The sequence below is a fragment of the Streptomyces sp. NRRL B-3229 genome, assembly GCF_000719505.1.
Lineage (GTDB): Bacteria > Actinomycetota > Actinomycetes > Streptomycetales > Streptomycetaceae > Streptomyces > Streptomyces griseorubiginosus.
Map to the genome: position 1 here is coordinate 450,984 of NZ_JOGP01000007.1, position 47,468 is coordinate 498,451.

Annotated in this window: 45 protein-coding genes, 1 rRNA gene and 1 pseudogene (1 of these 47 only partly in view); 23 read left to right on the forward strand and 24 right to left on the reverse strand. The window is 70.7% G+C overall.

The genetic code is table 11. The features are described 5' to 3' along the window. A protein-coding gene (locus IF54_RS0114015; RefSeq protein ID WP_030318197.1) for a sensor histidine kinase crosses the window boundary here: on the forward strand, positions 1-1,021 show its 3' portion. Its footprint begins 482 nt before the window's first position; the window shows 1,021 of its 1,503 coding nt (coding positions 483-1,503); its start codon lies beyond the left edge, outside the window; its stop codon occupies positions 1,019-1,021. A 16-nt stretch (positions 1,022-1,037) separates the two neighbouring features. Here the strand turns inward: IF54_RS0114015 and IF54_RS0114020 are convergent, their stop codons facing one another. The 8 genes from IF54_RS0114020 to IF54_RS0114055 all read right to left on the reverse strand — a co-directional run bounded on the left by IF54_RS0114020 (position 1,038) and on the right by IF54_RS0114055 (position 9,711). Then, complete coding sequence (locus tag IF54_RS0114020; protein WP_030318200.1) at positions 1,038-1,796, reverse strand: enoyl-CoA hydratase/isomerase family protein; 759 nt, start codon at positions 1,794-1,796, stop codon at positions 1,038-1,040. Then, the gene (locus IF54_RS0114025) at positions 1,793-3,043 is read right to left on the reverse strand and encodes a cytochrome P450 (protein ID WP_030318203.1); all 1,251 of its coding nucleotides are present in this window, start codon (positions 3,041-3,043) and stop codon (positions 1,793-1,795) included. Before IF54_RS0114025 ends, IF54_RS0114020 begins: the two co-directional genes overlap by 4 nt. Before the next feature lie 92 nt (positions 3,044-3,135). Continuing rightward, positions 3,136-4,491: a cytochrome P450 gene (locus IF54_RS0114030; RefSeq protein ID WP_030318205.1), complete on the reverse strand. Its 1,356-nt coding sequence runs from the start codon at positions 4,489-4,491 to the stop codon at positions 3,136-3,138. 10 nt (positions 4,492-4,501) lie between these two features. Then, positions 4,502-5,062 (reverse strand): GTP-binding protein, encoded by a 561-nt coding sequence (locus tag IF54_RS0114035; protein ID WP_030318207.1) that lies wholly within the window; start codon positions 5,060-5,062, stop codon positions 4,502-4,504. 1 nt (position 5,063) lies between these two features. Beyond that, positions 5,064-5,447, reverse strand: coding sequence for a DUF742 domain-containing protein (locus IF54_RS0114040; RefSeq protein WP_030318209.1), 384 nt, complete (start codon positions 5,445-5,447; stop codon positions 5,064-5,066). Next, positions 5,440-6,285, reverse strand: coding sequence for a roadblock/LC7 domain-containing protein (locus IF54_RS0114045; protein WP_234438981.1), 846 nt, complete (start codon positions 6,283-6,285; stop codon positions 5,440-5,442). Before IF54_RS0114045 ends, IF54_RS0114040 begins: the two co-directional genes overlap by 8 nt. After that, positions 6,282-7,475, reverse strand: a complete 1,194-nt coding sequence (locus tag IF54_RS0114050; RefSeq protein WP_051735430.1) for an ATP-binding protein — start codon at positions 7,473-7,475, stop codon at positions 6,282-6,284. Before IF54_RS0114050 ends, IF54_RS0114045 begins: the two co-directional genes overlap by 4 nt. Positions 7,476-7,911: 436 nt before the next feature. Then, positions 7,912-9,711 (reverse strand): bifunctional metallophosphatase/5'-nucleotidase, encoded by a 1,800-nt coding sequence (locus IF54_RS0114055; protein WP_030318216.1) that lies wholly within the window; start codon positions 9,709-9,711, stop codon positions 7,912-7,914. A 146-nt stretch (positions 9,712-9,857) separates the two neighbouring features. Here IF54_RS0114055 and mshD point away from each other — a divergent pair, with 146 nt between their 5' ends. Continuing rightward, a complete protein-coding gene (gene mshD, locus IF54_RS0114060) occupies positions 9,858-10,784 on the forward strand; it encodes a mycothiol synthase (RefSeq protein WP_030318219.1) in 927 nt (308 codons plus the stop codon). Between the two features lie 158 nt (positions 10,785-10,942). On the opposite strand, the gene IF54_RS0114065 is transcribed toward mshD, so the two are convergent. The 5 genes from IF54_RS0114065 to IF54_RS0114090 all read right to left on the reverse strand — a co-directional run bounded on the left by IF54_RS0114065 (position 10,943) and on the right by IF54_RS0114090 (position 15,694). Continuing rightward, positions 10,943-11,620, reverse strand: a complete 678-nt coding sequence (locus tag IF54_RS0114065) for a hypothetical protein (protein ID WP_051735439.1) — start codon at positions 11,618-11,620, stop codon at positions 10,943-10,945. A 148-nt stretch (positions 11,621-11,768) separates the two neighbouring features. Continuing rightward, entirely contained in the window at positions 11,769-13,310 is a 1,542-nt protein-coding gene (locus tag IF54_RS0114070; protein ID WP_030318223.1) for a hypothetical protein, read from the reverse strand. Then, positions 13,307-14,167 carry an ABC transporter ATP-binding protein gene (locus tag IF54_RS0114075; protein WP_030318225.1) on the reverse strand — a complete coding sequence of 287 codons (861 nt, stop codon included), beginning with the start codon at positions 14,165-14,167 and terminating at the stop codon, positions 13,307-13,309. The genes IF54_RS0114070 and IF54_RS0114075 overlap by 4 nt, the downstream gene beginning before the upstream one ends. 118 nt (positions 14,168-14,285) lie before the next feature. After that, positions 14,286-15,113: a membrane protein gene (locus tag IF54_RS0114085; protein WP_030318227.1), complete on the reverse strand. Its 828-nt coding sequence runs from the start codon at positions 15,111-15,113 to the stop codon at positions 14,286-14,288. A 38-nt stretch (positions 15,114-15,151) separates the two neighbouring features. Then, complete coding sequence (locus IF54_RS0114090; protein ID WP_030318230.1) at positions 15,152-15,694, reverse strand: RNA polymerase sigma factor; 543 nt, start codon at positions 15,692-15,694, stop codon at positions 15,152-15,154. A gap of 122 nt (positions 15,695-15,816) precedes the next feature. On the opposite strand from IF54_RS0114090, the gene IF54_RS0114095 reads away from it, so the two are divergent. From IF54_RS0114095 to IF54_RS0114130, 7 genes are all read left to right on the forward strand, one after another. Then, the gene (locus IF54_RS0114095) at positions 15,817-16,209 is read left to right on the forward strand and encodes a GntR family transcriptional regulator (protein WP_030318231.1); all 393 of its coding nucleotides are present in this window, start codon (positions 15,817-15,819) and stop codon (positions 16,207-16,209) included. Beyond that, positions 16,206-17,129, forward strand: coding sequence for an ABC transporter ATP-binding protein (locus tag IF54_RS0114100; protein WP_030318232.1), 924 nt, complete (start codon positions 16,206-16,208; stop codon positions 17,127-17,129). The genes IF54_RS0114095 and IF54_RS0114100 overlap by 4 nt, the downstream gene beginning before the upstream one ends. Next, positions 17,126-18,067 (forward strand): hypothetical protein, encoded by a 942-nt coding sequence (locus tag IF54_RS0114105; RefSeq protein WP_030318233.1) that lies wholly within the window; start codon positions 17,126-17,128, stop codon positions 18,065-18,067. The genes IF54_RS0114100 and IF54_RS0114105 overlap by 4 nt, the downstream gene beginning before the upstream one ends. Then, the gene (locus IF54_RS0114110) at positions 18,064-18,813 is read left to right on the forward strand and encodes a hypothetical protein (protein WP_037819946.1); all 750 of its coding nucleotides are present in this window, start codon (positions 18,064-18,066) and stop codon (positions 18,811-18,813) included. Before IF54_RS0114105 ends, IF54_RS0114110 begins: the two co-directional genes overlap by 4 nt. Before the next feature lie 237 nt (positions 18,814-19,050). Next, a complete protein-coding gene (locus IF54_RS0114120; protein ID WP_030318235.1) occupies positions 19,051-21,285 on the forward strand; it encodes an RNA degradosome polyphosphate kinase in 2,235 nt (744 codons plus the stop codon). Continuing rightward, positions 21,266-22,354, forward strand: a complete 1,089-nt coding sequence (locus tag IF54_RS0114125) for a CHAD domain-containing protein (RefSeq protein WP_030318237.1) — start codon at positions 21,266-21,268, stop codon at positions 22,352-22,354. The genes IF54_RS0114120 and IF54_RS0114125 overlap by 20 nt, the downstream gene beginning before the upstream one ends. After that, positions 22,351-22,797, forward strand: a complete 447-nt coding sequence (locus IF54_RS0114130) for an NUDIX hydrolase (protein ID WP_030318239.1) — start codon at positions 22,351-22,353, stop codon at positions 22,795-22,797. The genes IF54_RS0114125 and IF54_RS0114130 overlap by 4 nt, the downstream gene beginning before the upstream one ends. A gap of 80 nt (positions 22,798-22,877) precedes the next feature. Here the strand turns inward: IF54_RS0114130 and IF54_RS40510 are convergent, their stop codons facing one another. Then, a complete protein-coding gene (locus IF54_RS40510; RefSeq protein ID WP_199821212.1) occupies positions 22,878-23,054 on the reverse strand; it encodes a hypothetical protein in 177 nt (58 codons plus the stop codon). Positions 23,055-23,172: 118 nt separating this feature from the next. Here IF54_RS40510 and IF54_RS0114140 point away from each other — a divergent pair, with 118 nt between their 5' ends. Together IF54_RS0114140 and IF54_RS42995 are read left to right on the forward strand one after the other, a co-directional pair. Further along, positions 23,173-24,006, forward strand: a complete 834-nt coding sequence (locus IF54_RS0114140) for a hypothetical protein (RefSeq protein WP_030318241.1) — start codon at positions 23,173-23,175, stop codon at positions 24,004-24,006. A 98-nt stretch (positions 24,007-24,104) separates the two neighbouring features. Then, positions 24,105-24,281 (forward strand): hypothetical protein, encoded by a 177-nt coding sequence (locus tag IF54_RS42995; RefSeq protein WP_199821207.1) that lies wholly within the window; start codon positions 24,105-24,107, stop codon positions 24,279-24,281. Between the two features lie 42 nt (positions 24,282-24,323). Here the strand turns inward: IF54_RS42995 and IF54_RS0114150 are convergent, their stop codons facing one another. Then, positions 24,324-24,662: a metal-sensitive transcriptional regulator gene (locus tag IF54_RS0114150; protein ID WP_030318243.1), complete on the reverse strand. Its 339-nt coding sequence runs from the start codon at positions 24,660-24,662 to the stop codon at positions 24,324-24,326. Between the two features lie 200 nt (positions 24,663-24,862). On the opposite strand from IF54_RS0114150, the gene IF54_RS0114155 reads away from it, so the two are divergent. Together IF54_RS0114155 and IF54_RS0114160 are read left to right on the forward strand one after the other, a co-directional pair. Beyond that, positions 24,863-25,483, forward strand: a complete 621-nt coding sequence (locus IF54_RS0114155) for a DUF47 domain-containing protein (RefSeq protein ID WP_020140237.1) — start codon at positions 24,863-24,865, stop codon at positions 25,481-25,483. Positions 25,484-25,491: 8 nt separating this feature from the next. Continuing rightward, the gene (locus IF54_RS0114160; protein ID WP_030318244.1) at positions 25,492-26,490 is read left to right on the forward strand and encodes an inorganic phosphate transporter; all 999 of its coding nucleotides are present in this window, start codon (positions 25,492-25,494) and stop codon (positions 26,488-26,490) included. A gap of 150 nt (positions 26,491-26,640) precedes the next feature. Here the strand turns inward: IF54_RS0114160 and pstB are convergent, their stop codons facing one another. From pstB to pstS, 4 genes are all read right to left on the reverse strand, one after another. After that, positions 26,641-27,417 carry a phosphate ABC transporter ATP-binding protein PstB gene (gene pstB / locus IF54_RS0114165; RefSeq protein WP_030318246.1) on the reverse strand — a complete coding sequence of 259 codons (777 nt, stop codon included), beginning with the start codon at positions 27,415-27,417 and terminating at the stop codon, positions 26,641-26,643. A 63-nt stretch (positions 27,418-27,480) separates the two neighbouring features. Next, the gene (gene pstA / locus IF54_RS0114170) at positions 27,481-28,530 is read right to left on the reverse strand and encodes a phosphate ABC transporter permease PstA (RefSeq protein WP_030318248.1); all 1,050 of its coding nucleotides are present in this window, start codon (positions 28,528-28,530) and stop codon (positions 27,481-27,483) included. Next, on the reverse strand, positions 28,527-29,528 hold the full coding sequence (gene pstC / locus IF54_RS0114175; protein ID WP_030318249.1) for a phosphate ABC transporter permease subunit PstC: 1,002 nt from the start codon (positions 29,526-29,528) through the stop codon (positions 28,527-28,529). Before pstC ends, pstA begins: the two co-directional genes overlap by 4 nt. A gap of 118 nt (positions 29,529-29,646) precedes the next feature. After that, positions 29,647-30,771 (reverse strand): phosphate ABC transporter substrate-binding protein PstS, encoded by a 1,125-nt coding sequence (gene pstS, locus IF54_RS0114180; protein WP_030318251.1) that lies wholly within the window; start codon positions 30,769-30,771, stop codon positions 29,647-29,649. Between the two features lie 296 nt (positions 30,772-31,067). Here pstS and IF54_RS0114185 point away from each other — a divergent pair, with 296 nt between their 5' ends. Beyond that, on the forward strand, positions 31,068-32,609 hold the full coding sequence (locus IF54_RS0114185; protein WP_030318253.1) for an FAD-binding oxidoreductase: 1,542 nt from the start codon (positions 31,068-31,070) through the stop codon (positions 32,607-32,609). A 9-nt stretch (positions 32,610-32,618) separates the two neighbouring features. On the opposite strand, the gene IF54_RS0114190 is transcribed toward IF54_RS0114185, so the two are convergent. The 3 genes from IF54_RS0114190 to IF54_RS0114200 all read right to left on the reverse strand — a co-directional run bounded on the left by IF54_RS0114190 (position 32,619) and on the right by IF54_RS0114200 (position 35,307). Then, a complete protein-coding gene (locus IF54_RS0114190) occupies positions 32,619-33,317 on the reverse strand; it encodes a phosphatase PAP2 family protein (RefSeq protein ID WP_030318254.1) in 699 nt (232 codons plus the stop codon). Positions 33,318-33,486: 169 nt separating this feature from the next. Next, complete coding sequence (locus tag IF54_RS0114195; RefSeq protein ID WP_030318256.1) at positions 33,487-34,494, reverse strand: NlpC/P60 family protein; 1,008 nt, start codon at positions 34,492-34,494, stop codon at positions 33,487-33,489. 102 nt (positions 34,495-34,596) lie between these two features. Further along, positions 34,597-35,307 (reverse strand): trypsin-like peptidase domain-containing protein, encoded by a 711-nt coding sequence (locus IF54_RS0114200; RefSeq protein ID WP_030318259.1) that lies wholly within the window; start codon positions 35,305-35,307, stop codon positions 34,597-34,599. 113 nt (positions 35,308-35,420) lie between these two features. Here IF54_RS0114200 and IF54_RS0114205 point away from each other — a divergent pair, with 113 nt between their 5' ends. The 9 genes and pseudogenes from IF54_RS0114205 to IF54_RS0114245 all read left to right on the forward strand — a co-directional run bounded on the left by IF54_RS0114205 (position 35,421) and on the right by IF54_RS0114245 (position 46,752). Further along, complete coding sequence (locus IF54_RS0114205) at positions 35,421-36,293, forward strand: alpha/beta fold hydrolase (protein WP_030318261.1); 873 nt, start codon at positions 35,421-35,423, stop codon at positions 36,291-36,293. A 256-nt stretch (positions 36,294-36,549) separates the two neighbouring features. Then, positions 36,550-37,704 (forward strand): S53 family peptidase, encoded by a 1,155-nt coding sequence (locus IF54_RS0114210; protein ID WP_030318263.1) that lies wholly within the window; start codon positions 36,550-36,552, stop codon positions 37,702-37,704. A gap of 373 nt (positions 37,705-38,077) precedes the next feature. Then, positions 38,078-39,121, forward strand: a pseudogene (locus tag IF54_RS0114215) (S53 family peptidase); the annotation flags it as partial. A 373-nt stretch (positions 39,122-39,494) separates the two neighbouring features. Further along, entirely contained in the window at positions 39,495-39,803 is a 309-nt protein-coding gene (locus IF54_RS0114220; protein ID WP_020140250.1) for a hypothetical protein, read from the forward strand. 198 nt (positions 39,804-40,001) lie between these two features. Next, a complete protein-coding gene (locus IF54_RS0114225; protein WP_030318268.1) occupies positions 40,002-40,826 on the forward strand; it encodes a hypothetical protein in 825 nt (274 codons plus the stop codon). Next, entirely contained in the window at positions 40,816-42,147 is a 1,332-nt protein-coding gene (locus tag IF54_RS0114230; RefSeq protein WP_030318270.1) for a membrane protein, read from the forward strand. The genes IF54_RS0114225 and IF54_RS0114230 overlap by 11 nt, the downstream gene beginning before the upstream one ends. Next, the gene (locus IF54_RS0114235) at positions 42,144-43,703 is read left to right on the forward strand and encodes an SCO6880 family protein (RefSeq protein WP_030318272.1); all 1,560 of its coding nucleotides are present in this window, start codon (positions 42,144-42,146) and stop codon (positions 43,701-43,703) included. The genes IF54_RS0114230 and IF54_RS0114235 overlap by 4 nt, the downstream gene beginning before the upstream one ends. Positions 43,704-43,713: 10 nt before the next feature. Then, positions 43,714-45,129 (forward strand): ATP-binding protein, encoded by a 1,416-nt coding sequence (locus tag IF54_RS0114240; RefSeq protein ID WP_020140254.1) that lies wholly within the window; start codon positions 43,714-43,716, stop codon positions 45,127-45,129. A gap of 15 nt (positions 45,130-45,144) precedes the next feature. Beyond that, positions 45,145-46,752 carry a type IV secretory system conjugative DNA transfer family protein gene (locus tag IF54_RS0114245; protein WP_030318274.1) on the forward strand — a complete coding sequence of 536 codons (1,608 nt, stop codon included), beginning with the start codon at positions 45,145-45,147 and terminating at the stop codon, positions 46,750-46,752. Between the two features lie 11 nt (positions 46,753-46,763). On the opposite strand, the gene IF54_RS0114250 is transcribed toward IF54_RS0114245, so the two are convergent. Both IF54_RS0114250 and rrf read right to left on the reverse strand, forming a co-directional pair. Continuing rightward, positions 46,764-47,309 carry a GNAT family N-acetyltransferase gene (locus tag IF54_RS0114250; protein WP_030318276.1) on the reverse strand — a complete coding sequence of 182 codons (546 nt, stop codon included), beginning with the start codon at positions 47,307-47,309 and terminating at the stop codon, positions 46,764-46,766. 69 nt (positions 47,310-47,378) lie between these two features. Next, a 5S ribosomal RNA gene (gene rrf / locus IF54_RS40515) occupies positions 47,379-47,468 on the reverse strand; the annotation flags it as partial.

A 47,468-nucleotide genomic window follows, 5' to 3' on the forward strand; every position in this document is an offset into this window, starting at 1 on the left:
TCCGCCCCAGGTCTACCCCGACACCGCCCTCACCATCGCCATCTCGCTCAAGGGCACCCAGTCCACGCTGAACGATCTCGCCCTCATCCTCCTGCTCGTCTCCGGTGTCGGCGTACTCGGTGCGGGCGCCGCCGGCCTCGCTGTCGCCCGTGCGGGTCTGAGGCCCATCGACAAGCTCACCGAGGCCGTGGAGCACGTGGCACGGACGGAGGACTTGGGCATCCGCATCCCCGTCGACGAGGGCGCCGAGGACGAAGTCGCCCGGCTTTCGCGGTCGTTCAACTCGATGACCTCCTCCCTCGCCAGCTCGCGCGATCTCCAGCAGCAGCTGATCGCCGACGCCGGGCACGAGCTGCGCACCCCCCTCACCTCCCTGCGCACCAACATCGAGCTGCTCACCCGCAGCGAGGAGACCGGCCGCCCCCTCCCGGAGGCGGACCGCAAGGCGCTGCTCGCCTCGGTGAAGGCGCAGATGACCGAACTGGGCTCCCTGATCGGTGACTTGCAGGAACTGTCCCGCTCGGAGGGCCAGCGCGGCGAACGCGTGCAGGTGGTGTCCCTGGAGGACACCGTCGAGGCGGCCCTGCGAAGGGCACGTCTGCGCGGACCGGAACTGATCATCGACGCCTCGCTGGAGCCCTGGTACACCCGGGCCGAGCCGGCCGCGCTGGAGCGGGCCGTCGTCAACATCCTGGACAACGCGGTGAAGTTCAGCCCCGAGGGCGGCACCATCGAGGTCCGCCTGGACGGGGGCGTCCTCACGGTCCGCGACCACGGCCCCGGCATCCCCGCCGAGGAACTCCCGCACGTCTTCGACCGCTTCTGGCGCTCCCCGTCGGCCCGCGCCCTCCCCGGCTCGGGTCTCGGCCTGTCCATCGTGGCCCGTACGATCGAGCAGTCCGGCGGCCAGGTGACCCTGGACCACGCGGACGGCGGCGGCACGGTCGCGACCGTACGACTCCCCGGGGCCCCGACTCCCCCTCCGGAGAGACCGGAGACGCTGGAGACGCGGACCCCGTGAGGTCGTACGGCCCCCCTTAACCCATTTGGGCCAAGTGGGACGTCAGGAGGTGGGAGTCGAGGAGGGCGACGTCGGCCGTGCGGTCGGCGCGGGCGTATCCGGCCAGCATCCGCTTGGTCAGCACCAGGGCCTCGCGCGAGCGCCGCAGCAGCGGTCTCGTCCATCTCTCGACGACCTGGTCCAGCTGGTCGAGGGGAGCTGTCTTGTGGAGGATGCCGAGTCGGTGGGCGGTGGCTGCGTCGAACGGGTCACTGGTGAGCATGAGTTCACGGATCCTCGCGACCCCGGCTTCGGAGATGAGGCGCCCCATGGCGCCTCCCCAGGCGGGCGGCAGGCCCACTCCAACCTCCGGCATGCGGAACCGGCAGGTGTCGGCGCCCGCCCGCAGATCGCAGTGCGCGGCGAGCGCGAGACCGGCGCCGAGGACACCGCCGTGCAGCCGTCCGATCGTGATGGCGTCGGTGTTCTCCAGGGCCTGGCACAGGCGGTGGGCCTTGTCGCCGATGCGCCGCAGGGTGACTCCCGTGGGATCCGCGGCGAGGGCGGCCGCGTACTCGCCGCGGTCGGCTCCCGTGCAGAAGTCCTCGCCCCGCGACGACAGGACGAGCACCCGGACGTCGGGCCCCAGGTTGTCGAGCAGGTCGGTGAGGGCGTCCACGACGGCGATGCTCAGGGTGTCGTCGCGCCGGGAGGGGTTGAGCTGCACGTGGAGCACGGATCCGTCCTGGTCGACGGATATGACGTCGTGCGCGGTCGTGACCGCTGGGTTCTTCATGCGAGGTCGACATCCAGGTTCAGCAGCCGCCTGAACGCCACTCGGGGCGCCCGGGTCGGGGGGCGCACGAGGGTGAGGCGGGGCAGGCGGCGGACGAGTTGACGGAGCAGCGTGTTGGCTTCCAGCCGGGCCAGTGGTGCGCCCAGGCAGTAGTGGATGCCTCCGCTGAAGGCGAGGTGCGCGGGCCTGCGGTGGGGGTCGAACTCCTCGGGGCGAGGGTGTTTGCGCGGGTCCCGGTGGGCCGCTCCCACCATGAGGTGGACCATCTCGTCCGTGCGGATCCGGACGCCGTTCAGGACGCAGTCCGCGGCGGACACCCGGCTGATGACGTGGGTGGGAGGGTCGTAGCGCAAGGTCTCCTCGACGAAGGCGGGCACCAGTTCGTCGGGGTCGGCGGTGACCAGGTCCCAGCGTTGCGGGTCCTCGACGAGCAGCAGTGTCGTCGTGGACAGCAGCGTGGAGGTGGTCTCCAGGGCCGCCAGCAGGACGAACAGGGCCAGGTAGTAGACCTGTTCGTCGGCCTTGTCCTGGTCGGGTTCGAGTAAGTCCCACGTCCTGATCCACTCCGACACGGGATCCTCGCGCAAGCGTGTACGACGGTCGCGTACCAGTTCGAGGAAATATTCACGCAGCTCGGCCATGGCCACGTCGGAGCGGACCAGCTGGCTGGCGGTGGGGAGCAGTTCCTGGGTGAAGACCTGTTCGTGGGTCAGGTCCCGGAGACGTGGCCAGTCGGCGGCCGGCAGGTCGAGCCAGCGGCCGACGGTGGCGATCGGGAGTTCCTCGCTGACCAGCGCCGCGAAGTCCGCCTCTCCGTCGCGCAGCCGGTCGACCAGCGCGTCGAGAAGTCGGTCGGTGTCCTCGGTGACGGTGCGGCTCAGCTGCTCGATGGTCCCGCGGTCGAAGGAGCCGGCCGCCCGGCGGACCCGGGTGTGGTCCGGGGGGTTGAGGGCGGGCAGCGTGCTGCTGATCTCACGGGCTGAGGGAGCGTTCCAGCGGGTACGGACTCCTTGCCGTTCCCGCCAGGGTTTGTCGGGCTCGAGCCAGGCACTGCTGCGCAGTATCTGGTCGCACAGTTCGTAGCCGGTCACGAGATAGCCGCCCCAGGGCGCGGGAATGACCGCGCCCTGACTGCGGAGTTCCTGATAGATGGGGAAGGGATTGTCCTGGCCTCGTTCCGTCCGCAGACGGGAGATGAGGGACACTGCGGCCCGGCGGTCGAACGACGGAGTCGTGACGCTTCCCACGATGACGGCCCCTTTCTGAGCACAGCCGCCATACGTACCCGCCAGATGATTGAAGCATCCAATAACACAGTGTTCTTAAAGCGTTACTTACGTCACTCGCCCCTGGTCCAGGCCAGGAAGCGGCTGAACAGGCCCTTGGCCGGGGCGGCGTGAGCCGGCCGGGAGGCGGTGGGTGCGGCGGGCGACGCCACCGGGCGGACGGCCTCCGTGGCCCTGGGAGCGACGGGAGCGGCCACCGGTGCCAGGGGCGGAGTGAACCGGATGGGCACCGTCACCAGCGAACGGCTCCACGGTCCTTCGCTCCACGCCAGCGACTTGAACGCGATGCGGGTCTCGACGTCGTGCAGCCGGTTGAGCAGGGCCTCCACGGCACTGATGACGATCATGACGGCCGGGTCCTTGGCCGGGCAGGCGTGCGGCCCGGCTCCGAACGCCAGATGCGCCTTGGAGCTGAGCTGCTCGCGGTGCACGGCCAGCTGGGGGTCGTTGTTGGCCGCCGCGAAGCTGATGAGAACCGGGTCACCGGCGCGCAGCGTCCTGCCGTCGACCTCGACGTCGTGGGTGGGGTAGTGGGCCGCGTAGTTGGCGATCGGCGGGTACTTCCACAGCGTCTGGGCGACCGCGTCCTCGACCGAGAGCCCTTCGGCCCAGTCCTCGCTGAGATACAGGGCGGTGGCGGTGCCGATGGCGGCCGACAGCGGCGCGGTGCCGCCGGAGAGCAGCGTGACGAGCTGGTGGAGCACTTCCTCGTCCGTGAGCTGAGCGGGGTGCACCATCAGACGCGTCGTCAGGTCCGCTCCGGGGCTGCGGCGCTTGAGCCCGATCAGCTCCATCAGAGCCCCGCCGAGCGTCTCGTCCGCACCGGGGGTGCCTTCGAAGATGCCGCTGATCCCCGCGATGACGCGGTCGCCGATCTCCGCCGGGCAGCCGAACAGCTCGCTGAAGACGAGCAGCGGCAGCGGACCGGCGTAGTCCGCCATCAGGTCCGCCTGCCCGCGGGCGCCGAAGCTGCTGATCAGATAGCCGGCCGACTGCTGCACCTGCCGGACCAGCTGGAGCTCGTCGACGGTGGCCAGACTCTCGGTGACGGCCTGGCGCAGCCGGGCGTGGCGCGCGCCGTCCGCGAAGAGCGCGTTGGGCCGGTAGCCCATCATGGGCAGGGCCGGGCTGTCCGCGGGGACCCGCCCCTCGTTGAGGGCGTTCCAGCGGCGGGAGTCCCGGACGAACGTCGTGGGGTCGTGCAGGATCTTCAGCGCCGTGTCGTAGCTGGTGACCAGCTCGACCTCGACCTCGGGCGCGATGTCCACGGGGGCGGTCGGGCCGAGCGAACGCAGGTACTCGTAGGTGCCCTCGATGTCGGAGCCGAACTGCGGGCCGTACAGCGCGACGTTGCCGTGCGCGGGGCAGCCGGGCGGTATCTCCGGGGCGGTGTCGGGGTGGTTCTGCATGCCGTGACTCCTAGACAAGGGTGGACATGAGGTGCTGCACGAGGGTGATGAGTGCCTGGGCTGACGACTGCTGGTCGCGCGCGTCGACGTCGACGACGGGGACCTCCGGAGGCAGATGCAGAGCCTCACGGATCTCGTCGCAGGCGTACATCGGCGTCCCGTCCTTGGTGTTGACGCCGATCGTCATGGGCAGGTCGAACTTCTCGACCAGGTCCAGCACCGGGAACGCCTCGTCAAGGCGGTCGGGGTCGACGAGGATCAGGGCGCCCAGAGCGCCTCTCGACAGCTCCTCCCACATCTCCTTGAAACGCTCCTGACCCGGCGTCCCGAAGAGATAGAGGACCAGCTGCTCGTTGAGGGTGAGCCGCCCGAAGTCCATGGCCACGGTGGTGGTGGTCTTGTCCGGCATGTTCGCGAGGTCGTCGTAGCCCTCGCTGGCCTCGGTGATCTCTTCCTCGGTCTGGAGCGGGACGATCTCGGAGAGGCTGCCGATGTACGTGGTCTTGCCGACCCCGAAGGGGCCCACGACAAGGACCTTGACGGCCGTGGTGACGGTTGGTTCCAGGTACATGTCACGCTCCGAGAGTCTTCTGCAAGCCGTCGACCACGGCTTGGAGCAGTGCGCGGTCGTGAGCCACGGCCCGCGGCATGGGAGGCCGCACGAAGACCAGCCCCACCTCGACCAGGTGCGCGATCAGAATGCGCACGATGCCCAGGGGGAGCTGTGTGCGCCCGGCCACTTCCGCCACGGACAGCAGTCCGTCGGAGACCAGGTCCATGACCCTGCGGGCCTCGGGGGTGAGCGTGCGCGCCGCGGCAGACGTGTCCTCCAGGGCGGTCACGAGCGCGGTGCGTGAGTACTCGTGGTCCGCGGGCAGGTCCCGGCCGTCGGCGATGACATGGAGAGGAACTAATTCGGACGTCAGTTCCAGCGCAGGTTCTTGATCGTCATGCATGGCCCACCGTCCCTGTCTGCGGTGCCGAGGCGGCGTTCAATGCGGGCACCGCGTCCGCCAGTCGCGAGACGAACGTCTCGATGTCGCAGTCGTGTTCGGCCGACGCCGCCAGGTAGGCGCCCTCGCCGGCCGCGATCAGGAAGACCCAGCCGTGCTCGAACTCCACGAGCGTCTGGCGCCACGTGTCCTGGAGGCCGCCGGCGAACTGTGCCGTGGCCCGGCTGTAGGCCACCAGGCCCGACATGGCGGCGGAGATGATGTCCGCCATGTCCTTGCCGATGCCCGAGGTCGTCCCTCTGGGCAGGCCGTCGGTACCGAGCAGCACGGCGTGGCGCGCTCCCCGCACCCCGGCGACCGCCTTGTCCAGTTCGGCGAGCACGAAGCCCTGACCGCCCGACGTCTCGTCCTCGGCCAGCTGGGCATCGACCGTCACAGCCCTCGCACCGGTGACCCGGGGTGCGGAGGTGAGCTGGTCGCCCAGCCGGGCGACGAGCCGTTGCATACGGAACGAGATCGCCCCCAGATCGACGTCGGGGGCGGCTGCGGCCGCCAGGTAGGCGCCCTTGCCCGCCTCGGTCACGAAGACCCAGCCGTCCTCGAACTCGACGAGGGTCTGGTTCCACTGCCAGTTCTGCACCGGGCCCGCGAACCGTGCCGTCGCCCGGCTGAGCGACTGCATGCCGGCCATGGCGGCGGAGATCGTCCTGACGCCGGCGCTCGTCAGGCCGTCGGTCGCGCCCTTGGATATGCCGTCCGCGGACAACACGACGGCATGCCGTGCGGCGGGGACGTTGGCCACGATGTCCTCGACCATCCACGACAGATCTGCGGTGGTCATCGGTCCTCAGACCCTTCGAATGACGAAGCCTCGTCTTCTCGGCCCAGGAGAGTGCCGCGCTGGAAGCCGGCGAGCCGGGAGCGGCTGGGGCTGACCTCGCGCACCGGCGACGAGTCGTCCCGACGGCCGGCGTCGGTGACACTCGCGATGGGCGTCTGGCGCTGGCCGCGCTTGGGGAGTCCGTGTGCGGTACGGCCGACGGGCTCGACGGCCTGCGGCTGCCGCGGCTGGCCCTCGTTGCGGCGGATGTTCACCGGAACGTCCTGGGCGGGCGGTGGTATCTCCTCCATGGTCCACAGCTCCTCGGGCAGACGCACCACGGCCCTGACACCGCCGTACCGGGAGACGCCGGTGACATCGACGCCGAAACCGTGCTGACGGGCGAGCAGACCGATCACGGGGAAGCCGAACTTGGGCTGGTTGCCGAGCCCGGAGAGCCGGGGCGGGGTCTCGCCCGACAGCAGTTCCATCGCGGCCTGCCGGTCCTCGTCGCTCATGCTGACGCCCGCGTCGTCGATCACGATGCACATGTTGCTCTGCACCCGCTGGAACGTGACGTCGATCGGCGCGTCGTTCTGCGAGAACGTCGCGGCGTTGTCCAGCAGCTCCGCAACCGTCAGAGCCACCGGCGCGACCGCCGTCGCCTTCAGTGCGACATTGCTGCCCTGCATGATGTCGACCCGCTGGAAGTTGCGGATCTGGCCCTGGGCGCTGCGCACCACGTCGTAGATGCTCGCCGGCTTCGTGCGGCGACCGAGCGGCCCGCCGCACAGGACCGCGATGCCTTCGGCCTTGCGTGCCATCTGCGCGTTCGCATGGCGGACTTCGAGCAGGTCCTTCAGAACGGGGTGGTTTCCGTACTCGCGCTGGAGCCGGTCCAGGAGGGTCGTCATCTCCGCGGCCAGGCTCTGGAGGAAGCGGGCCGAGCCCTTCAGAACGCCCTTGGTCCGGTCCTCCGCGACCTGCTCGGCCTCTCGGATGACGTCGGCCTGCTCCTGCTGGAACTGCACCAACTTGCTGTTGGCGGCCTCTACTTGACGCCGAGCGGCTTCTTGCGCCTGCGCCACCTCGGCCTCGGCCCGCCGCAGTTTCACCCCCAGGGCTCTGCTACGAAGAGTGAGCGCCACGACCGCGGCAACGGCCAGCGCCGCCACCGAAGCCAGGCACCATATGAGTGCCACTTGATTCATGGGAGCCTTTCCCGGCACGGTTGCAGACATCGACGGATCTATCGCGCGATGATCCACAGCGCATTCACCAGGAACAAACGGCTGCTGTCACGGCAAGGAAGCCAACCCCCATATGGCACCCGACCTGAGTGGATCAAGGTCGCGGACGCGGGAATGCTATCACCGCATTACTTCGCGCAGGAGGCCGCGGTAGGGCCGTCCGACGGCGTCAACGCGACCGCTACACAACGCTGTTGGAAGCAGCAGCACTCTTCTGCACCGGCCTTCCGAGGCCCCCGGCTCGACCTGGCAATACTCCGTCAGACGCGAACGAGCCATTCGCCTCGGCCTGTTCTGCTCACGAGCGTTGGTGACAGAGGGTCAAACTCACCCCGGCTCGGCGAGGGGACCGGGCGCGTGCCGGCCCCCTCGCCTTCACCAGGTCGACGGGAGGTCTCTACCGAACGACCGTGATCCGGTTCGCCGCCGGCGGGGCGATCGGGCTCGTCGCCGACGAGTTGGCCGTGAGGTAGTCCACCAGCGCGGCCAGGTCGTCGCCGCCGACGAGGTCGTTGGTGCCCTGGCCCAGAGTGGTGAAGCCGTCACCGCCGCCCGCGAGGAAGCTGTTGGTCGCGACCCGGTAGGTGGCCGCCGGGTCGATGGCCGTGCCGTCGAGCCTCACCGAGTCGACGACGATCCGGTCCGCGCCGGTCTTCGTCAGGTCGAGCGTGTAGGTGAGGTTGGCCGACGGCAGCAGGATCTTCGGGGACGCCGCGTTCGACCCGCTCACCTGCTCCTGGAGCACCTTGATCAGCTGCGCACCGGTGAAGTCCTGGAGGTTCACGGTGTTGGAGAACGGCTGCACGGTGAAGCCCTCGGCGTAGGTCACCACACCGTCGCCCTCGGTCCCCTTGGCCGCGTAGGTGAGGCCCGCGCGGACCCCGCCCGGGTTCATCAGCGCGAGGTCGGTCCCGGCGTCGAGCTTCCTGCCGTGGGCGAGTTGGGCGTCGGCGATGAGGTCACCCATGGGCGACTCGGTGCCGGTGCTGGGGACGTCGGCGGAGATGTACCCGATCGCGCGGTTGCCGATGGGCGCCGCGAGGGTGTTCCACCTGCCGATCAGCTCGGTCATGTCCGGCGCCTTGGGGACGGTCCGGGTGACCACGTGGTTCGCCGACTTCACGGCCGTACGGACGATGTCGCCGGTGAAGCGGTCGTACGTCAGCGTGGTGTCGGTGTAGAGACGGCCGAAGGAGGCCGCCGAGGTGACCATGCGGGGCTTGCCCGACGGGTCGGGGATCGTGCACACGTACGCGGCGTGGGTGTGGCCGGTGACCAGGGCGTCCACGGACGGCGAGATGTTCTTCGCGATGTCGACGATCGGGCCGGAGATGCCGTCGCCGGGGCCCGGGGAGTCGCAGTTGTAGTTGTAGGAGCCCGAGGCCGGCTGGCCGCCCTCGTGGATGAGGGCCACGATCGACTTCACGCCCTGCTTCTGGAGCACGCGGGCGTACTTGTTGATCGTCTCGACCTCGTCCTTGAACTTCAGGCCCTTGACGCCCTCGGCGGAGACGACACCCGGGGTGTCCTCCAGCGTGACGCCGATGAAGCCGATCTTGACGCCCTTCTTCTTCCACACCCAGTACGGCTTGAGGATCGGCTTGCCGGTCTTCTCGCCGAGCACGTTCGCCGCGAGGTAGGGGAAGTCGGCGCCCTCGAACTTCTTGTCGGTGTAGCAGCCGGCGGTGGGGTGACAGCCGCCGTTCTGAAGGCGGGCGAGCTCGACCGCGCCCTCGTCGAACTCGTGGTTGCCGACACTCGTCACGTCCAGGTCGAGCTTGTTGAGCGCCTCGATGGTCGGCTCGTCGTGGAACAGACCCGAGATGAGCGGCGAGGCGCCGACCATGTCACCACCGGCGGCGGTGACGGAGTACGCGTTCCCCTTGCGCGCCTCCCGCAGATGGGTGGCGAGGTACTCGACACCGCCGGCGTCGATGGTCTTCGTGGTCCCGTCCGCCTGGAGCTCGGTGACCCGGCCGGAGGAACCGGACGGCGGCTCCAGGTTGCCGTGCAGGTCGTTGAACGACAGCAGCTGGACGTCCTGGTACCGGCTGGGCAGCGGCTTGCCGTGCTTGTTGTCGTGCGCGCCGGCGGGCAGCGCGGCGGCGAGCGCGCCGACGGTGGCGAGACCGGCGGCCGCGGCCACGAGCCGGTACGTGCGTCTGCGGCGCGGTTGCTGCTGGGACTTGGCTGGCATACGCCCCCCTGAGTTCGGGATGTGAGAGTGCCCCCCGTCCGGCGCAGCCTAGGGTCAACGCGCGTAGCGCAACAGAGGTTTCGTGGTTACATCCTGGTTGCTTCTTTGCCGCCGCTTTGCCCGGACCTCCCCTTACCCTCGTAGCCATGACCAGCGACGACATCGCACGCTCCGGCACCGCCCGTTCCCTCGAGACCCTCTCGGCGCTCTCGCCGGACCAGACCGGGGCCGTCCTCGCGCTCCTCGCCGAGGCCGCGGAGGCCGACGGCCAGCAGGCGGTGTCCGAACAGGGCCGGTTGCAGCTGCGCGGCGGCGCCCGCGAGGGCGTCTCCCATCTGCTCCTGTACGTCGGCGACGAACTGGTCGGCTACGCCCAGCTGGAGGACACCGACCCGGTGGAGGCGCCGGCCGCGGAGCTGGTCGTCCACCCCGGGCACCGCGGCCACGGGCACGGCCGCGCGCTGGGCTCCGCCCTCCTGGCCGCCTCCGGCAAGCGGCTGCGGGTGTGGGCGCACGGCGGTCACAGCGCCGCCCGCCATCTCGCCCAGGTCCTCGGTCTGACCCTCTTCCGTGAGCTGCGGCAGATGCGGCGTCCGCTGGCCGGCCTGGAGCTGCCCGACCCGGTGCTGCCCGCCGACGTGACGGTCCGTACCTTCGTCCCCGGCGAGGACGACACCGACTGGCTCACGGTGAACGCGGCCGCGTTCGCCCACCACCCCGAGCAGGGCTCCCTGACCCAGCGCGACCTCGACGACCGCATGGCCGAGCCCTGGTTCGACCCGGCGGGCTTCTTCCTGGCCTTCCGCGGCGACGAACTGGTCGGCTTCCACTGGACGAAGGTCCACGCGGCCGAACAGCTCGGCGAGGTCTACGTCCTGGGCGTCCGCCCCGGCACCCAGGGCGGCGGCCTCGGCAAGGCCCTCACCACGATCGGCCTCCGCCACCTCGCCGCCCAGGGCCTGCCCACGGCGATGCTGTACGTCGACGCCGACAACAAGGCGGCGGTGTCGGTCTACGAACGTCTCGGCTTCACGACGTACGAGACGGACCTGATGTACCGCACGGAGACGTGAGCCTCCGATGCAGCTGAGCGAGCTGGTCGCGCTGGTTCTCGGCGATCTGTCGGCCGCCCCCGTGGGCCGGTACGGCACCGCCTGAGCCCGCGTCATCCCCGTGGGCCGGTACGGGCACCGTCTGCGCCCACGTCACCCCGGCTCCCGCCGACGCCGGTTCACGAGGCCGCGCGGAGCCTCCTCAGGCTGCGTACCGGCTCCGGTGCGCAGGCCACCGCCGTCACCAACGCGGCCGTCAGCACCACCGCCCACCGCACATGCGCCGCCGCCCACGCGGGGTCGCCGACCGGGACGAACAGGGCCCAGCGGGACGGGACCAGGGCGGGGGCGAGGAGGGCCAGGGTCAGCAGGCCCGCCGCCACCGACGCGCCCGGCTCGGGCTCCTCGGTGAAGCGGACGACCACGGACGCGGCGGCCAGGGCGAGGGCGGCCGTGGCCCCGGCCTCCAGAGTGACCGGGCCGACCGGGGGCCGGCTCTGCGCCGGTACGAGGAGCAGCGCGGCCGTCCACCACACCGCGGCGACCGGGGTCACCAGGGCGACACGCAGCCCGGTCCGGGCCCACCGCCGGGTCGGGACCGGGGTGGTGAGCCGGCGGGCCGGGTCGTCCAGGAGGAAGGCAAGCCCGAGGGCGAAGACCAGCGCGGCGGCCCGCAGCAGGTTGAGCCCGAGCCACTCGTCGGGCGTGCCGCCCAGCAGCCTAGGCAGCCAGACGACCAGCAGCCCCATGACCGCACCGACCCCGACCACCCGCCACGGCACCGTCCGCCCCACCGCCACGACCAGCCCCCGGTTCACCCCGGCCCGCGGTGCACCCACCTCGACCCCTCCGGCCATCTCGACCGCCGCGGTCCCCGGACCCACCCGCCCCCGCCGCCACGCCGGCCTGCGCCCCGCCACCAAGGCCGGCCCCCGGCTCACCCCGGACCGCAGCCGTCCCACCTCGACCCCTCCAGCCCCCTCGGCCACCGCGTCCCCCCGCCCCTCACTCCTCGGCACAGTCCTTCGCCCCCTCCGGCGCCTTGACGCCCAGCAGCTGTGCCACGCGGGTAGTCGTGACCCCGGGTGCCGTCAGGCCGGTCCAGTTCCGCTGCACGGCCGCCGTCACCTCGTTACGCGGGCGGTCCAGCAGTTCCCGTACGACCTCGGTCTGGGCGGCCGACATGGACAGCCCGTCGGTCGGGGCGAGCACGCTCGCCGAGCCGGTGACACTGTCGTCGATGCGGACGGCCGCGAGGTCGGTCAGCGGATGGGCCGACCCGCCCAGGACGAGCCACATGACGGTGACCACGCGCCCGTCGCACAGCTCACCGCCCTTCGACTCGGCCCCGGTGACCAGCACCGAGGCGACCCCGACCGCGAACTCGGGGACCCGGTTGCCGCCCCAGCGGGTGCCGACGGTCACCTGGCCGGGCTTGGTGAGCGCCGGGATCGCCGAGTCGCCGTCCAGCCCGTACCGCGCCTCGACCCGCTGCCGTACGAGAAGGGGCTGCCGGGCGGCCGTACCTCCGGCCAGAGACCGGACCCGGTCCACGACCCGCGCCCAGTCGTCCGCGCGGCCGGTCCACTCGGGGAAGGCGCAGTACGTCGAGCCGGCCCGCCGCACGCACGACTGGTCCCGCTGCGGGGCGACCGAGGCCCGCTCCCGCGCGGCCGCCAGCTCCGGTGACACACCCCCGGACTGGGCCACCGCCCCGATCAGCGTCAGCACCAGGGCGCCCGCCGCACCGGCCCGCAGGGGCCATGTGCGGCCCCCGCTCACCAGCACCGCGCCGAGCGCCACCAGCAGGATCAGCCCCGTCAGATACAGCGCGTGCCAGGCGGCCGGGCGGCCGAGGAGGTCCGACGGCAGGACGGTGGTGCCGCTCACCTCGTCCACGACCGGCGACAGCCAGCGCGACCACTCCGCGCCACCGGTGCTCGCGGAGACGAACACGCTCAGGACGACGAGACCGATCACCGCGACCGGCGCAGCGAACACGGTCGGCACCAGCCGGGCCAGCAGCACCCCGAGCGCCCCGCACAGCAGCACGTACAGCGGGCCCACGACCAGTTCGGCCGGCGAGCCGTGGCCCACCGCGCCGGGCCTGAGGGCCTGCCGGGTGAACTCGCCGAGCACGACCAGCGCGGTGACGGCGGCGAAGGGCAGCACCGACAGGACGTGGGCGACCGTCCGCCGCCACGGCTCCATGACCAGCACGTCGAACTGCCGGTCGGTGTCGCGTCGGCGGGAGCGCAGCGTGCACCGGTTGACGCACACGAACAGCGCGATCCCCAGCAGCGGGGGCCCTGTCTGGGTGTGCCGGTCGACGTCCTGGAGGGCGGGGTAGGAGTCCATGCCGTCCGCGGAGTGGAACAGGGTCCAGGCGGTCCAGCCGACGTACAGCAGCAGGGTCGCCGCCACCGGCAGGTACCACAGCAGGTCCCGCGCCTCGAAGCGGGCGAGCGCGACCACGGCCGCCCACGACGGCCGCGGCTCCGTCTCGTGCACGGCGGTCCCGGCCGCCGTCTCCGTCAGCACGCTCACGCCACCGCCTCCGAGCTCACGTCGTCCAGGGTCAGCAAGTAGCCGTCCTCCAGGGTCGGTTCGAGGAGCTCGGCGTCCGCGGGCGGGTCGCCGACGTTGCGGAAGGAGCCGGTGCCGGTGCGCCACCCCGCCTTCGCGCCCGGGGCGCGTTCCGTGCTGCTCCACACCCGGCCGGCCGCGCGGGCGGTCAGTTCGGCGGGGGTGCCCGCGAACAGGATGCGGCCGCGGGCCATGACCAGGACGCGGTGGCAGAGCATCGCCACGTCCTCGGTCTGGTGGGTGGACAGCAGAACCGTCCGGCCCTCTCCCGCCCCGGCGATCAACTCCCGGAACCGCATGCGCTGTTCGGGGTCGAGGCCGACGGTCGGCTCGTCGAGGACGAGGAAGCCCGGGTCCCCGACGAGCGCGGCGGCCAGTGCGACCCGCTGCCGCATCCCGCCGGACAGCTTCTTGATGCGCCTGCCGCGCACGTCCCCGAGGTCGACCTCCTCCAGCACCCGCCGCACCTCGCGGTGTCGGGCGGTGCGGCCGGTGAGTTCCTTGAGGATCGCCACGTAGTCGACGAACTCGAAGGCGCTGAAGTCCGGGTGCAGGCCCGGGGTCTGGGGCAGGTAGCCGAGCGAGCGGCGGACCTGATGCCGGCCGCGCGAGGTACCGGGGTCGTGGCCGAGGACGGTGAAGGAGCCCCGGTCGGCGGGCACGGCGGTGGCGAGCACCCGCAGCAGGGTGGTCTTTCCGGCGCCGTTGGGCCCGAGCAGCCCGGTCACGCCGGGCGTGAGCCGCAGCGACACGTCGTCGAGGGCACGGGTGCCGCCGTACCGGAGGCCGAGCCCCGAGGCGGTGACGGTGGTGGTCATACGGCGCTCCGGTGGCTGTCGGTCATGCGGTCCCCCATGCGGTCCCCCTGAGTGAAGGCGATCGTGTGATCGCCGTGGTCGAAGTCGGTCGTGCGGCGGCGGCCGCGGCGGGCCGCCGTCACTCCGCGCTCCCGTTGAACAGGTCGAAGCGGTCGCGGACCGCGAAGAGCAGCCCGGCGGCCAGCGCGGCGACGGCCGCGGCCACGCCCTGGCCGGCCGCCGTGAACGGCGCGAGCGAACCGGCGCCGCGCTCCTGTGCAGCCTGCGCGGCCAGCAGGACCGCGATCCAGGCGCCGCCGACCAGGGACGGCGCGAGGACCGGGCCGAGCCGCGGGGTGAGGGCGAGGCCGGTCGCGGTGAGCGCGAGCGCGGGCAGCAGCCAGGCGAGAGCGCGCAGGCCGTAGCCGGGCAGGGCGAGGGTGGCGAGCCCGTTGAGGCCGAGGCCCGCGGCCAGCACGGCGAGCGTGCGGATCATCAGCAGCCGGAAGCCGTGCAGGGGCGCGACGACCGCCATCTCGTACGTCGGGTCGAGCGCCGGGCCGTAGGACAGCGCGACACCGGCCAGGGGAAGCAACGGGGCGAGGGCGAGGAACAGGGTCGGTGAACCGGCCGTGTGCACCACGCCGACCGTGGCCAGCAGCAGGAACACCACGGCCGCCAGCCAGGAGCCGCGCAGCACCGGGGTGGCGGTCAGCAGCCGGGCGGTGTGGTCGGCGATCCCGGCCCGCACCAGCAGGGACTCGAACCACCCCGGCCGGGGTGCGTCCAGCTCGGCGTCCAGCCGCTCCCAGCCGGCATCCAGCGCGACCGGGTCGGTGACACCGGCCAGCAGCGCCCGGCACGCGGCGCAGGCGGCCAGGTGGGTGTCGGCGGACCAGAGCAGGGGGGCGGTCAACTCGCCCCGGACGTAGGCCCGTAGATCGTCCTCGGCCACATGCCAGGTCATGCCGCCACCTCCCTCGGGGATGTCGGGGGTACTCGTGCTCATGCCAGCTCCTCCCGCAACTGCTTGCGGGCCCGCATCGCCCGGGTCTTGACGGTGCCGGGCGGGATGCCCAGCAGGACGGCGGCCTCCCGGGTGGTCAGACCGTCGATGACCGTGGCCTGGAGGACCGCCCGCAGCTCCGGGGAGAGCCGGACGAGGGCGCCCGCGAGGTCTCCGTGCTCCACCCCCGCGAGCACGCGTTCCTCCGCGGACTCCTCGTCGCGGTGCCGGATCCGGGACAGGGCCTGCCGGAGCCGCCCCCGCGCCCCGTCGCCGCGCAGCGCGTCGATGAGCCGGCGCGAGCCGATCCGCCACAGCCAGCCGGCCACATCGCCCTCCTCGCGATATCTGGCGGTCCCCCGCCAGACCGCGAGGAAGGTCTCCTGCACGACGTCGTCCACCAGGCCCGGATCGGCGCACCGGCCGCGCAGCCTGGCCAGCAGCCAGGGCGCGTACCGCCGGTACAGCTCTTCGAAGGCGCGCCGGTCCGCGTCCGCGGCGATGGCCCGCAGCAGCTCCCCGTCGCTTCTCGTCTCCCTCACGCCCCTTCATCGGACGACCCCCGCCGACCGGTTCACGCGGCGACGGGAAATCCTCGCTTGACTTTCCCGGACCCCTTGGACCACCCTTTCACTACTCAATTAGTGAAAGGGTGGTTGTCCGCGTGGTCGAGTACCGCATCGACCGGCGCTCCGGCGTCGCCACCTACGTGCAGATCGTCCAGCAGACCAAGCAGGCCCTGCGGCTGGGCCTCCTGGAACCCGGCGACCGGCTGCCCACGGCCCGAGAGGTCGTGGAGGCCACCGCCATCAACCCGAACACCGTGCTCAAGGCGTACCGCGAACTGGAGCGCGAAGGCCTCGTCGAGGCCCGCCGCGGCCTCGGCACCTTCGTCCGCGCCACGCTCGGCACCGGCGCCCAGGCCGCCGACACCCCCCTCCGTGCCGAACTCGGCGCATGGGCCGCGCGCGCCCGGTCGGCGGGCCTGGGGCGCGAGGACGTCGACGCGTTCTTCACCGCCGTACTCGACGAACACTTCCCGAAGGGGGACCAGTGAGTTCCACCAGCACCGCCCCGGCCGTCGCCCTGGAGGCGTCCGGCCTGGGCAAGCGGTACGGCAGACGGGGCGCCGCCCTCGAGGACTGCTCCTTCCGGCTGCCCGCGGGCCGCATCAGCGCACTGGTCGGACCCAACGGCGCCGGGAAGTCCACCCTGCTCGCGATAGCCGCCGGTCTGCTGCGGCCCACCTCCGGCACGCTCACCGTGCTCGGCGGGGCACCCGGCGAGCACCGCGACCGGGTCGCCCACCTCGCCCAGAACAAGCCGCTCTACCCGCAGCTGACCATCGCCGAGACCCTGAGCATGGGCGCCGAGCTGAACCCGGCCCGCTGGGACGCCGCCTGCGCCGCCCGGATCGTCGAGCAGGGCGGACTGGACCCGAAGTCCCGGATCCGCTCGCTCTCCGGCGGCCAGCGCACCCGCGTCGCCCTCGCCCTCGCGCTCGGCAAGCGACCCGAGCTGATGCTCCTGGACGAGCCGATGGCCGACCTCGACCCGCTCGCCCGGCACGAACTGATGGGCACCCTGATGGCGGACGCCGCCGAACACGGCACCACCGTGCTGATGTCCTCGCACATCGTCGCCGAGCTCGCCGACGCCTGTGACCACCTGCTGCTCCTGGGCGGCGGCCGGGTCCGGCTCGGCGGCGGTATCGACGACCTGCTCACCGCCCACACCGTGGTCACCGGCCGCGGCACCCCGGAGGATCTGACCCGGCGCGGGCACACCGTGATCGAGTCCCGCACGGCCGGCCGCGGCCTGAGCGCCCTGGTCCGCCGGGACGGGCCGGTCGACGAGGGCTGGGCTACCGAGGAACCCTCCCTGGAGGAACTGGTCCTCGCCCACCTGCGCGCCCCCGCAGCCCCCGCACTGCTCACCCCGAGCACGACCCCGACCCCGCAGGCGGTGACCGCGTGAGCGCCCCGACCCTCGCCACGGCCCCCACGCCCGCAGCAGCCCGGGGCGGCCGACCCGGCGGCCTGGTCCGCACCGTCCTGCGCCTGCACCGCGGCGCGCTGGCGATCTGGCTCGCCTTCGTGGCCGGCACCGCGGGGCTCCTGCTCTGGCTCCTCGGCCCCGGCGCCGACACCGCACAACGCGCGCTCGACACCTACGGCTACTCCGGGCTCATCATGGCCATGGGTTCGGCGGACGAGTACAGCAGCCGGTTCTACTACGCCGACACCCTGCTCACCCTGGGCTCCTTCGCCGTCGCCCTGTTCGCCGGCGGCCCGCTGATCGCCCGGGAACTCGAGAGCGGCACCGCCCAGCTGGCCTGGACCCAGTCGGTCTCCCCGGTCCGCTGGCTCGCGGTGAAGCTCGCCGTGCCGGCCGCCTTCATCGTCCTGGGGACGGGCCTGCTCACCCTCCTCTACCACCAGCTGTGGACCGCCCACAGCAACCTCCTGATCGCCGGCATCCAGCCCCGCGCCCTCTACTTCTCCCTCGGCCCGGCCACCGTCGCCGCCCCGCTGCTCGGGCTCGCCCTCGGCGCACTGATCGGCCTCGCGGTCCGCCGCACCCTGCCCGCGCTCGCCTTCAGCGGGTTCGCGTACTTCCTCGTCTACGCCTTCCGCGGCAACCACTGGCCGTTCCAGGGCCGCTACCAAGCGCCCGAGCTGCACTCCCGCAGCCGGGCGATCACCGCCACCGGCGCCCGCGTCGCCGACCCGGACTGCTACGACGACAAGGCCTGCCTCGCGCAGCACCACGTGGTCGGCTTCTCCCGCGCCTACCTGCCGTCCTCCGACTACTGGCCCCGCCAGCTCCTGGAGACCGGCGTCCTGCTCGCCCTCACCGCCGTGGCCGTCGCCCTCGCGTTCGGCCTCCTGCGCAGACGGGCGGCGACGGGATGAGCGCGCCGGCCCTGACCCGGACCGTGCTGCGGCTGCACCGCACGGCACTGATCGTGTGGACGGTGTTCGTGCTCGGCTCGGTGGGCTACCTGGTGTGGCTGACCGAGGTCGGCGCCGACTCCGCGTACGCGACCCTGGACGCCTGTCCCAGAGGCGAGGCCTGCGGGCTCGGGGCCGCGTACACCTACAGCACGGGGATGGGCTGGATCAGCACTGTCATGTACTACAGCTATTGGGCCGTGGCCGCCTGGGCGGGCGGGGCGCTGATCGGCCGCGAGCTGGAGAGCGGCACCGCCCGGCTCGCCTGGACCCAGGGCGTCACCCCGAGGCGCTGGCTCACCGCCAAGCTCGCCCTGCCCGCGGCGGCGCTCGTCGTCGGCGGCGCGGTCTTCGTCCCCGTCTACCGCTGGGCCTGGTCGGCACACCGGGACCTGATGGGCGACAGCCTCGCCTTCAACGACGTGTTCGCCGACCACGGCCCCCTGGTGGTGGCGTACGGCCTGTGCGCCCTGACCGTAGGCGCCCTCACCGGCCTCCTGCTGGGCCGCCCTCTCCCTGCTCTGGCCCTGTCGGTGGCTGTGACGACCGTTCTCAACCGCACCCTGGAACACCACCGGCCGACCCCGTTGCCCCCCACCGCCTTCTGGCCCGCCCACCTCACGGAAACAGCCCTGGTCCTCACGGCCGCAGCCCTGGCGACGACGGCCACCTACTGGCAACTACGCCGCATGACGGCCGCACCCTGACGAGCGGAGCCCCTCCGCGGTCGCGCCCCGATATCCCTACCGCCATGTCTCTGTAACCGTCGGTTCAGACAGGCTTGCGAGGCTCAGTGGATGAAGCCCGTCGTGCCAGAGCCTTCGCCGCCGCCCGAGGGGGTCCGGAGGAACGGGGGCGTTCCGGTCGGGACCCAGGTCGCCGCCGTGCTCCCGCTCGCCGCCTCCGACGCGCCCGTTTCGCGCTCGGCGCGGAAGAATGGGTCCATGAGCCAGTCGAACGCCCAGGCAGAGGTCCAGCACGTGCAGCCCTCCGTGGGCTCCATAGCCGCGCACCGCCCGCACACCGTGTCGGCCACCGTCTCCGATCTGGAGCCCGACCTCGACGCCGATCTCGACGCGTACGAGGAGATCCCGGTCGACGGTGCCGCCCAGCTCCCGCAGGGTCGTTTCCTCGACCGGGAACGAAGCTGGCTCGCGTTCAACGAACGCGTCCTGGAACTCGCCGAGGACCCCAACACCCCCCTGCTGGAACGCGCGAACTTCCTCGCCATCTTCGCCAGCAACCTCGACGAGTTCTTCATGGTCCGGGTGGCCGGACTGAAGCGCCGTATCGCCACCGGCGTCGCCACCCGCTCCGCCTCCGGCCTCCAGCCGCGCGAGGTCCTGGAGATGATCTGGGCCCGCTCCCGCGAGCTGATGGCCCGGCACGCCGCCTGCTACCACGAGGACGTCGCCCCCGCACTCGCGGAGGAGGGCATCCACCTGGTCCGCTGGAACGAACTCCAGGAGAAGGAGCAGGCCCGCCTCTTCACCCTGTTCCGGCACCAGATCTTCCCGGTCCTGACCCCCCTCGCCGTCGACCCCGCGCACCCCTTCCCGTACATCTCCGGCCTCTCCCTGAATCTGGCCGTGATCGTGCGCAACCCGGTCAACGGCAACCGCCACTTCGCCCGGGTCAAGGTCCCCCCGCTGCTGTCCCGCTTCCTGGAGTCCTCCCCCGGCCGCTACGTCCCCATCGAGGACGTCATCGCCGCCCACCTGGAGGAGCTGTTCCCGGGCATGGAGGTCCTGGAGCACCACACCTTCCGGGTCACCCGCAACGAGGACCTGGAGGTCGAGGAGGACGACGCCGAGAACCTCCTCCAGGCCCTGGAGAAGGAGCTCATGCGGCGCCGCTTCGGGCCGCCGGTGCGCCTGGAGGTCGAGGAGTCCATCGACCGCGAGGTCCTGGACCTCCTCGTGCGCGAGCTGAAGATCTCCGAGGCGGAGGTCTACCCGCTGCCCGGCCCCCTCGACCTCACCGGCCTCTTCCGCATCGCGGGCCTCGACCGCCCCGAGCTGAAGTACCGCAAGTTCATCGCCGGCGTCCACCGCGACCTGGCCGAGGTCGAGTCCGCGTCCGCGCCGGACATCTTCGCCGCCCTGCGCACCCGTGACGTGCTGCTGCACCACCCCTACGACAGCTTCTCGACGTCCGTCCAGGCCTTCCTCCAGCAGGCCGCCGACGACCCGGACGTCCTCGCCATCAAGCAGACCCTGTACCGCACCTCCGGCGACTCCCCCATCGTCGACGCCCTCATCGACGCCGCCGAGGCCGGCAAGCAGGTCCTCGTCCTGGTCGAGATCAAGGCCCGCTTCGACGAGCACGCCAACATCAAGTGGGCGCGCAAGCTGGAGGAGGCGGGCTGCCATGTCGTCTACGGCCTGGTCGGCCTGAAGACCCACTGCAAGCTGTCCCTGGTGGTCCGTCAGGAAGGCGACACGCTACGGCGGTACAGCCATGTCGGCACCGGCAACTACCACCCGAAGACGGCCCGGCTCTACGAGGACCTCGGCCTGCTCACCGCCGACCCGCAGGTCGGCGCGGACCTCTCCGACCTCTTCAACCGGCTGTCCGGCTACTCCCGCCGCGAGACCTACCGCCGCCTCCTGGTGGCCCCCAAGTCCCTTCGCGACGGCCTCATCGCCCGTGTGAACAAGGAAGTCCAGCACCACCGCGCAGGACGCCCGGCCTTCATCCGCATCAAGGTCAACTCGATGGTGGACGAGGCGCTCATCGACTCGCTCTACCGTGCCTCGCAGGCCGGCGTGCCGGTCGACGTCTGGGTGCGCGGCATCTGCGCGATCCGCCCCGGCGTCGCGGGCATGTCGGAGAACATCCGGGTCCGCTCGATCCTGGGCCGGTTCCTGGAGCACTCCCGGGTCTTCGCCTTCGGCAACGGCGGCGAGCCCGAGGTGTGGATCGGCAGCGCCGACATGATGCACCGCAACCTCGACCGCCGGATAGAGGCCCTGGTCCGGGTCACCGACCCGGCCCACCGGGCCGCCCTCAACCGGCTGTTGGAGACCGGGATGTCGGACACCACCGCGTCCTGGCACCTCGGCCCGGACGGCGAGTGGACCCGGCACGCGACCGATGCGGACGGCCAACCCCTGCGCAACGTCCAGGAGATGCTCATAGACGCCCGGAGGCGCCGGCGTGGCACAGCAACACCTTGAACCGACCGGCCCGATGACCGGGCCCGTCGGAACCGTGACCGGGGACGCCCTCGCGGGTTATCTGCGGTCCCAGGCCACGGAGTTCCTCCGAGCGCTCCGCCAGCACCGCGAGTCCGGCGGTGCGGCGGCGGGCGCGGAGGACCCCGCGGACGCGGCCCGGGCCCTGCGCCGCTCGGTCCGCCGCATCAGCGCCAGCCTCCACACCTTCCGCCCACTCCTGGACGCCGACTGGTCGGAGTCCCTGCGCCCCGAACTGGCCTGGCTGTCCGGGACGCTGGGCATGGAGCACGCCTACGAGTCCCGGCTGGAACGGCTGTTGCTGGCCCTGCACCGCCTGTCGGGCGCGGTGTTCCCCGCCCAGGGCGTCGGCCCCACGGCCCGTACGGCCCAGGGCGTGGGCACCACGACCCGCCCCACCCCCGGCGCCGACCCCAGCCCCGCCCCCGCCCCCGACCGCGGCAACCTGACCGTCGGCGCGGCGAAGGCGGGCGCCCTGCTGGACCGCCAGCTCACCCTGGCCCGCACCCGCGCCCACTCCACCGCCCTCCAGGCCCTCGGCTCCTCCCGCTTCCACGCGGTCGCCGACACCATCGCCTTACTGGCCAGCGAGGTCCCCCTGGTCACGACCGCCACCGGCACCGACCTGCACCCCCTGGCCGCGGCGGCCCAGGAACGCCTGGAGGACGCGGCGACCGCCCTGCCCCTGGTCACCGCGGGCCACCCCTACAACGCCGAGGCCCTCATCCACGGCCTCTCCCCCGACCCCTCCCCGCACCCCCAGGACGCCCCCTGGCACCAGGTCCGTCTGCTGCTGCGCCTGCACCGCTACGCCCGCGAGGTCCTGTCCCCCGCGGTGGACGTACGGCTCCTGACGGCGGGCCAGTGCCTGGACCGGCACCGGGACGCCTCGGAGGCGGCGGCAGCCGCGGCCTCGGCGGCCCGCACTCCCCGTATCGCCCCGGCCACCGCCTACGCCCTCGGCGTCCTGCACGCCGACCAGCGCCACGAGGTGGAGGCGGCCCGGTTCGCATTCCAGCAGTGCTGGCAGAAAGAGGCGGTGAGCACATGACCCCACCCCCGGACACCGACACCCCCGACACTCCCGACACTCCCGACGCCCCCGTCGTCCAGGCGGCCGGCTGCGTCCTGTGGCGCCGCTCCCCGCTCGACGGCGACCTCGAGATCTGCCTGGTCCACCGACCGAAGTACGACGACTGGTCGCACCCCAAAGGCAAGTTGAAGCCCCACGAGAACGCCCTCGCCGGTGCCCTGCGCGAGGTCGAGGAGGAGACCGGCTACACCGCCGAGCCCGGGACCGAGCTCCCCACCGTCCGCTACATGGCCAACGGCCGCCCCAAGCGGGTGCGTTACTGGGCGGCCGAGGCGACCGGGGGCGGCTTCACCCCCAACGACGAGGTGGACCGCATCCTGTGGCTGTCCCCCACCGCGGCCCGCAGCCGACTCACGCAGTACCGCGACCGCACCCTGATCGACGAACTGCTGCCGCTCTAGCCTTCGCGGCGCCGGACGGGGAGAACGCCGGCCGCGGACGGGGCGGTGCCGCCTCGGACACCGTCGGAGGCAGTGCCGCCTCAGACGCCGTCGGTGTGCCGCTCCGCGTCCGTCCGGGCCTGGCTGCGGGCTCTGCGGGCCGGTCCGCGCCAGCCGCAGGTGCACCGGGCCAGACAGAAGCGGCCCTGTTCGACCATCTGTGTCCGGTGGGCCGGTACGTCGGGGGGAGGTGGGGGGATCCTGTCCTGCTGCGCCACACCGACAACGTTACCCACCCCGGGTAAACGGCAGGTGTGCGCGTGACGGGCCCACCCAGCCGTCGTTAAGCGAAGCGACACGGGTCCTTGACGGACGTATCGGCTGGGGGTAGCGGCGATGGCGGAGCGGCAGCACAGGCGGGCCCGCGAGGCGGTCGTCGCGGCGGTGCTCATGGCCGGCGCCTGCGCCGCCGGCTGCTCGGGCGCCGGCTCCGGCCCGGACGACGCGGCCGCGGCCGACCCGGTGGGAACCCTGCGCCGGGCCCCCGACACCCTGATGGACACCGGCAGTTCGAAGGCCAGCACCTCGATGGAGATGGCCACCGGCGGCACCCGGGTCACCATCCGCGGCGAGGGCGTGTACGACTACCGCGGGCGGCTCGGCCGGCTCAGGGTGCTGCTGCCGCAGGACCCGGCCGGCACCAGCGAGCACCAGCCGATCACCGAACTCCTCGCCCCCGGAGCCCTGTTCATGAAGAACCGGGGTGCCGGGGTGCCCGCCGACAAGTGGGTGCGGGTGGACACCGCCGGACTCTCCGACGGCAACCTCGTCACCGGCGGGGCCACCGACCCGCTGGCCGCCGCCGAGGTGCTGCGCGGGACCAGGACGGCGACGTACGTCGGGACGACCGAGCTGGCCGGGACCGAGGTGCGGCACTACCGGGGGACCGCGGACCTCACCGCCGCCGCGAAGGGCGCCTCCCGGGCCAACAGGGCCGTCCTGGCCGCGGCGGCGAAAGGGTTCGCCACGGCCGCGGTGCCCTTCGACGTCTACCTCGACGACCAGGGCCGTATCCGCAAGGTCCGGCACCGCTTCAGCTTCGTCAACGGACAGCGGCCGGGCACCGTCGCGGTCGCCTCGACGACTCTGCTGTACGACTTCGGGGTGACCGCGGACGTACGGCTGCCGGCCGCGAGGGACATCTTCGCGGGCAAGATCGCCGATGGATGAGCGGTCGTGACGGGCGTCAAGGACTAGCCCGTCCGTGCCATGCGCGGTATGTAGGCCGCTCCCTACTCTAGGAAGTCGGTAACGGCAGAGAAGAGGTGATGCGCGTGGCTCCGGTCGGCGGTACGGCGGTTCAGGACCACGTGGCCCTCGCCGAGATCGAACTGTGCGGAGAGCTGATCATCGCGGCCTCGGCCGCGGACGACCGGCTCAGCCTGGCGAGCATCGACGAGGTGCTGAAAGTGGCCGAGGAACGCGCGGACGCCCCTGGCCGCTGAGCCGGGGGCGCCTGTTCCGTCATGGCGTGACACGGCAACCGGTCAGGTGCGCAGCAGGCGGCCGATCGCCTTCGTGGCCTCCTCGACCTTCGCGTCGATCTCGGCGCCGCCCTTGACGGCGGCGTCCGCGACGCAGTGCCGCAGGTGTTCCTCCAGGAGCTGGAGGGCGAAGGACTGGAGCGCCTTGGTGGAGGCGGAGACCTGCGTGAGTATGTCGATGCAGTAGACGTCCTCGTCGACCATCCGCTGGAGGCCGCGGATCTGGCCCTCGATCCGGCGCAGGCGCTTGAGGTGCTCGTCCTTCTGCTTGTGGTAGCCGTGGGTGGTGTTTTCGGTCACCGTCTCGGAGGGCGCCGGGGCGCCGGTGTCGGTCGTCGTCATCGCGTCCTCCACAACAAGGGGCATTCCTATACCCCTCCTGGGTATATCGTACCGAAGTTTCCCGGGTATAGGGCCTGCGGACGGCCCCCGTGCCAACCACTGTGCCTGATGGGCGACACTGGGGGACGGCCCATTAGCCGTGGCCGGATGATGCACTTAGCATCACCCTGACCGAAACCGATGCACCCCGAGGACCCCTTGTGCGCTTTCGTCTGACCCCCAGGGAGACGAGCTTCTACGACATGTTCGCCGCCTCCGCGGACAACATCGTCACGGGCTCGAAGCTCCTGATGGAACTGCTCGGGGCGGACACCGCCGGCCGGGCCGAGATCGCAGAGCGCATGCGGGCCGCGGAACACGCCGGTGACGATGCCACGCACGCGATCTTCCACCAGCTGAACTCCTCGTTCATCACGCCGTTCGACCGCGAGGACATCTACAACCTGGCGTCCTCCCTCGACGACATCATGGACTTCATGGAGGAGGCCGTCGACCTGGTCGTCCTCTACAACGTCGAGGAGCTCCCCAAGGGCGTCGAGCAGCAGATCGAGGTCCTGGCGCGGGCGGCCGAGCTGACCGCCGAGGCCATGCCGAACCTGCGGACCATGGACAACCTGACCGAGTACTGGATCGAGGTCAACCGCCTCGAGAACCAGGCCGACCAGATCCACCGCAAGCTGCTCGCCACGCTCTTCAACGGCAAGTACGACGCCATCGAGGTGCTCAAGCTCAAGCAGATCGTGGACGTCCTGGAAGAGGCCGCCGACGCTTTCGAGCACGTGGCGAACACGGTGGAGACCATCGCCGTCAAGGAGTCCTGAGCCCCTTTATGGACACCTTCGCTCTGGTCGTGACCATCCTGGTCGCGCTCTTCTTCACGTACACCAACGGCTTCCACGACTCCGCGAACGCCATCGCGACCTCGGTGTCGACACGGGCGCTCACGCCACGGGCCGCGCTCGCGATGGCAGCGGTCATGAACCTGGCAGGTGCGTTCCTGGGCTCCGGGGTCGCGAAGACGGTCAGTGAGGGCCTGATCGAGACGCCGGAGGGCTCGAAGGGGATGGCCATCCTCTTCGCCGCGCTGGTCGGCGCGATCACCTGGAACCTCATCACCTGGTACTTCGGGCTGCCCTCCTCGTCCTCGCACGCGCTGTTCGGCGGCATGGTGGGGGCAGCGCTGGCCGGCGGCACCGAGGTGCTCTGGAACGGCGTCCTCGACAAGGTCGTCATCCCGATGTTCCTGTCCCCGGTGGTCGGCCTGGTGGCCGGTTACCTGGTGATGACGGCGATCCTGTGGCTCTTCCGGCGGGCCAACCCGCACAAGGCCAAGCGGGGCTTCCGGATAGCGCAGACCGTCTCCGCGGCCGGCATGGCCCTCGGCCACGGTCTCCAGGACGCCCAGAAGACCATGGGTGTCGTGGTGATGGCCCTGGTGATCTCGGGTCACTCGACGTACGGCGACCCGATCCCGGTCTGGGTGAAGATCGTCTGCGCGGTGATGCTGTCGCTGGGCACCTACGCGGGCGGCTGGCGCATCATGCGCACCCTGGGCCGCAAGATCATCGAGCTGGACCCCCCGCAGGGCTTCGCCGCGGAGACCACCGGTGCGGCGATCATGTTCACCACCGCCTACCTGTTCAAGGCGCCGGTCTCCACGACCCACGTCATCACCTCGGCGATCATGGGCGTCGGCGCCACCAAGCGCGTCAACGCGGTCCGCTGGGGCGTGGCCAAGAACATCGTCCTCGGCTGGTTCATCACCATGCCGGCGGCGGCGATCGTGGCCGCCTGCTGCTACGGCATCGTGAACCTGCTGTTCCTGTAGGCACCGAGCACGTTCCTGCGGGCGCCGCGCACGGACGACAACGGGCCCGCCCCCTGATCCGGGGGCGGGCCCTCTGTGTCCTCGCGGTGGCACCGCCATGCAGCACCGCGAGGGGTCTTCAGGAGACCGGGTGGCCGAAGCCGGACCGGCTCATCCGAAGCGGCCGGAGATGTAGTCCTCCGTGGCCTGGACCGACGGGTTGGAGAAGATCCGCTCCGTCTCGTCGATCTCGATCAGCTTGCCGGGCTGCCCGACGGCGGCCAGGTTGAAGAAGGCCGTGCGGTCGGAGACACGGGCGGCCTGCTGCATGTTGTGCGTCACGATGACGATCGTGAAGCGCTCCTTGAGCTCACCGATGAGGTCCTCGATGGCGAGCGTGGAGATCGGGTCCAGGGCCGAGCAGGGCTCGTCCATGAGCAGCACCTTCGGCTCGACCGCGATGGCGCGGGCGATGCACAGCCGCTGCTGCTGACCGCCGGACAGACCCGAACCGGGCTTGTTCAGCCGGTCCTTGACCTCGTTCCAGAGGTTCGCGCCCTTGAGGGACTTCTCCACGATGTCGGCCAGTTCCGACTTCTTGTACGAGCCGTTCAGCCGCAGGCCCGCCGCCACGTTGTCGAAGATCGACATCGTGGGGAAGGGGTTCGGGCGCTGGAAGACCATGCCGACCTCGCGGCGCACGGACACGGGGTCGATGCCCTGGCCGTACAGGTCCTCGTCGTCGAGGAGCACCTTGCCCTCGACGCGGCCACCGGCGGTGACCTCGTGCATCCGGTTCAGGGTGCGCAGGAACGTCGACTTGCCGCAGCCGGAGGGGCCGATGAAGGCCGTCACCGAGCGGGGCTCGACGGTCATCGAGATGTCTTCGATCGCTTTGTGGGAGCCGTAGTAGGCGGTGAGTCCGCTTACGTCGATTCGCTTGGCCATGACTACTTCACTTCCAGTCGGTCGCTGAGAAGGCCCCGCCCGGCGGAGCCGGAAATTGTCGCCTTAGCGACCGGTCTTCGGGGCCTTCCAGCGGGCGATGCCGCGGGCCACCAGGTTCAGGATCATCACGAAGGCGATCAGCGTCAGCGACGCCGCCCACGCGCGGTCGTACGCCGCACCGGCGCCCGCGCTGTTCGCGTACTGCTGATAGATGTACAGCGGAAGCGACTGCTGCGCACCCTCGAACGGGTTGGCGTTGATGATCGAGTTGCCCCACACCAGGAGCAGCACCGGCGCGGTCTCACCGGCGATACGGGCGACCGCCAGCATGATGCCGGTGGTGATGCCGCCGATGGAGGTCGGGATGACCACCTTCAGGATGGTCCGCCACTTCGGGATGCCCAGCGCCAGGGAGGCCTCGCGCAGCTCGTTCGGGACGAGCTTGAGCATCTCCTCCGTGGAGCGGACGACCACCGGCATCATCAGGATCGCCAGGGCGAGCGAGCCGGCGAAGCCGAAGGGCTCCATGTCGAACATCAGCATGATCGAGAGGATGAACAGACCGGCCACGATCGACGGGATGCCGGTCATGACGTCGACGAAGAACGTGACGGCCTTGGCGAGCTTGCCGCGCCCGTACTCGACGAGGTAGATCGCGGTGAGCACACCGATCGGCGCCGCGATCAGGGTGGCGAGGGCGACCTGCTCCAGGCTGCCGAGGATGGCGTGGTAGATACCGCCGCCCGGCTCGTCGTCGGAGACCAGGCCCATCGAGTGGGTCAGGAAGTAGACGTCGAGGACCTTCACACCGCGCGCGACGGTCGACCACACCAGGGAGACCAGCGGGACGACGGCGAGCAGGAAAGCGACCCAGACCAGGGAGGTGGCCACCCGGTCCTTGGCCTGCCGGCGGCCCTCCACCCGGGCGGCGATGCCGTACGTGCCGAGGACGAACAGCAGCCCGGCTATCAGCGCCCACTGGATGCTGCTGTGCAGGCCGGCGGCGAAGCTGATGCCGACGCCGAGGGCGACGGAGCCGGCGGCGATCGCGTACGGCGACCACTTCGGCAGGCGGGCACCCTTCAGGGTGCTGACGGTGGCTGCGGTGCTCATGCGTTGGCCCCCGAGTACTCCTTGCGGCGGGCGATGATCATGCGGGCCGCGCCGTTGACCAGCAGGGTGATGACGAACAGGACCAGACCGGAGGCGATCAGCGCGTCCCGGCCCAGCTCGCTGGCCTCACCGAACTTGCTGGCGATGTTCTGGGCGAAGGTGCCGCCGCCCGGGTCGAGCAGGCTGGCCTGGATGTCGAAGGACGGCGAGAGCACGGTGGCGACGGCCATCGTCTCGCCGAGCGCGCGGCCGAGGCCGAGCATCGAGGCGGAGATCACACCGGAGCGGCCGAAGGGGATCACCGCCATGCGGATCACCTCCCAGCGGGTGGCGCCGAGCGCCAGGGCCGCCTCCTCGTGCATCTGCGGGACCTGGCGGAAGACCTCGCGGCTCACGTTGGTGATGATCGGCAGGATCATGATCGCGAGCAGGATGCCGACGGTCAGCATGGAGCGCGGCGCGCCCTGCTGCCAGGAGAAGATGCCGGTCCAGCCGAAGTAGTCGTCCAGCCAGCCGTACAGGCCGTTCATGTGCGGTACGAGGATCAGGGCGCCCCAGAGGCCGTACACGATGGACGGCACGGCGGCGAGCAGGTCGATCACGTAGGCGATCGGACCCCTCAGCTTGCGCGGGGCGTAGTGCGTGAGGAACAGCGCGATGGCGACCGCGATCGGGACGGCGAGGGCCATGGCGATGATCGAGGAGACGATCGTGCCGAAGGCGAGCACCGCGATGCCGAACTTCGGCGGGATCAGCTGGGTGTTCCACTCGAACGCGGTGAAGAAGTTGGCCTCGTCCTTGCTGATCGCGATCGAGGCACGGTAGGTGAGGAAGACCGCGATCGCGGCCATGATCACCAGCAGCAGGATGCCCGACCCGCGGGAGAGACCGAGGAAGATCCGGTCACCGGGTCGGGTGGCGCCACGGGCCGCGCGCTTCTGCTCGGCCACGGTCGGCTGGGGACTGGGGGGAGGTGCGTCTTTTATCTGTGTGTCCATCGGGTTCTCCGGTCTGCGGAGCCGTACGCGGGGTGCGGCTCCTGGCGGCGGTGCACCGGACGGTGCGGCCGGCCGGGGTCCCGTGCTGCGGGGCCCCGGACCGGTCCGCACACTCAGGTCAGCTCAGGGTCTCGATGGTGGTGCGAACCTTGGCGATGATGTCGTCGGGGATCGGCGCGTAGTCGTTCTCCGCGAGGACCTTCTGGCCGTCCTCGGAGGCGGTGTAGCGCAGGAACGCCTTGGTGGCGGCCAGGGTGTCGGCCTTGTTGCCCTTGTCGCAGACGATCTCGTAGGTGACCAGGACCATCGGGTAGGCACCCTCGGCCTTGGTGCCGTAGTTGAGCTCCAGCGAGAGGTCCGAGCCGGTGCCGACGACCTTGGCGTCGGCGATGGCCTTGGTGGCGTTCTCGACGGTGGGCTCGACCGGGGCGGAGGCGCCGGTGTTGATGCTGACCGGCGTGATGCCGTCCTTGGCGTAGGAGAGCTCGAAGTAGCCGATCGCGCCGTTGGTCTGCTTCACCTGCTGGGCGACACCGGAGGACTGCGCGGCGGACTGGCCGCCCTTGGCCACCCAGGTCTTGCCGTGCTCGTAGGGCCAGTCGCTCTTGGCGGTGGCGATCAGGTACTTGGTGAAGTTGTCCGTGGTGCCGGAGTCGTCCGAGCGGTGGAACGCCTGGATCTTGAGGTCCGGCAGCTTGACGCCCGGGTTCAGCTTGGCGATCGCCGGGTCGTTCCAGTTGCTGATCTTCGAGTTGAAGATCTTGGCGATGGTGGGCGCGTCCAGCGTGAGCTTGTCGACACCGGAGATGTTGATGCCGAGGGCGATCGGGCCGCCGACCATCGGGAGGTCGATGCCCTGGCCGCCGGAGCAGACCTTCTTGGAGGCGGTGACCTCTTCCGGCTTCAGCGCGGAGTCGGAACCGGCGAAGGCGACCTGGCCGTTGTTGAACGCGGTCACACCGGCGCCGGAGCCGCCGCCCTTGTAGTTGATCTGAACGCCACAGGCCTGCGTGAACTGCTTGACCCAGGCGTCGATCGCGTTCTTCTGCGCGGAGGAGCCGTCGGCGAGCAGCTGGCCCTTGGCGTTGTCGCACTTGATGTTGCCGGCGGCCGCCGTCGAGGCACCGCCGCTGCCGCTGCCACCGCTGGTGTCGTCGGAGCCGCACGCCGTGAGGGCCAGGGCGCCGGAGACGGCGAGAGCACCGAGAGCGAGGGCCCGCCGGTTCTTGCGCTGAAGCTTCACTTGAGTTCCTTCCGGGAGCCGCCGTCCTGAATCCGGCGGCGTGCGCGAAGTCTGGGTGACACGGGGGCGCCTTTGTGGCGCGCCTCGCATCGCGTAAGGCCGAAATTAGGCAGATCAGGTGAAGGCGCTTATGGCCGGAAGTGAACGGGGGGTGAACCCCTGCGAAAGGTGCGGTGAGGTCACGGAACGCTCACGTCGAGGGCACGGTGTGATTCCGGAACCGGCACGGGAACCTGACCCCCTACAGCCCCGTCTCGTTCCACGGAAGCCGACGAGGCAGACGAAAGGCACGACACATGGAACGGCGTACGTTCATCGCAAGCGGTGCGGCCGCGCTCGCGGCGGCCGGCACCGCCGCCTGCAAGGGCAAGGACAGCGCAGGCGCCGCGCAGAGCACCCTCGACCAACGGCTCTCCTCCCGTACGCCCGCCTCGGCCGCCCCGAACTGGGCCGCGCTCGGCCGCGACCTGGACGGCTCCCTGGTCCGCCCCGGCGACTCCGACTGGACGACCGCCCGTCAGCTCTACAACACCCGCTTCGACTCGCTGAAGCCGGCCGCGGTCGCGTACGTGGCGCACGCGGACGACATCCGCAGCACCCTCGCCTACGCCCGCGCGCACGGTCTGCGGGTCGCGATCCGCAACGGCGGCCACTCCTACGCCGGCTGGTCCTCGGGAAACAACCGGCTGATCGTCGATGTCTCCGAGCTGAACCGGGTCCGTGCCTCGGGCGGCACCGCCGTGGTCGGCGCCGGCGCCAAGCTGATCGACGTCTACCGGGCGCTCACCGCGAAGGGCGTGACGATCCCGGCGGGCTCCTGCCCGACCGTCGGCGTCTCCGGCCTGGTCCTCGGCGGCGGCCACGGGGTCGCCTCCCGGGCCTACGGCCTGACCTGCGACAGCCTCACCCAGGCCACCCTGATCACCGCCGACGGCAAGCAGCTCACCGCGAACGCCGGCACGAACAAGGACCTGTTCTGGGCGCTGCGCGGCGCGGGCAACGGCAACTTCGGCGTCGTGACCGAGCTGCACTTCAAGACCCACCCGGCACCGCAGGGCGTGACCGCGTACGCGACCTGGCCGTGGTCGAAGGCGGCCGCCGTGCTGAAGGCCTGGCAGGAGTGGGGTCCCGGCCAGCCCGACGAGATCTGGTCCTCCTGCCACCTGGAGAACGGCGGCTCGCCCTCGGTGGCGGTCGCGGCCTTCTCCCTGGGCACCTACGGCGAGCTCCAGAACGCCCTGGACCGGCTGGCCGACCGGGTGGGCTCACCGGCCCGCAGCGTCACGCTCCGACGGCACTCCTACGAGAGCGCGATGGAGGCGTACGCGGGCTGCTCGTCCTTCTCCACGGACGCCAGGTGCCATCTGCCCGGCTCCACCCCGAACCGCAACCCGCACGGCGCGCTCGGCCGCGAGACCTACGCGGCCCGCTCGGACTTCTTCGACCGCTCGATCTCCGCGGCCGGCATCCGCACCCTGCTGTCGCACGTCGCCTCGGTCCGGGGCGGCTCGGGCAGCATCGCCTTCACGGCCCTCGGCGGTGCGGTCAACCGGGTCTCCCCCACGGCGACGGCCTTCGTCCACCGCCGCTCCCGGATGCTGGCCCAGTACATCGCGTCCTGGCGGGCGGGCACCGCGGGCACGGCGGCGCAGTCCTGGCTCACCGGCACTCACGACGCGATGAAGCCGTACGCCTCCGGGGCGGCCTACCAGAACTACACGGACCCGACCCTCACGGACTGGCGCAAGGCGTACTACGGCGACGCGGTGACCAAGCTGACGAAGGTGAAGAAGCAGTACGACCCGGACGGGTTCTTCTCGTACCCGCAGTCGCTGTAACGGTTTTCGCTACGCGGCCAGGTCCCTCTCGGACGCCGGGGCCCCCTGCCGGGCCCCGGGAATCACCGCACCCGTCCGCTCGGACCCGCGCGCCCGAATCAGCCACGCGCCTTTCGACGACCCCTCGATCGCCCTCGTCAAAGGGGTCAACAGAGCCATCGCGAGCGGCGAAAGCAGCAGCGCCACAGCCGTTCCGAGCGCGAACCCCCCGACGACATCCGTCGGATAGTGCACGCCCATGTAGACCCGGCAGAACCCTTCGAGCAGCGCGAGCAGAATCCCGACCACGCCGAACTTCCGGTGGGCGACGAACAACGCGACCGCCATCGCCATGGTGATCGTCGCGTGGTCGCTCACAAAGGAATAGTCGGTCTTCCCGGAAACCAGGACTTCGAGCCCCTCATGGGTCCGGAACGGCCGGGGCCGCTCGACGAATCCCCTTATGGGGATGTTCACGAGAACGGCGAGCGCGGCGGCGAGCGGCGCCCAGAGGAGCGCGGCCACGGAGGACGCGGCGTCCTCACCCCCGCGCCGGCGCCCGCTCCACCAGCACCACAGGATGAGCAGGACCATGCCGAGCAGGATCCCGTACTCCCCGACGTACTCCATGACCCGGTCGAACCAGTGCGGGGCTTCCTTGGCAAGGCCGTTGATGTCGTAGAGCAGGTCGACGTCAGGGTTCGACCCGGTTTCGGCGAGAACAGCCATGGTGCTGCGGCCCCTTCGTCGTCTTTCCCGGCGTACCCATGTGCGCTCGGCTACGCCCTCAGGAACGCACGGCTCCCGTTAATACGTTCCACGTTCCACTGAATGATCACGCAGACGTTATCGAAGAGAGACACATCGCCGCAGCTCAGGGGGTGGGTTTCACGCTCGGTCACACGGTGGTGGGCAATGCTTTCGCGCCATCTTCGGTGACCCGGGTGGCGCCGAAGTACTCAGAAGTGTCGATCGGGTCGAACCGGATCACAGCACCTGTTCTCGGTGCGTCGATCATGTATCCGCCGCCCACATAAATACCCACATGATGGATGGCACGCGAATTTGTCGGGTCCTTGGAGAAGAACACCAGGTCCCCCGGCAGCAGTTCACTTCTGGCCGGATGGGGGCCCGCGTTGTACTGGTCGTTGGCGACGCGGGGAAGAGTGACACCCACGCTCTCGTAAGAGGCCTGCGTCAGCCCCGAGCAGTCGAAGCGCCCACCCTGGGCGGCCGTACCGGTGCCGCCCCACAGATAAGGCGTACCGAGCTTCTTCTGCGCGTAATAAATCGCCCCGGCGGCCTGCTTGGAGGGATCGACCCGGCTCGTCGGCGCGGCGAAGCTCTCCTCCAGGGTCGTGATGGTCTTCACGTAGTTCTGGGTTTCCTTGTACGGCGGCACGCCCCCGTACTTGATGACCGCGTACGCGCCCGCGTTGTAGGAGGCGAGCATGTTCTCGGTGAGGTTTCCCGGGACGTCCTTCACATAGGACGCGAGCGAGCAGTCGTAGGAAGCCGCCGACGGAATGGCGTCGTTGGGGTCCCAGACGTCCTTGTCGCCGTCACCGTCGCCGTCGACGCCGTGCGTGGCCCAGGTCCCCGGGATGAACTGCGCTATCCCCTGCGCCGCGGCCGCGCTCTGCGCATTGGGGTTGAACCCGCTCTCCTGGTAGAGCTGGGCGGCGAGCAGGGCCGGGTTGATGGCGGGGCAGAGGTTGCCCCACTTCTGCACGAGCGCCTGGTAGGCGGCCGGTACTGCGCCCTTGGCCAGGGATCTGGTGGCTCCGCCCACCCCGCCGGCGAGGTTGCCCGCGACGACGTAGACCCCGACGACGAGCAGCATCACGAAGCTGAGCCCCGCCCCGAGAGCGGCGCCCGCCACGAGCCACGCCTTACGCACCGTCAACCGCCCCTCACCGACCGGGAGTCCGCCCGCGCCAGTTTATGAGCTTCCCCGCCGGAAACCGGGGTACTCGGCGGGGTCGGCACAAAGATCACCGCACCGCCGTCAGCACACGGCTTCACGGTAGAGCCCGGCGGCCTCCGCACCCAGGACCACGCTGTACGACACGTCGGGCGTCAGTCCGCCCTCCTCGTGCCCGCCCAGCACACCGACGACCTGCCGGTCGCCGTTCACCCAGGGGCTGCCGCTGGTCCCGCCGGTGAACTCCGGGCAATCTATGCGCTGTTGCGTACGGCTGTGCGCGGTGGGCTTGTTGGTGCAGCTGATCGGCACGTCCCGGGAGGAGGGGTACCCGGTGACGGTGACGGCGGTGGCCCCGGTCGCCGTACCCGTCGTGAACCGGTTCGCGCCGACGCGGTCCTGGACCTTCCCGTCCACGGTGGCGAAGGCGAGGTCGCTGTCCTCGTCCTGCCCCTTGGACCACCCCTCGGGCAGGTACCGCTTCGCCACCTTCCACTTCCCGTAGGGCGCCCTGCCGTCCCGGTACCCGGGCTCGAACACCAGGTCGTCGCTGTCGTCGAGACAGTGCGCGGCCGTGACGAGGAGGTCCTTGTGCGGGCTGCGGACGACGGAGGCGGTGCAGACGTGCTGCTTGCCGTCGAACAGGGCGCCGACCATGGCGATCTGCGAGCCGGCGGGGGCGACCTCGGTCACCCCGAACGGCCCTGTGCCGTCGTCGGCGATCGCCTCGGAGGACGCGGTGACGGCGAGCAGGACGACGACGGCGTACAGAGCGGTACGTGGCGTGCGCTTCATCGGACGCCAGCATTCCGCACGAAGGTGAGAAAAGCGTCAACCGAGCGTACGAGTGTGGACCGAACGCCCCTGGGAAGTCGGGTCCGAACGCCCTGACCGACCGGGAGGCCCGCGTGTTCGACGGCTTCGAGCTGACCCACCGTGACGGCCGCGACGGTGTCCGGCTGCGCGTACGGCACGGCGGCACCGGCCCCGCCGTCCTCCTGCTGCACGGCCACCCCCGCACCCACGCCACCTGGCACCGCGTCGCCCCGCTGCTGGCCGCCGCCGGGTACACCGTGGTCTGCCCCGACCTGCGCGGTTACGGCGGCTCCGACAAGCCCCCCACCGACCCCGAGCACCGCCCGTACTCCAAGCGCGCCATGGCCGGGGACTGTCTCGCGGTGATGCGCGGGCTCGGGCACGAGCGGTTCGCGGTCGTCGGGCACGACAGGGGCGCGTACGTGGCCTCCCGCCTCACCCTGGACCACCCCGAGGCGGTGTCCGCGCTCAGCGTGCTGGACGCGGTCCCGATCGGGGAGGCCCTGCGCCGCTGCGACGCCGGTTTCGCCGCGAGCTGGTGGCACTGGTTCTTCCTCGGGCAGACCGCCAAGCCCGCCGAACGCGTCATCAACGCCGACCCGGACGCCTGGTACACGGCCACCCCCGACCGGATGGGCGCCGAGGCCTACGAGGACTTCCACCGCGCGATCCACGACCCGGCCACCGTGCACGCCATGTGCGAGGACTACCGGGCCGGGCTCGGCGTCGACCGGGAGCACGACGACGCCGACCAGCGGGCCGGCCGGCGCATCGGCTGCCCGCTCCAGATCCTGTGGGCCACCCGTGACGACATGGCCGAGCTCTACGGCGACGTCGTCGCCGTCTGGCGCGACTGGGCCGGCGCCCACCTGGAAGGCGCCCCGGTCGACTCCGGCCACCACATGGCAGAAGAGGCGCCGGAGACCCTCGCGGACGCCCTGCGTGCCTTCTGGGAGAAGGGCTGACGGGCACCCCGCCCGACCCTCCAGTTGTGTGCGACCTGTGCAGATGGTCAAGCCGATGCCATTCGCCGCCCATCCCGCCGTCATTGATCAGTAAGCCCGCAACGCCCTTCAGTAAGGCGGAAGTCAGGATTCCGTCGCCGGTCTTGTTGTCACGTACTCAACAAGGCGATGGTCTACGCGGGTCGCCGCCCCCACCGGGAACCTCACCGGTGGTCCCCACCGCAGGCCTCTGCAACCACTCACAGGAGGCTGTACGTTGCGTACACCCAACTCCCCCCACATATCCGGCAGATGGCGTCGGATCGGCTCCACCGCCGTGGCCACCGGCGCTCTCGTGCTCGCCGGCCTCGGCACCGCCGCCCACGCGACGGCGGCCACGCCCGACCACGTGAGCGCCAAGACCGTCGCCACCGCCGTCGCGAAGGCGCACGTGCAGTACGAGAGCGCGTGTGACGCCACCCCCAAGAAGGGCTACGCCGCCTGCCACGCCCTGCGCGTCACCGCCGGCACCACCGCCTTCATGGAGAAGCAGGCCGCGCTCAAGGGCGTGACCGCCAAGACACTCAAGCCGAACGCCTCCTCCGCCACCCCGACCGGTTACGGCCCGAGCGACCTGCGCTCCGCCTACGGCCTGACCTCCGCGTCCGCGAACAACGGCGCCGGCCAGACCATCGCCATCGTCGATGCCTACGACGACCCCAACGCCGCCGCGGACCTGGCCACCTACCGCAGCTACTACGGCCTGCCGGCGTGCACCGTCGCCAACGGCTGCTTCAAGAAGGTCTCCCAGACCGGCTCCACGACCTCCCTGCCCACCGCCGACAGCGGCTGGGCCGGCGAGATCTCCCTCGACCTCGACATGGTCTCCGCGATCGCCCCCAACGCCCACATCCTGCTGGTCGAGGCGAGTTCGTCGAGCATGGCCAACCTGGGCAAGGCGGTGAACGAGGCCGTCACCCTGGGCGCCAAGTTCGTCTCCAACTCCTACGGCGGCTCCGAGTCGTCGTCGGACACCTCGTACGACTCCTCGTACTTCAACCACCCGGGTGTCGCCATCACCGTCTCCGCCGGCGACGAGGCCTACGGCGCCGAGTACCCGGCCGCCTCCAGGTACGTGACGGCGGTGGGCGGCACGGCCCTCAAGACCTCCTCCACCACGCGCGGCTGGACCGAGACGGTCTGGAAGACCAGCTCCACCGAGGGCACCGGCTCCGGCTGCTCCGCCTACGACGCCAAGCCCTCCTGGCAGACCGACACCGGCTGCACCAAGCGCATGATCGCCGACGTCTCCGCCGTCGCCGACCCCGCCACCGGCGTCTCCGTCTACGACTCCTACGGCACCGCCAGGACGGGCTACGACGGCCCGACCGGACTCGGCACCCCGCAGGGCCTGGCCGCCTTCGGCGGCTGAGCCCCCTGAACGCCCCCGTCGGGTCACGGGGATGCCGCCCTTGAGAGGGGGACGTGGGGTCCCCTCGGCGGCACCACGGCAACGGGCCACGACATCCGGTCGCGGCCCGTTCGCCGTATCTCCGCCGTATCTCCGCGCGAATTCGGCTGTGAATCAGGTCAAGCGGGCGCCGCCCGCGGTCCAACGGGCTTTCATCGCCGGGTAATCCGACGCCCGCTTCGGTAAGGCGTCGGTCAGGATTCCACCGGCTCCCTTGTTGTCACGTCCTCAACAAGAGGACGGTCTTCGCAGGCCGCCGCCCGCCACCCGGGACACCCCACCGACGGCACGCACCCGCACCGCCCCTGTTCCCCCGTCATCAGGAGGCTGCACCTTGCGTACCAACTCCCCCCACAGACGCCCCGGATGGCGCCGCGTCGGCACCGCCGCGGCCGCCACCGCCGCCCTCGCCCTCGCCGGCCTCGGCACCGCCGTCCACGCGGACGCCACGACCTCGTCCAAGGTCACCTGGACCGCGACCCCCTGCGCCACCCCCAAGAAGGCCGGCGAACTCGCCTGCGACTCCCTGCGTGTGACCGGCGGCACCACCGCCTTCCAGAAGGGCCGGCAGGCCCGCGGCGTCACCCCGAAGGCCGCCGACGCCGCCGCTCCCACCGGCTACGGCCCCACGGACCTGCGGTCCGCCTACGGCCTGACCGCGGCCGCCGCATCCGGCGGCACCGGCGCGACCGTCGCCATCGTCGACGCCTACAACGACCCCAACGCCGAGGCCGACCTCGCCACCTACCGCTCCTATTACGGCCTCCCCGCCTGCACCACCGCCAACGGCTGCTTCAAGAAGGTCTCCCAGACCGGCTCCACCACCTCCCTGCCCTCCAGCGACGCCGGCTGGTCCGAGGAGATCTCCCTCGACCTCGACATGGTCTCCGCCATCGCCCCCAACGCCCACATCCTGCTCGTCGAGGCGACCTCGCCCACGATGGCCAACCTCGGCAAGTCGGTGAACGAGGCGGTCGCCCTCGGCGCCAAGTACGTCTCCAACTCCTACGGCGGCTCGGAGTCCTCGAGCGACACGTCCTACGACTCCTCGTACTTCAACCACCCCGGCGTCGCCATCACCGTCAGCGCAGGAGACTCGGGCTACGGCGCCGAGTACCCGGCCGCCTCCAAGTACGTGACGGCGGTGGGCGGAACGGCCCTCAAGACCTCCTCCACCACGCGCGGCTGGACCGAGACCGTCTGGAAGACCAGCTCCACCGAGGGCACCGGCTCCGGCTGCTCCGCCTACGACGCCAAACCGTCCTGGCAGACCGACACCGGCTGCACCAAGCGCATGATCGCCGACGTCTCCGCCGTCGCCGACCCCGCCACCGGCGTCTCCGTCTACGACTCCTACGGCACGGCCCGACCGGCGTGGGCACCCCGGAAGGAGTAACCGGCTTCACCAGCTGACTCTCCGTCAATGAACGGGCCGCGGGGCTCCCCTCCCGCGGCCCGTTCGTCATACCGGGGGCGGTCCGGGTTAGCCTTCACCCGCAGAACATCGGTGCCAGAAGCACCGCAGGTCGTAAGAGGGGTCAACGACGGAACCACACGACAGGTTCCGCTCAGGCCTCATTGCCCGGCGTGACCTGCCGTGATACACAGAGTGACCAGACAGTCATTCGTACGAAACCCGTCGGCCAATGCCGCCAAGTCGACATACGACGGCAGAATTGTCGGCGACAATGAGGACTGACCTCTGCGCCCACGCAGGGGGACGGAACTACCCACCAGGGGCGGTGACTTACATGTTCTTTGCGGCCGACAAGGGCGACATCAACACCATCATCGGCGGGATCGCTCCAGACTGGGGGCCTTTCGGGGCGCTGGGGACCGAGGCCAAGACGATGATCCAGGTCGTCATGGCGGTCGCCATCCTGCTCTGCCTCGGCATCGCCATCTGGGGCGCCGCGAAGCAGCGCATCGGAGCCACCGCCCTGCGGGACACCTTCAGCGCGGAACAGGGCAAGGGCCTCATCGTCGCGGGCCTGACCGGAGTCTTCATCATCGGCTCCCTGGGCACGCTCTTCACCATCGTGTACGGAATGGCCGTATAGCCGAAGCGTCCGGTCGACGCACCTCCAGTCCGGCCGGGCGCTCCCGGTACCCCCTCCTACCCCACCCGTCCGCAGTGCCCACCGGCTGAGGTTGCGTTCCCTGATGTCGAGTCACCACACCGCACCCGCGCGGGAACCAGCGCGGCTACCGTCGTACTCCTACGGGTTCTCGTACGACGTCGAGGGGGCGTGAGCGGCATGAGTCCGGACGACGACCACGAGAGCTACGGCGGCACGGGCCAGACCCGCACCCGCTACCCCGAACGCCCCGGCGACGTCTACGGCGGCGCCCGCCGCACCCCCCGCTCCTCCTCCAGAAGCCTCGTCACCGTCGTAGGCGTCATCGTCCTCCTGATCGCAGCAATCGCCTTCGCGAACCGCGGCGACAACACCTCGGACTCGACGGCTACGGGGGCGGGGGGCGAGCCTAAGAGTTCGTCCACGGCCCCGAGCGGCACCAAGCCCGTGAAGAGCACCTCGGGTGCGATCCCCACCGGCTACGCGCACGACGCGCAGGGCGCCCAGAGCGCCGCGGCGAACTACGCGGTGGCCCTGGGCGCGGCCGACATGTTCAACAAGACGCAGCGCGACGCGATCCTCCAGACCGTCATCGCCCCGGCGCGCCTGAACGGATTCCGATCAGCCCTGGACCGGGCCTACACACCGGCCTTCAACAAGAACGTCGGGCTGAACGAGGACGGCTCGACGCCCGTCGGCTACACCTTCGTATCCCGTACGAGCCCCATCGGCACCAAGGTCACCGCATCCGCCCAGAACAGCGTGACCGTCGAGGTCTGGTGCAGCGGGCTGCTCGGCATGGCGGGCGAGAACTCCACGAACCCCGTCACCAACAGCTGGTTCACCATCACCATGCAGCTCGAATGGGTGTCCGGCGACTGGAAGGTCGCCACACAGTCCCAGAAGGAAGGCCCGGCGCCTGTCCCCGGCGACGACCAGGCCTCCAGCGCCGACGAAATGGCAAAGGCTGTCGATGAGTACGGAGGGTTCACCTATGCCCGGTAGTCGCTGCGTGCTCAAGGCCGCCGCCGCGGTCACCGCCGTACAGACCACGACCGTGCTGCTGGCGACCCGCGCCGTCGCGGCCCCCTCGCCCACCCCGACGCCCTCGGCGAGCAAAGACGCCTGCCGTCTGCTCAGCGGGGCCTCCCGGACGCTGTGCGAGAGCGACCGCGGCAACAAGTCGAGCGGAGGGTCGATCACCGACGACCCCACCACCACGCTCGACCCCATGTCCTCACTGGCCAACAGTTGCGCCAAAGCCGCCGCCTGGACCATCACCAAACTCAGCGACGCCGTCAAGGACACCGCCAACGTCGACTTCACCAACCAGAAGTTCCTCCAGCAGTACGCCGTCGTCTTCGCCGCCTCGACCATCCTCACCCTCCTCCTGTGGCTGCTCGCCGTCGCCAAGCGCGCAGTGAGAGGCGTCCCCCTCTCCACCGCCCTCAGCGAAGCCATCGGGTTCCTCTGGCTCACCGTCCTCGCCTCCGCCTTCACCCCCCTCATCCTCTACACCGTCGTCTCGGCCACCGACGGCGTCTCAGAAGTCCTCGCGAAAGCCACCGGCGACCAGACCGACACCTTCTTCGGCACCTTCTCCGGCGCCCTGCAAAAGGGCAACGACATCGGCGGCGGCCCCATCATGCTGATCGTCGTCTCCCTGGTCAGCATCCTCGCCGCCGGAGTCCTCTGGCTGGAGCTCGTGATCCGCGCCGCCCTCCTCTACGTCGGCGCCCTCCTCGGCACCGTCGTCTACGCCGGCCTCGTCGACAAGAACCTCTGGGGCCACGTCCGCCGCTGGGCCGGCATCATGATCGCCGTCATCCTGGTCAAACCGGTGATCGTCATCGTCCTCGGCCTCGCCGGCGCGCTCTCCTCCGACGACGGCCCCGACGCCTTCTCCGCCGTCGTCTCCGGCCTCGCCATCATCCTGCTCGCCATCTTCGCCAGCGCGATGATCTACCGCTTCGTCCCCGGCTTCGGCGACGAGATCGCCGGCTCCCGAAACAACCGCATCATGCAGGGCGCCGAAGGCAAGGCGGCGGCCGTCATCAGCTCGCCCGCCACCCTCGTCGCCCAGGGCATCAAGACCCACAGCTCCCGGGCCGACAACAACGGTCAGGCATCCGGAGGTTCGGGCGCCCGCCCGAGCAACCCGGCGTCCGGCGGAGTCGCCGCCCACAGCTCGCGCACCCCGAACGGAGGCGGCGGATCTGTCCCCTCCGCCGCTCCCGCTCCCCGCGCCGGCAACCCGGTGAACACCCCGCACGCCAGCAACACCCGCAACGGCAGTAGCAACAGCACAGGAGGTGACGGGCGTTGACGACCGAGTCCCACGTGTCGCATGCGGTCACGCCCCGCCGGACATATCTGATCGGCCGCGCCCGGCCGAACGCGATCGTCGGCCGGAATCGTGAGTCGGGCGAGATCGCGCTCATCATCGTGGGCGCGTTCCTCGGCATGATGTGCGGGCTCCTCGTCCCGGTGCTCTCCCTGCGCATCGTGCTCCTGATGGGCTTCCCGCTCGTCGCGCTCGCCGCGGTCTACGTGCCGTACAAGCGCCGCACCTTCTACAAGTGGTTCGAGATCAACCGCAGTTACAAGCGCACCCTGCGCCAGGGCACCACCTACCGCTCCTCCGTCATGGAGGCCGGCACCCACGTCGACGGCCGGGAGGTCGAGGTCGGCCCGCCCCCCGGCATCGGCCGCATCAACTGGCTCGCCGCCCCCTTCGGCCCCGACGAGATCGCCGTCCTCCTGCACGCGGACCGGCGTACCGTCACCGCCGCCATCGAGATCGAGGGCCCCGGCGTCGGCCTGCGCGACTCCGAGGACCAGGAAGCCCTCGTCGACCGCTTCGGCACCCTCCTCAAGCACGTGGCCAACGGCGACGGCTTCGTCACCCGTCTCCAGATGCTCGCCCGCACCCTCCCCGCCGACCCCGACGCCCACGCCAAGGACGTCGCCGTACGCGGGGACGACAAGGCGCTGCCCTGGCTCCAGTCGTCGTACGACCAGCTCCAGTCGATGGTCTCCACCAGCAGCGAGCAGCACCGCGCGTACCTGGTCGCCTGCATGCACTACACCCGCGAACTCGCCGCCGAGGCCCAGGCGATGGCCCGCGCGGCCCGCCCCCAGTCCGGCCGCAGACTCGACCGGGACGCCGGTCTCGCGGTGGTCATGGCCCGCGAGCTGACCGACATCTGCTCGCGCCTCCAGGAGGCCGACATCCGCGTACGCCAACCGCTCGGCCAGGGCCGGCTGTCGTCGCTGATCCACTCCATGTACGACCCCGACCACCCCATCGACCACATCCAGGCGATGACCCAGCGCAACGCCTGGCCGGCCGAACTCGACGCCATGGAACCGACGTTCCTCCAGGCGAAGACGAGGGAGTCCTCCACCCGCGCGCCCTGGTGCCACGCCACCGCCTGGGTCAAGGAGTGGCCGATGACCCCGGTCGGCGTCAACTTCCTGGCGCCCCTGCTCGTGCACACCCCGGACGTCATCCGCACGGTCGCCGTCACGATGGACCTCGAACCCACCGAGATCGCCATCGAGCGCATGCTGACCGAGAAGACCAACGACGAGGCGGAGGCGTCCCGCGCGGCCAAGATGAACCGCACCATCGACCCCCGCGACGTGGCCGCCCACTCCCGCCTCGACCAGCGCGGCGAGGACCTCGCGAGCGGCGCGGCCGGCGTCAACCTGGTCGGCTACATCACCGTCTCCTCCCGCTCCCCCGAGGCCCTGGCCCGCGACAAGCGGACCATCCGGGCCTCGGCAGGAAAGTCGTACCTGAAGCTGGAGTGGTGCGACCGCGAGCACCACCGCGCCTTCGTGAACACGCTTCCGTTCGCCACCGGCATCCGAAAGTAGGGGACCAAGCATGCGGGATCCGCTGTCCGTCCTCACCGACGCCTTCACGTCCTTCCTCTTCGGGAAGGTCGAGACGACCCGCCTGCCGGTCCGCACGTCCACCGGCCAGGCGCAGGCGGTCTACCTCCCGACCGCCGCGCCCGGCCTCGGTGACTCGGGCGTGATCATCGGCCGCGAGGTCTACTCCGGCAAGGGCTACATCTACGACCCCTTCCAGCTCTACGGCCAGCAGCTCCCGGCCCCGCACTGGCTGGTCCTGGGCGAGTCCGGCAACGGCAAGTCGGCCCTCGAGAAGACCTACGTCCTACGGCAGTTGCGCTTCCGGGACCGCCAAGTCGTCGTCCTGGACGCCCAGGGCGAGGACGGCGCCGGTGAATGGAACCTCATCGCCCAGGAGTTGGGGATAACTCCCATCCGGCTCGACCCGATGGCCGCCCTCGACCAGGGCATCCGCCTCAACCCGCTGGACCCGGCGATCACCACGACCGGCCAGCTCGCCTTGCTGCGGACCATCATCGAGGTCGCGATGGGCCACGGCCTCGACGAGCGCTCCGGCTTCGCCCTCAAGGTCGCGCACGCCTACGTCAACGAGTCCATCGTCGAACGTCAGCCGATCCTCACGGACATCGTGGAGCAGCTACGGCACCCCGAGCCCGAGTCGGCCGAGGCGATGAACGTCGACATAGAGGACGTACGCGCCTGGGGCCTCGATGTCGCCCTGGTCCTGGACCGCCTGGTCGACGGTGACCTGCGCGGCATGTTCGACGGTCCGACCACGGTCGGCATCGACCTGGACGCGCCGCTGATCGTCTTCGATTTGTCCCACATCGACCGCAACTCCATCGCCATGCCCATCCTCATGGCGATCGTGGGAGTTTGGCTGGAACACACCTGGATCCGCCCCGACCGGAAGAAGCGCATCTTCCTGGTCGAGGAGGCCTGGCACATCATCAACAGCCCCTTCGTGGCCCAGCTCTTCCAGCGGCTGCTGAAGTTCGGCCGCCGGCTCGGCCTGTCCTTCGTGGCGGTCGTCCACCACCTGTCCGACGTGGTGGACGGAGCGGCCGCGAAGGAGGCGGCCGCGATCCTCAAGATGGCCTCGACCCGCACCATCTACGCCCAGAAGGCCGACGAGGCCCGAGCCACGGGCCGCGTCCTGGGCCTGCCCCGCTGGGCCGTCGAGATCATCCCCTCCCTCACCCCCGGCATCGCCGTCTGGGACGTCAACGGCAATGTCCAGGTCGTCAAGCACCTGGTCACCGAGACCGAACGCCCCCTGGTCTTCACCGACCGCGCGATGACGGAGTCCTCCGCGGACCGCGAGCTCGCCGACGACGCCCTGCGCGCGGCCGAGTTGGAGGCGGAGGAGAGGGCGGCGGCCTTCGTGGAGCAGCACATGGGCGACTCCGAGTCGACGGTGGCGTAGGAGGGGCGGACAGTGGTGAGACCGGACGACCGCCGACGGGACCCTCGGGAACCCCGGGAAGCCCAGGGAGGCATCCCGGACGGCCTGCTGGTCGGCATACTCGCCTTCCTCGTCGGTATGACCCTGCTGGTCTGGACGGCGACGGGCCTCGCGGGCCTGTTCACCCACGGCGCCTGGCCCCGGTCCGTCACCTTCACCCGCACCCCCCTGGCCATGCGCCACCTCATCGGCCACCCCCAGGACATCCCGGGCGCCTGGCCCGACACCCCGCCCACCCAGCTCTCCGGCTACGGCCTCGTCTGGGGCCTGCTGATCGGCCAGCTGATGATCCTGGTCGTCCTGACCATCTTCGTCATGGGCACCCTGGCCCGCTGGAGAGCGGTCCGGGCAAGAACGAGAGCGGAGAAACTGGCGGCGCGGGAACGCCGTAGAACTCCGGAACCGCTGCACGAGGTACCAGCTACCGCCCATGAGGTACCGGCCCCGAGGCCGTCCGCGGAGCACGAGCCGACCGTTGCAGCCCACCTGGGCGATCCACTGAGATCAACGGCGACCGAACAGCCGCAGCCGCCGGCGGCGAGCGCCCCGCCCGGGCTCCCCCATCCCGCGGAGCCACTCCGTGCGACGTCCGCGGCCGCCCAGCTGCCCACTTCTCTGTCCAACGGTGAACGGGTGGGCGGGTGGGAAACATCCCGCGCCGAAGGCGCGATCCTCTACGCCCCACCGGCAACCCGCCACACCACCGCGGCCCAAGCCATCAGAGACGCCGAGGGCCCCGCCCTCGTGGTCACCTCGAACCCCACCCTCTGGCAGGACACCAAGGACGCCCGAGCCAAACTCGGCCCGGTCCACGTCTACGACCCCACCCACCTCTGCGACACCCCGGCCCGCCTCCACTGGTCACCGACAGCCGGCTGCGAGAACAAGGAAACCGCGAAGGCCAGAGCCGCCGCCCTCCTCGCCCCCGTCCGCCCCACCGCGAAGATCGACCAGGCCGTCACCGACGTGGCCGAAACGCTCCTGCGCAGCTACCTCCACGCCGCCGCCCTGGAGTCCCGCACCATCCGCCACGTCCACCGCTGGTGCCAGGGCACCCAGATCCAGGACGCGGTACGCACCCTCCGCACCCACCCGAAGGCCGCCCCCGGCTCCGCGGGCGAACTCGAAGCGGCTCTCACAGCGCACCCGGAACGCAGGGACATCGCCCAGGAACTCACCGCCCGGGCCCTCTCCGCCCTCTTCACCGTCAACATCCGCGAGGCATGCACTCCCAACCGAAGTGATGCCCTCGCCTTGGATTCCTTCGTCCACGAAGGGGGAACGCTTTATCTGGTCGGTGAATCCATCGAGGACCCCAGGACCCACCCCGGCGCGATGCCCCTTCTGACGGCTCTCGCCTCCAACGTGGTCGAGCGTGGCCGGCACATGGCCGAACGGTCATCCGCCGGTCGCCTCGACCCACCACTGACCCTCGTCCTGGACGACGTCGCAGCGGTGGCTCCGCTCCCCCAGCTCCCGGAGCTCCTGACCGCCGGAGCGGACCGGGGCCTGCCGACCCTGGCCCTGCTCCGCTCCCGGGAACAGGCTCGCACCCGCTGGCCGGACGCCGAACTGCCCGTGTAGCACGAGCGCCCTCAGGAGCGTTCGAGCACAAACTCCAACTCGGACTCCCCAGGAGCCTTCGCGAGCGGCACCACCACACCGCTCGGCACGAACCCCGCCTTGCGGTAGAACCGCTGCGCCCGTCCGTTGTCCTCGTGCACGATCAGCCGCACCCGCTCGGCCCCGTGGGCCCAGGCCCACTCCAGAGCCGCGTCGAACAGCACGTCGGTGAGCCCGCTGCCCCGCTCCTCGGGCCGCACGAAGACGCCGACGACATGCCCCTGCTTCCGCTCCACGGGGAACCCGGCCCAGTCCGTGGTCCCGGGCTCCTCCATCAACACGGTCGCTGTCCCGACCCATTGACCATCGGGTGCCTCGGCGATGACAGTCTGCGCCCCGTCCGCCCCCTCGGCGCCGGAAGCCGTGCGCTCCTGCCAGAAGGAGTCGGGCCGGCCGAGGGCCTCCTCATAGGTCTCCAGATAGGCAAGAGGCGCGACAGGATCCTGAAGCGCCTCCAGCCGCAGAGCCTTGGCGGCGGCCCACTCATCAGCACGAACGGACCGGATCACGTAATTCATGCAGACCACAGTAGTACGGAAAAACAGAAAACCCCCGTTCCGAATGGAACGGGGGTTTTCTCAAAATTTGTTCGGCGGTGTCCTACTCTCCCACAGGGTCCCCCCTGCAGTACCATCGGCGCTGTAAGGCTTAGCTTCCGGGTTCGGAATGTAACCGGG

Bases quoted from the DNA above. Each gene is read 5' to 3' on its own strand.
- IF54_RS0114020 (WP_030318200.1), bottom strand. From the start codon at position 1,796: ATGAAGAACCCAGCGGTCACGACCGCGCACGACGTCATATCCGTCGAC.
- IF54_RS0114030 (WP_030318205.1), bottom strand. From the start codon at position 4,491: ATGCAGAACCACCCCGACACCGCCCCGGAGATACCGCCCGGCTGCCCC.
- IF54_RS0114035 (WP_030318207.1), bottom strand. From the start codon at position 5,062: ATGTACCTGGAACCAACCGTCACCACGGCCGTCAAGGTCCTTGTCGTG.
- IF54_RS0114040 (WP_030318209.1), bottom strand. From the start codon at position 5,447: ATGCATGACGATCAAGAACCTGCGCTGGAACTGACGTCCGAATTAGTT.
- IF54_RS0114045 (WP_234438981.1), bottom strand. From the start codon at position 6,285: ATGACCACCGCAGATCTGTCGTGGATGGTCGAGGACATCGTGGCCAAC.
- IF54_RS0114050 (WP_051735430.1), bottom strand. From the start codon at position 7,475: ATGAATCAAGTGGCACTCATATGGTGCCTGGCTTCGGTGGCGGCGCTG.
- IF54_RS0114055 (WP_030318216.1), bottom strand. From the start codon at position 9,711: ATGCCAGCCAAGTCCCAGCAGCAACCGCGCCGCAGACGCACGTACCGG.
- mshD (WP_030318219.1), top strand. From the start codon at position 9,858: ATGACCAGCGACGACATCGCACGCTCCGGCACCGCCCGTTCCCTCGAG.
- IF54_RS0114065 (WP_051735439.1), bottom strand. From the start codon at position 11,620: ATGGCCGGAGGGGTCGAGGTGGGTGCACCGCGGGCCGGGGTGAACCGG.
- IF54_RS0114075 (WP_030318225.1), bottom strand. From the start codon at position 14,167: ATGACCACCACCGTCACCGCCTCGGGGCTCGGCCTCCGGTACGGCGGC.
- IF54_RS0114085 (WP_030318227.1), bottom strand. From the start codon at position 15,113: ATGACCTGGCATGTGGCCGAGGACGATCTACGGGCCTACGTCCGGGGC.
- IF54_RS0114110 (WP_037819946.1), top strand. From the start codon at position 18,064: ATGAGCGCGCCGGCCCTGACCCGGACCGTGCTGCGGCTGCACCGCACG.
- IF54_RS0114120 (WP_030318235.1), top strand. From the start codon at position 19,051: ATGAGCCAGTCGAACGCCCAGGCAGAGGTCCAGCACGTGCAGCCCTCC.
- IF54_RS0114130 (WP_030318239.1), top strand. From the start codon at position 22,351: ATGACCCCACCCCCGGACACCGACACCCCCGACACTCCCGACACTCCC.
- IF54_RS0114140 (WP_030318241.1), top strand. From the start codon at position 23,173: ATGGCGGAGCGGCAGCACAGGCGGGCCCGCGAGGCGGTCGTCGCGGCG.
- IF54_RS42995 (WP_199821207.1), top strand. From the start codon at position 24,105: ATGCGCGTGGCTCCGGTCGGCGGTACGGCGGTTCAGGACCACGTGGCC.
- IF54_RS0114150 (WP_030318243.1), bottom strand. From the start codon at position 24,662: ATGACGACGACCGACACCGGCGCCCCGGCGCCCTCCGAGACGGTGACC.
- IF54_RS0114160 (WP_030318244.1), top strand. From the start codon at position 25,492: ATGGACACCTTCGCTCTGGTCGTGACCATCCTGGTCGCGCTCTTCTTC.
- pstB (WP_030318246.1), bottom strand. From the start codon at position 27,417: ATGGCCAAGCGAATCGACGTAAGCGGACTCACCGCCTACTACGGCTCC.
- pstA (WP_030318248.1), bottom strand. From the start codon at position 28,530: ATGAGCACCGCAGCCACCGTCAGCACCCTGAAGGGTGCCCGCCTGCCG.
- pstC (WP_030318249.1), bottom strand. From the start codon at position 29,528: ATGGACACACAGATAAAAGACGCACCTCCCCCCAGTCCCCAGCCGACC.
- IF54_RS0114185 (WP_030318253.1), top strand. From the start codon at position 31,068: ATGGAACGGCGTACGTTCATCGCAAGCGGTGCGGCCGCGCTCGCGGCG.
- IF54_RS0114190 (WP_030318254.1), bottom strand. From the start codon at position 33,317: ATGGCTGTTCTCGCCGAAACCGGGTCGAACCCTGACGTCGACCTGCTC.
- IF54_RS0114200 (WP_030318259.1), bottom strand. From the start codon at position 35,307: ATGAAGCGCACGCCACGTACCGCTCTGTACGCCGTCGTCGTCCTGCTC.
- IF54_RS0114220 (WP_020140250.1), top strand. From the start codon at position 39,495: ATGTTCTTTGCGGCCGACAAGGGCGACATCAACACCATCATCGGCGGG.
- IF54_RS0114225 (WP_030318268.1), top strand. From the start codon at position 40,002: ATGAGTCCGGACGACGACCACGAGAGCTACGGCGGCACGGGCCAGACC.
- IF54_RS0114230 (WP_030318270.1), top strand. From the start codon at position 40,816: ATGCCCGGTAGTCGCTGCGTGCTCAAGGCCGCCGCCGCGGTCACCGCC.
- IF54_RS0114240 (WP_020140254.1), top strand. From the start codon at position 43,714: ATGCGGGATCCGCTGTCCGTCCTCACCGACGCCTTCACGTCCTTCCTC.
- IF54_RS0114250 (WP_030318276.1), bottom strand. From the start codon at position 47,309: ATGAATTACGTGATCCGGTCCGTTCGTGCTGATGAGTGGGCCGCCGCC.